67 protein-coding genes and 1 tRNA gene (1 of these 68 only partly in view) are annotated in these 53,106 nt (G+C 63.7%); 45 read left to right on the forward strand and 23 right to left on the reverse strand.

What is annotated here, in order from left to right; genetic code table 11:
- The 7 genes from rplD to rplP form a co-directional block, all read left to right on the forward strand.
- Positions 1-611: 50S ribosomal protein L4 (gene rplD / locus B2585_RS13735; RefSeq protein WP_292024068.1), on the forward strand; the 611-nt coding region annotated here is incomplete at its 5' end.
- A complete protein-coding gene (locus tag B2585_RS13740) occupies positions 608-904 on the forward strand; it encodes a 50S ribosomal protein L23 (protein ID WP_009812392.1) in 297 nt (98 codons plus the stop codon). The genes rplD and B2585_RS13740, both read left to right, overlap by 4 nt.
- A gap of 330 nt (positions 905-1,234) precedes the next feature.
- The gene (gene rplB, locus B2585_RS13745; protein WP_009812391.1) at positions 1,235-2,077 is read left to right on the forward strand and encodes a 50S ribosomal protein L2; all 843 of its coding nucleotides are present in this window, start codon (positions 1,235-1,237) and stop codon (positions 2,075-2,077) included.
- Positions 2,078-2,080: 3 nt separating this feature from the next.
- Complete coding sequence (gene rpsS, locus B2585_RS13750) at positions 2,081-2,359, forward strand: 30S ribosomal protein S19 (protein ID WP_292024077.1); 279 nt, start codon at positions 2,081-2,083, stop codon at positions 2,357-2,359.
- A 3-nt stretch (positions 2,360-2,362) separates the two neighbouring features.
- The gene (gene rplV / locus B2585_RS13755) at positions 2,363-2,743 is read left to right on the forward strand and encodes a 50S ribosomal protein L22 (protein ID WP_292024079.1); all 381 of its coding nucleotides are present in this window, start codon (positions 2,363-2,365) and stop codon (positions 2,741-2,743) included.
- Positions 2,743-3,453 (forward strand): 30S ribosomal protein S3, encoded by a 711-nt coding sequence (rpsC, locus tag B2585_RS13760; RefSeq protein ID WP_292024080.1) that lies wholly within the window; start codon positions 2,743-2,745, stop codon positions 3,451-3,453. The genes rplV and rpsC overlap by 1 nt, the downstream gene beginning before the upstream one ends.
- Positions 3,454-3,465: 12 nt before the next feature.
- Complete coding sequence (gene rplP / locus B2585_RS13765; protein WP_292024083.1) at positions 3,466-3,879, forward strand: 50S ribosomal protein L16; 414 nt, start codon at positions 3,466-3,468, stop codon at positions 3,877-3,879.
- Positions 3,880-4,141: 262 nt separating this feature from the next.
- On the opposite strand, the gene B2585_RS13770 is transcribed toward rplP, so the two are convergent.
- Positions 4,142-4,765: a TIGR02466 family protein gene (locus tag B2585_RS13770; RefSeq protein ID WP_292024086.1), complete on the reverse strand. Its 624-nt coding sequence runs from the start codon at positions 4,763-4,765 to the stop codon at positions 4,142-4,144.
- Positions 4,766-4,869: 104 nt separating this feature from the next.
- On the opposite strand from B2585_RS13770, the gene B2585_RS13775 reads away from it, so the two are divergent.
- Entirely contained in the window at positions 4,870-5,556 is a 687-nt protein-coding gene (locus tag B2585_RS13775; RefSeq protein WP_292024089.1) for a cyclic nucleotide-binding domain-containing protein, read from the forward strand.
- A 37-nt stretch (positions 5,557-5,593) separates the two neighbouring features.
- On the opposite strand, the gene B2585_RS13780 is transcribed toward B2585_RS13775, so the two are convergent.
- Positions 5,594-6,556, reverse strand: coding sequence for a hypothetical protein (locus B2585_RS13780; protein WP_292024092.1), 963 nt, complete (start codon positions 6,554-6,556; stop codon positions 5,594-5,596).
- A 280-nt stretch (positions 6,557-6,836) separates the two neighbouring features.
- On the opposite strand from B2585_RS13780, the gene rpmC reads away from it, so the two are divergent.
- The 11 genes from rpmC to rpmD all read left to right on the forward strand — a co-directional run bounded on the left by rpmC (position 6,837) and on the right by rpmD (position 11,178).
- Positions 6,837-7,043: a 50S ribosomal protein L29 gene (rpmC, locus tag B2585_RS13785; protein ID WP_292024093.1), complete on the forward strand. Its 207-nt coding sequence runs from the start codon at positions 6,837-6,839 to the stop codon at positions 7,041-7,043.
- Between the two features lie 15 nt (positions 7,044-7,058).
- Positions 7,059-7,289 (forward strand): 30S ribosomal protein S17, encoded by a 231-nt coding sequence (gene rpsQ, locus B2585_RS13790; RefSeq protein ID WP_292024095.1) that lies wholly within the window; start codon positions 7,059-7,061, stop codon positions 7,287-7,289.
- A gap of 79 nt (positions 7,290-7,368) precedes the next feature.
- Positions 7,369-7,737: a 50S ribosomal protein L14 gene (gene rplN / locus B2585_RS13795; protein WP_005621870.1), complete on the forward strand. Its 369-nt coding sequence runs from the start codon at positions 7,369-7,371 to the stop codon at positions 7,735-7,737.
- Complete coding sequence (rplX, locus tag B2585_RS13800; protein WP_292024255.1) at positions 7,737-8,042, forward strand: 50S ribosomal protein L24; 306 nt, start codon at positions 7,737-7,739, stop codon at positions 8,040-8,042. The genes rplN and rplX overlap by 1 nt, the downstream gene beginning before the upstream one ends.
- Complete coding sequence (gene rplE, locus B2585_RS13805) at positions 8,042-8,605, forward strand: 50S ribosomal protein L5 (protein ID WP_292024257.1); 564 nt, start codon at positions 8,042-8,044, stop codon at positions 8,603-8,605. The genes rplX and rplE overlap by 1 nt, the downstream gene beginning before the upstream one ends.
- Before the next feature lie 17 nt (positions 8,606-8,622).
- Entirely contained in the window at positions 8,623-8,928 is a 306-nt protein-coding gene (rpsN, locus tag B2585_RS13810) for a 30S ribosomal protein S14 (RefSeq protein WP_292024259.1), read from the forward strand.
- 12 nt (positions 8,929-8,940) lie between these two features.
- Positions 8,941-9,333: a 30S ribosomal protein S8 gene (rpsH, locus tag B2585_RS13815; RefSeq protein WP_292024263.1), complete on the forward strand. Its 393-nt coding sequence runs from the start codon at positions 8,941-8,943 to the stop codon at positions 9,331-9,333.
- Between the two features lie 11 nt (positions 9,334-9,344).
- Entirely contained in the window at positions 9,345-9,878 is a 534-nt protein-coding gene (gene rplF / locus B2585_RS13820) for a 50S ribosomal protein L6 (protein WP_292024265.1), read from the forward strand.
- Positions 9,879-9,889: 11 nt separating this feature from the next.
- On the forward strand, positions 9,890-10,249 hold the full coding sequence (gene rplR, locus B2585_RS13825; protein ID WP_292024267.1) for a 50S ribosomal protein L18: 360 nt from the start codon (positions 9,890-9,892) through the stop codon (positions 10,247-10,249).
- Between the two features lie 156 nt (positions 10,250-10,405).
- Positions 10,406-10,984: a 30S ribosomal protein S5 gene (gene rpsE, locus B2585_RS13830; protein WP_292024269.1), complete on the forward strand. Its 579-nt coding sequence runs from the start codon at positions 10,406-10,408 to the stop codon at positions 10,982-10,984.
- 5 nt (positions 10,985-10,989) lie between these two features.
- On the forward strand, positions 10,990-11,178 hold the full coding sequence (gene rpmD / locus B2585_RS13835) for a 50S ribosomal protein L30 (protein ID WP_292024271.1): 189 nt from the start codon (positions 10,990-10,992) through the stop codon (positions 11,176-11,178).
- Positions 11,179-11,288: 110 nt separating this feature from the next.
- Here the strand turns inward: rpmD and B2585_RS13840 are convergent, their stop codons facing one another.
- A complete protein-coding gene (locus B2585_RS13840) occupies positions 11,289-11,867 on the reverse strand; it encodes a hypothetical protein (RefSeq protein ID WP_292024273.1) in 579 nt (192 codons plus the stop codon).
- Between the two features lie 345 nt (positions 11,868-12,212).
- On the opposite strand from B2585_RS13840, the gene B2585_RS13845 reads away from it, so the two are divergent.
- From B2585_RS13845 to B2585_RS13870, 6 genes are all read left to right on the forward strand, one after another.
- Positions 12,213-13,001, forward strand: coding sequence for an MBL fold metallo-hydrolase (locus tag B2585_RS13845; protein WP_292024275.1), 789 nt, complete (start codon positions 12,213-12,215; stop codon positions 12,999-13,001).
- Positions 13,002-13,437: 436 nt separating this feature from the next.
- On the forward strand, positions 13,438-14,553 hold the full coding sequence (locus B2585_RS13850) for a Hint domain-containing protein (protein WP_292024277.1): 1,116 nt from the start codon (positions 13,438-13,440) through the stop codon (positions 14,551-14,553).
- Positions 14,554-14,751: 198 nt separating this feature from the next.
- Entirely contained in the window at positions 14,752-15,213 is a 462-nt protein-coding gene (rplO, locus tag B2585_RS13855; RefSeq protein ID WP_292024279.1) for a 50S ribosomal protein L15, read from the forward strand.
- Positions 15,214-15,318: 105 nt separating this feature from the next.
- Entirely contained in the window at positions 15,319-16,695 is a 1,377-nt protein-coding gene (secY, locus tag B2585_RS13860; protein WP_292024280.1) for a preprotein translocase subunit SecY, read from the forward strand.
- Positions 16,692-17,267, forward strand: coding sequence for an adenylate kinase (locus B2585_RS13865; protein WP_292024282.1), 576 nt, complete (start codon positions 16,692-16,694; stop codon positions 17,265-17,267). Before secY ends, B2585_RS13865 begins: the two co-directional genes overlap by 4 nt.
- Positions 17,268-17,426: 159 nt before the next feature.
- The gene (locus tag B2585_RS13870; protein WP_292024284.1) at positions 17,427-17,819 is read left to right on the forward strand and encodes a hypothetical protein; all 393 of its coding nucleotides are present in this window, start codon (positions 17,427-17,429) and stop codon (positions 17,817-17,819) included.
- 5 nt (positions 17,820-17,824) lie between these two features.
- Here the strand turns inward: B2585_RS13870 and B2585_RS13875 are convergent, their stop codons facing one another.
- The gene (locus B2585_RS13875) at positions 17,825-18,208 is read right to left on the reverse strand and encodes a BLUF domain-containing protein (RefSeq protein ID WP_292024286.1); all 384 of its coding nucleotides are present in this window, start codon (positions 18,206-18,208) and stop codon (positions 17,825-17,827) included.
- Positions 18,209-18,521: 313 nt separating this feature from the next.
- Here B2585_RS13875 and rpsM point away from each other — a divergent pair, with 313 nt between their 5' ends.
- From rpsM to rplQ, 4 genes are all read left to right on the forward strand, one after another.
- Positions 18,522-18,890 carry a 30S ribosomal protein S13 gene (gene rpsM, locus B2585_RS13880; RefSeq protein ID WP_292024289.1) on the forward strand — a complete coding sequence of 123 codons (369 nt, stop codon included), beginning with the start codon at positions 18,522-18,524 and terminating at the stop codon, positions 18,888-18,890.
- Between the two features lie 15 nt (positions 18,891-18,905).
- Positions 18,906-19,295 carry a 30S ribosomal protein S11 gene (gene rpsK, locus B2585_RS13885; RefSeq protein ID WP_292024291.1) on the forward strand — a complete coding sequence of 130 codons (390 nt, stop codon included), beginning with the start codon at positions 18,906-18,908 and terminating at the stop codon, positions 19,293-19,295.
- Positions 19,296-19,407: 112 nt separating this feature from the next.
- Complete coding sequence (locus tag B2585_RS13890) at positions 19,408-20,424, forward strand: DNA-directed RNA polymerase subunit alpha (protein WP_292024293.1); 1,017 nt, start codon at positions 19,408-19,410, stop codon at positions 20,422-20,424.
- 196 nt (positions 20,425-20,620) lie between these two features.
- Positions 20,621-21,049 carry a 50S ribosomal protein L17 gene (rplQ, locus tag B2585_RS13895; protein ID WP_292024296.1) on the forward strand — a complete coding sequence of 143 codons (429 nt, stop codon included), beginning with the start codon at positions 20,621-20,623 and terminating at the stop codon, positions 21,047-21,049.
- A gap of 85 nt (positions 21,050-21,134) precedes the next feature.
- On the opposite strand, the gene B2585_RS13900 is transcribed toward rplQ, so the two are convergent.
- Positions 21,135-21,320 carry a hypothetical protein gene (locus B2585_RS13900; protein ID WP_292024297.1) on the reverse strand — a complete coding sequence of 62 codons (186 nt, stop codon included), beginning with the start codon at positions 21,318-21,320 and terminating at the stop codon, positions 21,135-21,137.
- A gap of 119 nt (positions 21,321-21,439) precedes the next feature.
- Between B2585_RS13900 and B2585_RS13905 the strand changes: the two genes are divergently transcribed.
- The 10 genes from B2585_RS13905 (at position 21,440) to B2585_RS13950 (ending at position 31,112) form a co-directional block, all read left to right on the forward strand.
- Positions 21,440-22,051: an autoinducer binding domain-containing protein gene (locus B2585_RS13905; RefSeq protein ID WP_292024299.1), complete on the forward strand. Its 612-nt coding sequence runs from the start codon at positions 21,440-21,442 to the stop codon at positions 22,049-22,051.
- 162 nt (positions 22,052-22,213) lie between these two features.
- Positions 22,214-23,524: a replication-associated recombination protein A gene (locus tag B2585_RS13910; RefSeq protein WP_292024301.1), complete on the forward strand. Its 1,311-nt coding sequence runs from the start codon at positions 22,214-22,216 to the stop codon at positions 23,522-23,524.
- 31 nt (positions 23,525-23,555) lie between these two features.
- Positions 23,556-23,933 carry a fluoride efflux transporter CrcB gene (gene crcB / locus B2585_RS13915; protein WP_292024303.1) on the forward strand — a complete coding sequence of 126 codons (378 nt, stop codon included), beginning with the start codon at positions 23,556-23,558 and terminating at the stop codon, positions 23,931-23,933.
- Positions 23,930-24,982 carry an RluA family pseudouridine synthase gene (locus B2585_RS13920; RefSeq protein ID WP_292024304.1) on the forward strand — a complete coding sequence of 351 codons (1,053 nt, stop codon included), beginning with the start codon at positions 23,930-23,932 and terminating at the stop codon, positions 24,980-24,982. Before crcB ends, B2585_RS13920 begins: the two co-directional genes overlap by 4 nt.
- Positions 24,970-25,644 (forward strand): HAD-IA family hydrolase, encoded by a 675-nt coding sequence (locus B2585_RS13925; RefSeq protein ID WP_292024306.1) that lies wholly within the window; start codon positions 24,970-24,972, stop codon positions 25,642-25,644. The genes B2585_RS13920 and B2585_RS13925 overlap by 13 nt, the downstream gene beginning before the upstream one ends.
- Positions 25,641-26,357 (forward strand): ATP12 family chaperone protein, encoded by a 717-nt coding sequence (locus B2585_RS13930; RefSeq protein WP_292024308.1) that lies wholly within the window; start codon positions 25,641-25,643, stop codon positions 26,355-26,357. Before B2585_RS13925 ends, B2585_RS13930 begins: the two co-directional genes overlap by 4 nt.
- A gap of 202 nt (positions 26,358-26,559) precedes the next feature.
- Positions 26,560-27,576, forward strand: a complete 1,017-nt coding sequence (locus B2585_RS13935) for an amino acid ABC transporter substrate-binding protein (RefSeq protein ID WP_292024310.1) — start codon at positions 26,560-26,562, stop codon at positions 27,574-27,576.
- Between the two features lie 124 nt (positions 27,577-27,700).
- Positions 27,701-29,005, forward strand: a complete 1,305-nt coding sequence (locus B2585_RS13940; protein ID WP_292024312.1) for an amino acid ABC transporter permease — start codon at positions 27,701-27,703, stop codon at positions 29,003-29,005.
- A gap of 1 nt (position 29,006) precedes the next feature.
- Positions 29,007-30,308: an amino acid ABC transporter permease gene (locus B2585_RS13945; RefSeq protein ID WP_292024314.1), complete on the forward strand. Its 1,302-nt coding sequence runs from the start codon at positions 29,007-29,009 to the stop codon at positions 30,306-30,308.
- A gap of 12 nt (positions 30,309-30,320) precedes the next feature.
- A complete protein-coding gene (locus B2585_RS13950) occupies positions 30,321-31,112 on the forward strand; it encodes an amino acid ABC transporter ATP-binding protein (RefSeq protein ID WP_292024316.1) in 792 nt (263 codons plus the stop codon).
- Positions 31,113-31,178: 66 nt separating this feature from the next.
- Here the strand turns inward: B2585_RS13950 and B2585_RS13955 are convergent, their stop codons facing one another.
- From B2585_RS13955 to yidD, 9 genes are all read right to left on the reverse strand, one after another.
- Entirely contained in the window at positions 31,179-31,727 is a 549-nt protein-coding gene (locus tag B2585_RS13955) for a SixA phosphatase family protein (protein ID WP_292024318.1), read from the reverse strand.
- A gap of 91 nt (positions 31,728-31,818) precedes the next feature.
- Positions 31,819-32,682, reverse strand: a complete 864-nt coding sequence (gene argB / locus B2585_RS13960) for an acetylglutamate kinase (RefSeq protein WP_292024319.1) — start codon at positions 32,680-32,682, stop codon at positions 31,819-31,821.
- A 74-nt stretch (positions 32,683-32,756) separates the two neighbouring features.
- A complete protein-coding gene (gene yihA / locus B2585_RS13965) occupies positions 32,757-33,413 on the reverse strand; it encodes a ribosome biogenesis GTP-binding protein YihA/YsxC (RefSeq protein WP_292024321.1) in 657 nt (218 codons plus the stop codon).
- 4 nt (positions 33,414-33,417) lie between these two features.
- Positions 33,418-35,259, reverse strand: coding sequence for a membrane protein insertase YidC (gene yidC, locus B2585_RS13970; protein ID WP_292024323.1), 1,842 nt, complete (start codon positions 35,257-35,259; stop codon positions 33,418-33,420).
- A gap of 152 nt (positions 35,260-35,411) precedes the next feature.
- Positions 35,412-36,980 (reverse strand): putative bifunctional diguanylate cyclase/phosphodiesterase, encoded by a 1,569-nt coding sequence (locus tag B2585_RS13975; protein WP_292024325.1) that lies wholly within the window; start codon positions 36,978-36,980, stop codon positions 35,412-35,414.
- An 88-nt stretch (positions 36,981-37,068) separates the two neighbouring features.
- On the reverse strand, positions 37,069-37,932 hold the full coding sequence (gene ttcA, locus B2585_RS13980; protein ID WP_292024326.1) for a tRNA 2-thiocytidine(32) synthetase TtcA: 864 nt from the start codon (positions 37,930-37,932) through the stop codon (positions 37,069-37,071).
- Positions 37,933-38,270: 338 nt separating this feature from the next.
- Positions 38,271-39,089 carry a LytTR family DNA-binding domain-containing protein gene (locus B2585_RS13985; protein WP_292024328.1) on the reverse strand — a complete coding sequence of 273 codons (819 nt, stop codon included), beginning with the start codon at positions 39,087-39,089 and terminating at the stop codon, positions 38,271-38,273.
- Positions 39,090-39,203: 114 nt separating this feature from the next.
- Complete coding sequence (locus B2585_RS13990; RefSeq protein ID WP_292024330.1) at positions 39,204-40,028, reverse strand: hypothetical protein; 825 nt, start codon at positions 40,026-40,028, stop codon at positions 39,204-39,206.
- A 12-nt stretch (positions 40,029-40,040) separates the two neighbouring features.
- On the reverse strand, positions 40,041-40,286 hold the full coding sequence (gene yidD / locus B2585_RS13995) for a membrane protein insertion efficiency factor YidD (protein ID WP_292024332.1): 246 nt from the start codon (positions 40,284-40,286) through the stop codon (positions 40,041-40,043).
- A gap of 112 nt (positions 40,287-40,398) precedes the next feature.
- Between yidD and B2585_RS14000 the strand changes: the two genes are divergently transcribed.
- The gene (locus tag B2585_RS14000) at positions 40,399-41,412 is read left to right on the forward strand and encodes an NAD-dependent epimerase/dehydratase family protein (protein WP_292024334.1); all 1,014 of its coding nucleotides are present in this window, start codon (positions 40,399-40,401) and stop codon (positions 41,410-41,412) included.
- Positions 41,413-41,415: 3 nt separating this feature from the next.
- On the opposite strand, the gene B2585_RS14005 is transcribed toward B2585_RS14000, so the two are convergent.
- The 3 genes from B2585_RS14005 to rpmH form a co-directional block, all read right to left on the reverse strand.
- Positions 41,416-42,738 (reverse strand): UDP-glucose dehydrogenase family protein, encoded by a 1,323-nt coding sequence (locus tag B2585_RS14005; RefSeq protein ID WP_292024335.1) that lies wholly within the window; start codon positions 42,736-42,738, stop codon positions 41,416-41,418.
- Between the two features lie 154 nt (positions 42,739-42,892).
- Positions 42,893-43,297 carry a ribonuclease P protein component gene (gene rnpA / locus B2585_RS14010; protein ID WP_292024337.1) on the reverse strand — a complete coding sequence of 135 codons (405 nt, stop codon included), beginning with the start codon at positions 43,295-43,297 and terminating at the stop codon, positions 42,893-42,895.
- Between the two features lie 26 nt (positions 43,298-43,323).
- Positions 43,324-43,458, reverse strand: a complete 135-nt coding sequence (gene rpmH, locus B2585_RS14015) for a 50S ribosomal protein L34 (RefSeq protein WP_292024339.1) — start codon at positions 43,456-43,458, stop codon at positions 43,324-43,326.
- A 241-nt stretch (positions 43,459-43,699) separates the two neighbouring features.
- Between rpmH and B2585_RS14020 the strand changes: the two genes are divergently transcribed.
- The 4 genes from B2585_RS14020 (at position 43,700) to B2585_RS14035 (ending at position 47,349) form a co-directional block, all read left to right on the forward strand.
- Positions 43,700-44,413 carry a TVP38/TMEM64 family protein gene (locus B2585_RS14020; protein ID WP_292024341.1) on the forward strand — a complete coding sequence of 238 codons (714 nt, stop codon included), beginning with the start codon at positions 43,700-43,702 and terminating at the stop codon, positions 44,411-44,413.
- On the forward strand, positions 44,410-45,777 hold the full coding sequence (locus B2585_RS14025; RefSeq protein WP_292024344.1) for a dihydrolipoyl dehydrogenase family protein: 1,368 nt from the start codon (positions 44,410-44,412) through the stop codon (positions 45,775-45,777). Before B2585_RS14020 ends, B2585_RS14025 begins: the two co-directional genes overlap by 4 nt.
- 16 nt (positions 45,778-45,793) lie before the next feature.
- The gene (locus B2585_RS14030; protein WP_292024346.1) at positions 45,794-47,215 is read left to right on the forward strand and encodes a sensor histidine kinase; all 1,422 of its coding nucleotides are present in this window, start codon (positions 45,794-45,796) and stop codon (positions 47,213-47,215) included.
- 57 nt (positions 47,216-47,272) lie between these two features.
- A tRNA-Arg gene (locus B2585_RS14035) sits at positions 47,273-47,349 on the forward strand.
- A gap of 283 nt (positions 47,350-47,632) precedes the next feature.
- On the opposite strand, the gene B2585_RS14040 is transcribed toward B2585_RS14035, so the two are convergent.
- The 6 genes from B2585_RS14040 to B2585_RS14065 all read right to left on the reverse strand — a co-directional run bounded on the left by B2585_RS14040 (position 47,633) and on the right by B2585_RS14065 (position 52,917).
- Complete coding sequence (locus B2585_RS14040; protein WP_292024351.1) at positions 47,633-48,592, reverse strand: FAD:protein FMN transferase; 960 nt, start codon at positions 48,590-48,592, stop codon at positions 47,633-47,635.
- The gene (locus B2585_RS14045) at positions 48,573-50,780 is read right to left on the reverse strand and encodes a PepSY domain-containing protein (RefSeq protein ID WP_292024353.1); all 2,208 of its coding nucleotides are present in this window, start codon (positions 50,778-50,780) and stop codon (positions 48,573-48,575) included. The genes B2585_RS14040 and B2585_RS14045 overlap by 20 nt, the downstream gene beginning before the upstream one ends.
- A 12-nt stretch (positions 50,781-50,792) precedes the next feature.
- On the reverse strand, positions 50,793-51,263 hold the full coding sequence (locus B2585_RS14050) for a DUF2271 domain-containing protein (RefSeq protein WP_292024355.1): 471 nt from the start codon (positions 51,261-51,263) through the stop codon (positions 50,793-50,795).
- A 77-nt stretch (positions 51,264-51,340) separates the two neighbouring features.
- Entirely contained in the window at positions 51,341-51,736 is a 396-nt protein-coding gene (locus B2585_RS14055) for a PepSY domain-containing protein (protein ID WP_292024357.1), read from the reverse strand.
- Positions 51,737-51,917: 181 nt separating this feature from the next.
- A complete protein-coding gene (locus B2585_RS14060) occupies positions 51,918-52,562 on the reverse strand; it encodes a cytochrome b/b6 domain-containing protein (RefSeq protein ID WP_292024359.1) in 645 nt (214 codons plus the stop codon).
- A complete protein-coding gene (locus tag B2585_RS14065; RefSeq protein ID WP_292024361.1) occupies positions 52,555-52,917 on the reverse strand; it encodes a PepSY domain-containing protein in 363 nt (120 codons plus the stop codon). Before B2585_RS14065 ends, B2585_RS14060 begins: the two co-directional genes overlap by 8 nt.
- A gap of 141 nt (positions 52,918-53,058) precedes the next feature.
- On the opposite strand from B2585_RS14065, the gene B2585_RS14070 reads away from it, so the two are divergent.
- Positions 53,059-53,106, forward strand: partial view of a response regulator transcription factor gene (locus B2585_RS14070; RefSeq protein ID WP_292024992.1) — the 5' end (the start) only. 612 nt of this gene lie beyond the right edge of the window; the window shows 48 of its 660 coding nt (coding positions 1-48); its start codon is at positions 53,059-53,061; its stop codon lies beyond the right edge, outside the window.

A 53,106-nucleotide genomic window follows, 5' to 3' on the forward strand; every position in this document is an offset into this window, starting at 1 on the left:
TCGACGTGATCAAACTGGACGGCGGCAAAGCCGGCTCGGTCGATCTGGGCGAAGACATCTTCGGCCTGGAACCGCGTGCCGACATCCTGCACCGTGTGGTCCGCTGGCAGCGTAACAAAGCGCAGCAAGGCACCCACAAGGTCAAGACGCGGTCGGAAACCAGCTACTCGACCAAGAAGATCTACCGCCAGAAGGGCACCGGTGGCGCACGCCATGGTGACCGGAACGCGCCGATCTTCCGCAAAGGTGGTATCTACAAGGGCCCGACGCCGCGCAGCCATGCGCATGATCTGCCCAAGAAGGTCCGCATGCTGGGTCTCAAGCACGCGCTGAGCGCCAAGGTCAAAGCTGGCGAGCTGGTCATCATCGAGGCAGCGGATTCCGCTGGCAAAACCTCGGCTCTGGCCAAGCAAGTCAAGGATCTGGGTTGGAAACGCGCCCTGATCATCGACGGTGCCGAAGTGAACGCAGAGTTCGCCAAGGCCGCGCGCAACATCGAAGGTCTCGATGTGCTGCCGTCGATGGGCGCAAATGTCTATGACATCCTCAAGCGTGACACGCTCGTGCTCACCAAAGCGGGTGTCGAAGCACTGGAGGCTCGTCTGAAATGAGCGCGAAAGCAGAACATTACGACGTGATCCGCAAGCCGATCATCACCGAGAAGGCCACCATGGCCTCGGAAAACGGTGCGGTTGTGTTTGAAGTGGACATCGACAGCTCGAAGCCGCAGATCAAAGAGGCCGTTGAGGCGCTCTTTGGTGTCAAGGTCAAGGCCGTCAACACCACGATCGCAAAAGGCAAGACCAAGCGTTTCAAGGGGCAACCCGGCAAGCGCAAGGACATCAAGAAAGCCTATGTGACGCTCGAAGAGGGCAACACGATCGACGTCTCCACCGGCCTCTGATCGGCCCGGAGTGACATCTTAGGCCCCGGCTGTGCAAACGGCCGGGGCCTTTCTGTTTCGCCCTTCGCGTGTCCGGATCTGACGGCGCGGGGCCTTGGGTGGGGCAGGGGCTGAGGCAGGGGGCCGATTTATTGGGCAAGTCCCTTGACCTTGGGGGCGGTGTCGCCTAAACGAGCCCATCGGCAAAGCCCCGGATTCGTCCGGGGCTGTGCGTTTGTTCGCAAGAGCATCTAACCGGGCACCTACGGGGGCCTATAGACCAGGCCACCTTCGGGGGGCTGTAAACATAGGCAGGCAAGACCTGCCGTTAGCTAACGGAAGACAGAAAGCATGGCACTCAAGTCGTATAAGCCAACGACGCCGGGCCAGCGCGGGCTGGTGCTGATCGACCGTTCGGAGCTGTGGAAAGGACGCCCCGTCAAAGCCCTCACCGAGGGTCTGACGAAATCGGGTGGCCGGAACAACACCGGACGTATCACATCGCGTCGTCGCGGTGGTGGGGCGAAACGCCTCTACCGGATCGTAGACTTCAAACGGAATAAATTCGACGTGGCGGCAACCGTCGAGCGGATCGAATATGACCCGAACCGGACCGCCTTTATCGCGCTGGTGAAATATGAGGACGGCGAACAAGCCTATATCCTCGCACCTCAGCGTCTGGCCGTGGGCGACAAAGTGTACGCCGGCGCCAAGGTCGACATCAAGCCGGGCAACGCAATGCCGTTCTCGGGCATGCCGATCGGTACCATCGTTCACAACATCGAACTGAAACCCGGCAAGGGCGGCCAGATCGCACGCGCCGCGGGCACCTATGCCCAGTTCGTTGGTCGTGATGGTGGCTACGCTCAGATCCGTCTGAGCTCGGGCGAGCTTCGCATGGTGCGTCAGGAATGCATGGCCACCGTCGGTGCCGTGTCGAACCCCGACAACTCGAACCAGAACTACGGTAAAGCCGGTCGTATGCGCCACAAGGGCATCCGTCCGAGCGTCCGTGGTGTCGTCATGAACCCGATCGACCACCCCCATGGTGGTGGTGAGGGCCGTACCTCGGGTGGTCGTCACCCGGTGACGCCCTGGGGTAAGCCGACCAAGGGTGCCCGCACCCGCAACAAGAACAAGGCGTCGCAGAAGCTGATCATCCGCTCGCGTCACGCCAAGAAGAAGGGCCGGTAAGTTATGGCACGTGCTGTATGGAAAGGGCCTTTTGTCGACTCTTACGTCCTCAAGAAGGCTGAGAAGGCGCGCGAAAGCGGCCGCAATGAAGTCATCAAGATCTGGTCGCGCCGTTCGACGATCCTGCCCCAGTTCGTGGGCCTGACGTTTGGCGTTTACAACGGGCAGAAGCATATCCCCGTGAACGTGACCGAAGACATGATCGGCCAGAAGTTCGGTGAGTATTCGCCGACGCGGACCTACTACGGTCACGCAGCCGACAAAAAAGCGAAGCGGAAATAAGTCATGGGCAAGGAAAAGAACCCCCGCCGCGTGGCCGAGAACGAAGCAATGGCGAAAACCCGCATGCTTCGCACCAGCCCGCAGAAACTGAACCTCGTGGCCGCCATGATCCGCGGCAAGAAGGTGGACAAGGCTCTGTCCGATCTCACCTTCTCGAAAAAGCGGATCGCGATGGATGTGAAGAAATGCCTTCAGTCCGCGATCGCGAATGCCGAGAACAACCACAACCTCGACGTCGACGAACTCGTCGTTGCGGAAGCGTTCGTCGGCAAGAACCTTGTCATGAAGCGCGGTCGTCCGCGTGCCCGTGGCCGGTTCGGCGCGATCAAGAAGCCGTTTTCGGAACTCACCATCAAGGTGCGTCAAGTTGAGGAGCAAGCCTAATGGGTCAGAAAGTCAATCCGATCGGCATGCGCCTCCAGGTCAACCGCACCTGGGACAGCCGCTGGTACGCCGATACCGCGGAATACGGTGATCTTCTTCTCGAAGACATCCGCATCCGCGAATTCATCAAGGAAGAATGCAAGCAGGCCGGCGTCAGCCGTGTGATCATCGAGCGTCCGCACAAGAAGTGCCGCGTCACGATCCACACCGCCCGTCCGGGTGTCATCATCGGCAAGAAAGGCGCGGACATCGAAGTGCTCCGCAAGAAGATCGCCAAGATGACCGACAGCGAGCTTCACCTGAACATCGTCGAAGTCCGCAAGCCCGAGCTGGACGCGCAACTGGTGGCCGAGTCCATCGCGCAGCAGCTCGAGCGTCGTGTGTCGTTCCGCCGTGCCATGAAGCGCGCGGCCCAGAACTCCATGCGTATGGGCGCCCTCGGTATCCGTGTGAACTGTGCCGGCCGTCTCGGCGGCGCGGAAATCGCCCGGACCGAATGGCTTCGCGAAGGTCGTGTGCCCCTGCACACCCTGCGCGCCGACATCGACTACGCCCTGGCCGAAGCCAAGACGCCTTACGGCATCATCGGCATCAAGGTGTGGATCTTCAAAGGTGAGATCCTGGAGCACGATCCGGCAGCGCGTGATCGGAAGCAACAGGAACTCCAGGACGGCCCGGCCCCTCGTGGTGCCATGGGCGGTCGTCGCTAAGGAGGATTAGACATGCTGCAACCGAAGCGCACGAAGTTCCGCAAGATGCACAAGGGCCGGATCAAGGGCGAGGCCAAAGGTGGCTCCGACCTCAACTTCGGCACCTACGGCCTCAAGGCACTTGAACCGGAGCGCATCACTGCGCGCCAGATCGAAGCCGCCCGTCGGGCCATGACGCGTCACATGAAGCGTCAGGGCCGTGTCTGGATCCGTATCTTCCCGGACGTCCCCGTGTCGGCCAAGCCGATCGAGGTCCGGATGGGTAAAGGTAAGGGGTCCGTCGACCGCTGGGCCGCCAAGGTCAAGCCGGGCCGCGTGATGTTCGAGATCGACGGCGTCAACGACGACATCGCCCGCGAAGCCCTGCGCCTCGCCGCGATGAAGCTGCCGATCAAGACCCGCACCGTGGTCCGCGAGGACTGGTAAGGGCGGTGGGTTAATACCCACCCTACTACGAAATCGAGAAGCCCCCGGCGTGAGAGCGTCGGGGGTTTTTCGTTCTGGACACCTTGTGGACGAAGCGCCTTCGCCCGAACAGCACCGCAGGTGCCGGGCGAGCGCCTGCCCGTCCGGCGGGCTGGCGCTTTTGTCACCCTCGCACGACGGGTCGAACTCTTCCGGGAGTGTCAAAGATCAAGTGGCGACCACGCAGGTCAGAAGCGCCACCCCACGGGCAGGCGCGCGCCCGTCACCCCTCCCACTTGTAATTGAAGCTCACTGAAATCCGCTCTTCCTCGGCCATGTTCATCGGCACCTCGTGGCGCAGCCATGACTCCCACAGCAGCACGTCGCCAACCGCCGGCGCGACGTAGACGAAGGTTCGCAGGTCCTCCCGCGCCGACTTGCGGCGGGGCGGGGCGGCCATCATGCGGGCCGAGCGGGGGTCTTCCAGCTTGAGCGCGGATGTCCCCTCGGGCATCGCCACATAGGTCGTCCCCGAGATCACCGAGTGGGGGTGCAGGTGGGAGCTGTGCGTGCCGCCCTCGGGCAGGATGTTGATCCACAGATCCTCCAGCACCAGCTTGCCCTCGCCCAGATCGAACTCCAGGTCTTCGGCAAAGGCCGCCACATGCTTGTCCAGCGCCTTCTCCACCGCCGCGAAGGTGGGCGAGCGCCATGGCAGGTCGGTGAGCGACGCGTAGGAGGTGTAGCCCGGATATCCCTCGGCCTCGCACCAGTCCTGCCCGGCCTGGTCGTCCTCATAGATGGCCCAGCAGGCCGCCTCCAACTCCTCGGGCGACACCTCGGCACCCGATTCGGCGAGGCGGGCGCGGTAGAGGCGGGTGACGAAGAGGGAGGTGATGTCGGCCATGTCGGGCTCCGGTCAGATGCGTTTTCCTTTGAATACGCCCTGTGGCTTGGGTAGCAATAGCGCGTGTTTCCATTCTGCATTGCAGCGACGACTGACCGCATCCCATGGACCTGACATTTCTGACCGACGGCTTCTTCGGCCATCTCTCCTATATCCTGCTGATCGTGTCCTCGCTCATGCGGCGGATGTTCTGGCTTCGGCTGTTCGTCATGGGCTCGGCCATCGCCGGGATCGTGTTCGACTGGTTCATGATCGGCAACGTGGTCGGCGCGTTCTGGCAGGCGCTCCTTGTGATCGTGAACGTGGTGCAGATCGTGCTCCTGTGGTCGCGCGACCGCCGCGCGAAATTCACCGAGGAGGAACGGATGATGATCGCCGACTGGCTCACCGCCGGTACGCCGGGCGCGCGGCGTCTGCTCCTCGACATGGGGCGGCAGGAGACGCTGGAACCGGGCGAGGTTTTGACGGAGGAGGGGGTGCGTCCCCGGTTTCTCACCTACCTCATCAGCGGTGCCGCGACGGTGACGGCGGCCGGGGCTGACGTGGCCCGCATCGCGCCGGGGCATTTCGTGGGGGAGATGTCGCTTATGGGTGACGGGCTCGCCAGCGCCACGGTGCAGGTGTCCGACACCGCCCGCGTCTGGCAGATCGAGCGCAACAAGCTCGACCGGATGAAGGTAAACCAGCCGGAGCTTTACGGGCTGATCGAGGCGGGCACGGCGCTCAACCTGCGCGCCAAGGTGCTGCACGGAAACCGCGACGCGGCCTCCCGCAGCGCGCCCGCCGCCTGACACCTTGCCGTTGTGCTTCCGCGCGGGAATGGCGGGGTTACGCCACCACCAGCGTCACGTCGTCCAGTTCGATCCCCGAACTGCCAAGCCGGATGGAGGTCGTGAACTCGGGATGCTCGCTTCCGGCATTGAACGTGATCTGGAGCGTGCTTCCATCGACGATCTGCGCCGATTTCAGGTCAAGACTGTCGTCCGTTTCGTTGACGATCGTGATCGAAAGCGTGTCCTCGCCCGGCGTGAAGTCCTTTACGCCAAGGTGCGTCGCGGCTTCCGCGTCAGGCTCGTCGATGAACTCGGGATCGGCGAACCCTGAATAGTGATAGCTCAGGTCGAAGGTGTCCTTGCCTTCGCCCCCCTCGACGTTGACGCCGCCGTAGAAATAGCGGGACTCGATGAAACCGGACTGTGCGACAATGGTGTCGTCGCCCGCGCCGCCGTCCGCTGCGCCGCCGTAATCCGGGGTGCCGTCGCGCACATCGAGGTTGATGACGTCGTTGCCTTCCCCGCCATAGCCGAAATTCCCGGCGGCGAGGTTGATGGTGTCGTCCCCGTCCTCGCCATGCGCCGAGCTGAAGCTGCTGTGCTTGTCGAGCGAGATCGTGTCGTCGCCCTCGCCGCCGAAAACGTCGACAGAGCGCATGGAATCGACCGTGGCGACGTCGTCGCCTTCTTCGAGGAAAACCTCCTCTGTCGCCGACTCCGGATCGGTTTCCGCGTCGGGCACCAGCATGTCCTCACCAGCCGACCCGTAGAGGACTTCCTCCTCGTTCAGGGTGAGCATTACACCGGCCGTGTCGGTCGCGTCCGGCGTGTCGTCAGGATCAGGCGCGTCGACATCGCCCGTCTCGTCCTGCTCCTCGTCCGGGGGCGACCCGGAGGAGGCATCGGTCTGCCCGCCATCCTCGGTCTGCTCCTCCTCGGGGTCGCTGGCGAAGTCCAGCCCGACGATCGCGGCCAGCATGCCGAACCCGATCAGCAACATCATCAGTCCTGCAAGCATCACTCTACCCCGGCGTTATTGAACCCATTGATACAATCGTTTCAGGCTAGTCGCCGGGGCTGACCCGGGCAACCCGGCAATAAGGCGGTGGGATCACGCGTATTCCCCGGGAAAACCCGTGAAAAAGCTGACAGAAACCCTTGCTGCACCGGCAGCGTGCGTCTATAGAGCCCCATCACACGAGTCCCGTGCGCGGGATTCGTGCGTTTTGCATGAACCACCGGGTTGCGAGTTACCCCACAAGCGGGCGCTCACCGGTGTTGTTGGAAAGGAAGAGGCGATGAACGCCAGCGAACTGAGAGACAAGAGCGCCGATCAGCTGAAAGATCAGCTGGGCGACCTCAAGAAAGAGGCCTTCAACCTGCGCTTTCAGCAGGCCACCGGGCAGCTCGAGAACACTTCCCGTATGCGTCAGGTCCGCCGCGATGCCGCACGGGTCAAAACCATTCTGAATGAAAAGGCTGCCGCCGCAGCCGCCGAAGCGTAAGGGAGGCCAGAACAGATGCCCAAACGTATCCTGCAAGGCACCGTTACCTCGGACCAGAACGCCCAGACCGTGACCGTGCTCGTCGAGCGCCGTTTCACGCACCCCGTTCTGAAAAAGACAATTCGTAAGTCCAAGAAGTACCGGGCTCACGACGAGAACAACCAGTACAAGGTTGGTGACGCGGTCCGCATTCAGGAATGCGCGCCGAAGTCCAAAACGAAACGCTGGGAAGTCATCACCGCTTAACGGCGGCTGGCATTCCAGTTCGATCGAAACCATGGGGCTTTGACGCCAGAGGCCAGCCCCACAGGTCAGGAGAAACCCTATGATCCAGATGCAGACCAATCTGGATGTCGCTGACAACTCCGGCGCTCGCCGGGTGCAGTGCATCAAGGTCCTGGGTGGTTCCAAGCGTAAGTACGCTTCGGTGGGCGACATCATCGTCGTCTCCGTCAAGGAAGCCATCCCGCGCGGCCGCGTAAAGAAAGGTGACGTCCGCAAGGCCGTCGTCGTGCGCACCGCCAAAGAAGTCCGTCGCGAAGACGGCACCGCGATCCGCTTTGATCGCAACGCGGCCGTCATCCTCAACAACAACAACGAGCCGGTCGGCACCCGTATCTTCGGGCCGGTGGTTCGTGAGCTTCGCGCGAAGAACTTCATGAAGATCATCTCGCTCGCTCCGGAGGTGCTGTGATGGCTGCGAAACTGAAAAAAGGCGACAAGGTCGTCGTGCTTGCCGGCAAGGACAAGGGCCAGACGGGGGAAATCTCCTCGGTTTCTCCGAAAACCGGCAAGGCTGTCGTTGATGGCGTGAACATGTCCATCCGTCACACCCGCCAGAGCCAGGAAAATCAGGGCGGCCGCCTTCCAAAGGCGATGCCGATCGACCTGTCGAACCTGGCGCTTCTCGATGCAAACGGCAAAGCGACCCGCGTCGGCTTCCGCGAGGAAGACGGCAAGAAGGTCCGTTTCGCCAAAACCACTGGGGACGTGATCTGATGCTTGACGCTGAAAACTACACCCCGCGCCTGCGCACGGTCTTCCGCGAAACGATCAAGCCCGCTCTGAAAGAAGAGTTCGGCTACAAGAACGACATGCAGATCCCGCGTCTGGACAAGATCGTTCTGAACATCGGCTGCGGTGCCGAGGCCGTTCGCGACTCCAAGAAAGCCAAGTCGGCGCAGGAAGATCTCACCAAGATCTCCGGCCAGAAGGCGCTCATCACCAAGGCGAAGAAATCCATCGCCGGTTTCCGTGTCCGTGAGGACATGCCGCTCGGTGCGAAAGTCACCCTGCGCGGCGACCGGATGTATGAATTCCTCGACCGCCTGATCACGATCGCTATGCCCCGCATCCGCGACTTCCGCGGCGTGCCCGGCACGTCGTTCGACGGTCGCGGCAACTACGCGATGGGCATGAAAGAGCACATCGTGTTCCCCGAGATCGAGTTCGACAAGGTCGACGAAGTCTGGGGCCTCGACATCGTGATCACCACCACCGCGAAGACTGACGCGGAAGCAAAGAGCCTGTTGAAGCACTTCAACATGCCCTTCAACAGCTGATCCTTGGAGATCGAGTAATGGCTAAGAAATCCATGATCGCGCGTGAAGCCAAGCGTCAGAAGCTGGTGGAAAAGTACGCTGACAAGCGTGCCGCGCTGAAAGAAATCATCAACGACGAGTCCAAGCCGATGGAGGATCGCTTCCGCGCTTCCCTGAAGCTGGCGAAGTTGCCCCGCAACTCATCGCCGACCCGTCTTCACAATCGTTGCCAGCTGACTGGCCGTCCGCATGCGTATTACCGCAAGCTGAAGGTCAGCCGGATCGCGCTGCGGGATCTCGGGTCGAATGGCCAGATCCCCGGCCTGGTTAAATCGAGCTGGTAAGGAGAGACGACGATGAACGATCCTATCGGCGATATGCTCACCCGTATCCGCAACGCGCAGATGCGCGGCAAATCCACCGTCTCGACGCCGGCTTCCAAGCTGCGCGCCTGGGTGCTGGACGTGCTGGCGGACGAAGGCTACATCCGCGGCTACGAAGGCGGGACTGACGCGAACGGTCACCCCACCCTTGAAATCAGCCTCAAATACTTCGATGGCACCCCCGTCATTCGTGAGCTGCAGCGGGTCTCGACCCCCGGCCGCCGCGTCTACATGGGCGCCAAGGAGATCCCGCAGGTCCGTCAGGGCCTCGGTGTCTCGATTGTCTCCACGCCCAAGGGCGTCATGTCCGATGCAGCAGCACGCAGCCAGAATGTTGGCGGCGAAGTGCTCTGCACGGTATTCTAAGGAGGTCTGGAATGTCTCGTATTGGTAAACGGCCGGTCGAGCTCCCCTCGGGCGTTTCGGCGTCCCTGTCGGGCCAGACCGTGGAAGTGAAGGGCCCCAAGGGCACCCGCAGCTTCACCGCCACCGACGATGTCACGATTTCGATCGATGACAACGTCCTGTCGGTTGAGCCGCGCGGCAAGTCCAAGCGCGCCCGTCAGCAGTGGGGCATGTCCCGCACGATGGTGGCCAACATGGTCCAGGGCGTGTCGGAAGGCTTCAAGAAAGAGCTGGAAATCTCGGGCGTCGGCTACCGGGCTCAGATGCAGGGCAACACCCTGAAGCTGAACCTGGGCTACAGCCACGAAGTCGATTTCGAAGTGCCGGAAGGGGTGACCATCACCTCGCCCAAGCAGACCGAGATCGTCGTCGAAGGCTCCGATCAGCAGCTCGTCGGCCAGGTCGCGGCAAACATCCGCGAATGGCGTGCTCCCGAGCCCTACAAGGGCAAGGGGATCAAGTACAAGGACGAGTATATCTTCCGCAAGGAAGGCAAGAAGAAGTAAGGAACGCGAAAATGGCAAACAGCAAACGAGACCTGTTCTTGAAGCGCCGCCTGCGCGTTCGGAACAAGCAGCGGAAAGTCAACGCCGGCAAGATGCGTCTGTCGGTGCACCGCTCGAACAAGAACATCAGCGTCCAGCTGATCGACGACATTCAGGGCGTGACCCTGGCCTCGGCCTCCTCGCTCGAGAAGGACCTGGGCCTCGTCGGCAAGAACAACGTGGAGGCCGCCTCCAAGGTGGGCGCCGCGATTGCGGAACGCGCTAAGAAAGCCGGTGTGGAAGAGTGCTACTTCGACCGTGGCGGCTTCCTCTTTCATGGCAAGGTGAAGGCTCTGGCCGACGCCGCGCGTGAAGGCGGTCTGAAGTTCTGATCGGACACGGCGGGGTGCGCCCCGCCGACCAAGACTTTGCGAGGGGCGGCGCGCTCGCCCCTCCGATGATCCGGGAGCGACCCGCTCACCAAGGATCGAGCCAAACCGGCGCCTGTCTCGCAACACGGGGCGCGCCACCTGAAAAAGGAATGCCTTATGGCAGAACGTGACAATCGCCGGAACAATCGTCGCGACCGCGACGAAACGCCGGAATTCGCCGATCGCCTCGTCGCGATCAACCGTGTGTCCAAGACCGTGAAGGGTGGTAAGCGCTTTGGCTTCGCAGCCCTCGTCGTCGTGGGCGACCAGAAAGGCCGCGTCGGCTTCGGCAAGGGCAAGGCCAAAGAGGTGCCCGAGGCGATCCGCAAGGCCACCGAAAGCGCCAAGCGCAACATGCTCCGCGTGCCGCTGCGTGAGGGCCGGACCCTGCACCACGACATCGACGGGCGCCACGGCGCCGGCCGCGTCGTCATGCGCACCGCCCCGCAAGGTACCGGGATCATCGCTGGTGGTCCGATGCGTGCCGTGTTCGAAATGCTGGGTGTTCAGGACGTCGTCGCCAAGTCGATCGGCTCCCAGAATCCCTACAACATGATCCGCGCCACGCTGAACGGCCTGACCAAGCAGCAGAGCCCGCGCTCTGTCGCCCAGCGTCGTGGCAAGAAAGTCGCCGACATCCTGCCGGGCCGCGACGAGGCCCCGGCCGAGTCGAGCCAGGTTGCTGAGGAGGCCTGAGACACATGGCAAAAACCATCGTCGTAAAGCAGATCGGCTCCCCGATCCGCCGCCCGGAAAAACAGCGCAAGACGCTGATCGGCCTGGGCCTGAACAAGATGCACAAAACCCGCGAACTGGAGGACACCCCCTCCGTGCGTGGCATGGTCAACTCCATCCCGCACCTCGTGGAAATCGTGGAAGAGCGCGGCTAAGCCCGCGTCGCCGGGCTGAAGCCCGGCCTACAACGCCCAAGTAGGGCGGGCTTCAGCCCGCCACGCTTGACAGAAAGAGCACCCCGGTCAGAAATGGCCGGGGTGTTTTTTTATGGAAATAGAAACTGCCTGAGCTTCGCATCAAGCGCTTCGGAAGCCCATTGTATCGACCGCATCGGAACGTTTTCGTTCAGCCCAAATGCAGAAATTACCAGATGTTGGTCGAAACCGGTCTTGAGGTAACGAAACTTGCTTCCATCGTGGGCGTGACGCTCGCTAAGCCATTGAATTTGAGAATTTAGCTCTGGAAGTGACGACCCAATAGTATGGTTGTCAAAACATCCGAACTCAGTCAGGACGGCAGGATCTGATGTGCCCAAACGAGTACTCAATCGCAATCGGTATTCATCACGAGCAGTTCTCAGGAAACCATTCCACCTATTGCGTACAATCCCTTGTAGGTCGTCGATAGTGAAGTCCTGCCCTGAAAGTTTCCTACCATCCGCGTAGAGCCTAGAAATATCATGTTCGTACGCTTCTACTTCCTCCGGCGTCTTTCCCTGAACGATGAGCGCCGCTTTTAGTTGGAGTTCGAAGGCATGCGCCAAAAGTGCGAAGGCCGGGGCGTCGTAGGTCAGTTTCAGTTCATTTGAACGAATTCCGGATATGACGTGCTGCGCCGTATCCAAGTAGCTTCTCCCGAAATTCATAAGGCCAGTGGCAGCAGTTCGGTACAATTTCATTTTGGAGATATCGTTTCCACGATAGACTCTTTCAACGCTTCACTGCCGCAAATAGCAACTTGCTTGCGGTCTTTTTTGGGCCCGACCAATCTTGGCGGTACGCTTAAACGGGGCCGTGCCTCTCGGAACGATCCTGACGACCGGCCCGGATGTTGCCAGTCTCCTCCCTCCCTCGGGACGGACACGACCCCCGCCCTCACCCCATCGTGATCCCCCACCTCTCCCACAAGTGAACCCTACGTCACCTCGCGCGTAGTACCCTCAGAACCACGCGAAACAGGGAGAGACACAATGAAAACGACACGCCGCACGTTCCTCGTCACCGCCGCTGCTGGCGCCGGGGCCGCGACGATCCTGCCCTATGCGGGCCTCGCCGCCGCGCATAGCTCCAACATGTTCGAAACCGACGCGGGCGAGATCACGGTCCACCCCGTCTCCCACGCCTCCTTCGTGATGGAGACGCCCAAGGGTGTGATCTATGTCGATCCGGTCGGCGCGGCGGACGACTACGCCGATTTCCCGGCCCCCGACCTGATCCTCGTCACCCATGAGCACGGCGACCACTACAACGCCGAGGTTCTGACGGCGCTCGTCGGCCCCGAGACGGCCCTGGTCACCAACCCGGCCGTGAACGGCATGCTGCCCACCGAAATCTCGGACGGCGCCGTGTCGATGGCCAACGGTGACAGCATGGACTGGGATGGGCTCACCATCGACGCGATCCCGGCTTACAACACGACCGAAGAGCGCAAGAACTTCCACCCTGAGGGCCGCGATAACGGCTATGTCCTCAGCTTCGACGGCTTCCGGGTCTATGTCTCCGGCGACACCGAGGACATCCCCGAGATGCGGGCGCTCGAAAACATCGACCTCGCCTTCATCTGCATGAACCTGCCCTTCACGATGGACGCCGAAGCCGCTGCGAGCGCGGTGCAGGAGTTCGGGCCGACCTACGTCTATCCCTATCACTACAGGGGTCGCGATGGTGGCACGCAGGACCCGGCTGAATTTGCCGAGATGGCCGGCGACGCCACCGAGGTCAAGATGGGCGACTGGTACGCCGAGGGCGAGCTGGGCTGAGCCTTCGCGACCAACGACACGACAGAAAGCGGGGCCAGTCAGCGGCCCCGCTTTTCTGTAAGCCGCCCGATTCGCGAATGTACCGCTCCGGACACGGTTGTTACCCCGACCGTCAGGTTTTCCTGACCTGACATGCCCCAGTCCTGCCACATGTCCCCGGCAATTGGACAAACCTGGGAAACGATCACCACAGCCGCACCGCAATTGGCGCATATCCTTCACCGATGCCCCGATCGCGCCATGTTCTCCGGCCTTGTTAACCCTCTGACTCAACACGGTTAACGCGCGCCACGCGCCAGAGCCGCCCCCGAATCCGGGCGATCCGGCCACAAACGGCGCCAAGCAGCGCCACCGGCGCGGCCTTACCCTCAATTCTGGTGCGAAACCTCCCCGATCCCATCTCAATTCCGGGCGAAAATCGGAGCAGGAGGTCAGGATGCCGTTTCTCGCGATCTACAGCATTAGCGATACGACCCATTCGGGGCCGAACCCTTGGCCGCCGGGCGCGAACTCGAATCCGTCGTCTGCCGGGAACACCATCATCACGCTCAACCCCGGTGCCGGGTTTCAGGTCGTCGAAGTCACCGACCTCGACACGACACTGGACGACGATCCGACCTTCGACGACAGCTCGTCCGAGCAGTACCTGACCAATCCGACGACCATAAACGGCACGAATTACCCGGCCGGTCAGACGATCGAGAACGAATACGCCTATGTCATCCGGCCCGTCGGGTCTTCAGACCCGGCCGACAACATCACGATCTATGTGCTTGACGAAGGCGGCGCGACGCCCAGCATCGGGTTCGTGTCCTCGCAGGAACTGGTCGCGGGACAGAACTACCAGGTCGTCGGCACCTCGACCGACGAACCATCCACGCCTTACACCGAGATTTTCGCCTGTTTCGGCCCGGGCACGCTGATCGAGACCCCCGAAGGCCCGCGCCGGGTGGATGACCTACGCCCCGGCGACAAGGTCGTCACGCTCGACGATGGCGCCCAGCCGATCCTCTGGATCGGGTCGCGGGAGGTTCAGCTCGAAGGGGTTCTGAATGCGCAGACCCCGCTCAATTTCCCCAAGGACAGCCTCGCGCCCGGATACCCGACGACGGATCTGGTCCTGTCCCCTCTGCACCGGGTCCTGGTTTCGTCGCACAAGAACGATCATGTGACCGGCGGTGAGGAAGTCTTCGCCCCGGCGCGTGCGCTCGCGAAGCGCCCCGGCGTGCGCTACATGCGCGGGCGCAGCTCGATCACCTATTTCTCGATCCTGCTGCCGCGCCACGCGGTCCTCTTCGCCAATGGCGTGCCGAGCGAGAGCTTCTATCCCTCGCCCTACAGCCTCTCCATCCTCAAACCGTCCGAACGGCTCGCGATTCTGGCGCATGTGCCACACTTGTCTGCCGATGTGGCACACAGCTATGGCCCGCTCGCGCGTCCCGACCTGACCGCGCCTCAGGGCCGGCGGCTCAAGCGCAAGCGCCCGATCTACGAAGGACCGCTGTTCGGGGCCTGGGCGGCGCAGCAGGCAGGGTTGTCGGTTACGAGCTAGCCGGCGAACAAGGCGTCATCCGACATTCGGCCCCAACGCACGCGTCATCGCGCCCAAACGCCGTGTCACAAGGCTTGTGTCGCGGCCCGCACAACGCTATACGCGCCCGGTGTTCCCGCTGGGAGCACGACTCACACATCGATAACGCCGCGTTTGCCCAGATCGCTTCGGGGGCAATTCCGGCTAAGGAGAAGCGACATGAAACTCAATGAACTCCGGGACAATCCCGGCGCCACCAAGAAACGTATGCGCGTTGGCCGCGGCCCCGGTTCGGGCAAAGGCAAGACCGCAGGCCGTGGTATCAAGGGTCAGAAATCCCGTTCGGGTGTGGCCATCAACGGCTACGAAGGCGGCCAGATGCCCCTCTACCAGCGTCTTCCCAAGCGCGGCTTCAACAAGCCGAACCGCAAGAAGTTCGCTGTTGTGAACCTCGGCATCATCCAGAAATTCATCGACGCCAAGAAGCTCTCGGGCGACATCACCGAGGATGCACTGGTCGAGGCCGGCGTCGTGCGCCGCAAGCTCGACGGTGTTCGTGTGCTCGCGAAGGGTGACTTTTCGGCCAAGGCCAACATCACCGTGACCGGCGCCTCCAAGTCGGCTGTCGAAGCGGTCGAAAAGGCCGGCGGCAAGCTCACGACGGCGGCTGCGGTAGAGTAACGCTTGTTCATCGCCCGCGGGCGACTTAGATAAGCGCAGGGATTTCCAAGAGCGCCGCCGGAGCCGGGAAACGGTCCGGCGGCGTTTCCACGAACAGGGGGCCTTATGGCATCTGCAGCGGAACAAATGGCGTCGAACCTCTCGTGGGGCGCGCTGGGCAAGGCGACAGACCTTCGCAATCGTATCTTCTACACCCTCGGGCTTCTGATCATCTATCGGATCGGGACGTATATTCCGGTTCCGGGGATCGACGCAGGCGCGCTGCGTGATTTCATGGAGCAGGCGGCCTCCGGCATCGGCGGCATCCTGTCGATGTTCACCGGCGGGGCGCTGGGGCGCATGGGCGTCTTCGCCCTTGGCATCATGCCCTACATCTCGGCCTCGATCATCGTGCAGCTTCTGGCCTCCATGTGGGAGCCTCTGAAGCAGCTCAAGAAAGAGGGCGAGGCGGGCCGCAAGAAGATCAACCAGTACACGCGCTACGGCACCGTGGCGCTGGCCACCGGGCAGGCCTTCGCGCTCGCCAACAGCCTTCAGGCGGGCGACCTCGTGTCCACGCCGGGGCCGTTCTTCGTGGCCTCTGCGGTCGTGACGCTGGTGGGCGGCACGATGTTCCTGATGTGGCTCGGTGAACAGATCACCGCGCGCGGCATCGGCAACGGCATCTCGCTCATCATCTTCGTGGGCATCGTGGCCGAGCTTCCGGCCGCCTTCGCGCAGTTCTTCAGCCAGGGCCGCTCGGGCGCCGTGAGCCCGGCCGTCATCATCGGCGTGATCATCATGGTCATGGCCGTGATCGCCTTCGTCGTGTTCATGGAACGCGCGCTGCGCAAGATCCACATCCAGTATCCGCGCCGTCAGGTCGGGATGAAGATGTATGACGGCGGCTCGTCGCACCTGCCGATCAAGGTGAACCCGGCGGGCGTCATCCCGGCGATCTTCGCCTCGGCGTTGCTGCTGCTGCCCACGACGCTCCAGACGTTCAGCACGAACGGCTCGACCGGGCCGGTCATGTCGACGATCCTTGCCTACTTCGGTCCGGGTCAGCCGCTCTACCTGCTGTTCTTCGCGGTCATGATCATCTTCTTCACCTTCTTCTACACCAAGGAAGTGGCGTTCAAGACGGACGACGTGGCCGACAACCTGAAGAACCAGAACGGCTTCGTGCCGGGCATCCGCCCGGGCAAGCGGACCGCCGAATACCTCGACTACGTGGTGACGCGCATCCTGGTGCTCGGCTCGCTCTACCTTGCGGCCGTCGCGCTCCTGCCCGAGATCCTGCGCGCCCAGCTGTCGGTGCCGTTCTACTTCGGCGGGACGTCGATCCTCATCATCGTGTCCGTCACAATGGACACCATCCAGCAGGTCCAGAGCCACCTGCTCGCACATCAGTACGAAGGGCTCATCGAGAAATCGCAGCTTCGCGGGAAACGTGGAGGCGGAGCAGCGAAAAAGGGACGGAAGGGACCAGCCAGACGATGAATATCATTCTTCTTGGACCGCCTGGTGCAGGGAAGGGCACTCAGGCGAAAAAGCTCGTGGACGAACGCAACATGATCCAGCTCTCGACGGGCGACATGCTGCGCGAAGCGCGCTCCTCGGGCACCGAGATGGGCAACAAGGTCGCTGCGATCATGGACGCGGGCGAGCTGGTCACGGACGAGATCGTGATTGGCCTGATCGCGGAGAAGCTCGAAGGCGACCACGCCGGCGGCTTCATCTTCGACGGGTTCCCGCGCACGCTGGGTCAGGCCGATGCGCTTGGCAAACTGCTGGCGGACAAGGGCGCGACGCTCGACGCCGTGATCGAGATGCAGGTTGACGACGACACGCTGGTCGAGCGGGTCGTGAACCGGGCGAAAGAAGCGGAAGCCGCCGGACAGCCGGTGCGCGCCGACGACAACGCCGAAAGCATGCGCACGCGACTCATGGAGTACTACAAGAAGACTTCGCCGCTGATCGGCTACTACTACGCCAAGGGCGACCTGAAGTCCGTCGACGGCCTCGCCTCGATCGACGAGGTGGGCGCCGCGATCAAGGCCATCCTCGGCTGACCGCACCCGGACCGGCGCGCCGGTCCCGCAAGCTCAAGACGAATAACGGCGGTCCAGACGGGCCGTCGTTTTCTTTTCGGCCCCTCCGGCCTGCGCGGCCCGGATTGACCGAAGCGCGGTTTGCAACGATCCTTCGGCCATTGATCGGAGGACTTTCGTTTGAACCATGCCATTTCCCTTGCCGCACTCATCAGCGCGTCGCTCTTTCTTCCCGTCGCCGCCACGGCCAACGCCTTCGTCAACGGCCCGCGCGGCTGTGACTTCCTCGACGGCTTCGACGACTACGGCCCGCTCTACACGGTGGACGAGGACCACCTCGTGCTGAGCCAATTGGGCCTTGAAGGGATCGAGTGGAATTGCACCTTCAACGAACCCTTCGAACCCTACCTCGAAGACGGCGAGATCGAGATTCGCACGGGCTACTGCATGGAGCCGGGGCCGTTCATCACACCCGCCGTCTTCACGCTCCTCGAACGCGGGGACGGGACGGTGCAGCTGGACGCTTCGGACTGGAGCGATCCCCTGATCCTCGACATCTGCCCGGCACCATAGCGCGGTCAGTTCTGGCTGGCGGAAATCCGCAAAAGCTGATCGACGAGCGCGTCGCGCGGCGTGTCGAACGGGCAGTTCTTGCTCAACATGAACAGCACGCCGTCCCGGTCGAGCGGCCCGTAACCCATCGACCAGCCGTCAAAGGTCCGCTGCGGCGCGAGCACGGGGGGCCATTCGCGCAGGATGTCGTGGCGCGGGTCACGGCGGATCGCGGTCATCACGGTCCAGACATCGCGCGCCGTTCCCTCAAGCACCTGAACGAAATAGCGCCCGGTCCGAAACAGGAACCCCGTCATGCCAAGGGCGCGGCACCGCGCGTCGGATTGCTGGAGTATTTCCTGATCGCTCGGATGCCCCATCGGGTGCAGCGCGAGGCTGATATAAACCACTTGTATGTCCAAAACGATTCCATTCGCGCTGATGTGTCGCGGACAGATGGCCCGTATCCCCGGGCCCGGCTTTAACATAGGTCAAACCTTCGCGGGAACGTGAGTGCGTGGCACAAGAGCCGCAGCCCTTGACGCGCCTGTGATTCCCTCGTAAAGCACCGCATCCCGATAGGGGAATCGGTGTCAACGGGGTCGCGCCCCGATCACACCAGACCAGAGTTTCAGCTGCGGCCCGCAGGGATCACACCCCGCGGGCTTACGTTGTGAAAAAAGGACCTGGTGCTACGGGTCCGCAACGAAAAGGAAGACCGACTTGGCACGTATTGCCGGCGTGAATATCCCGACGCACAAGCGCGTCCCGATCGCCCTCACCTACATCACCGGAATTGGCCACACCTCGGCCAAGAACATCTGCGAAGCGACGAACATCGACGTATCCCGTCGTGTGAACGAGCTGTCGGACGCCGAAGTCCTCGCTATCCGCGAGCACATCGACGCCAACTTCACTGTCGAAGGCGACCTGCGCCGCGACATGCAGATGAACGTCAAGCGCCTGATGGACCTCGGCTGCTACCGCGGCCTGCGTCATCGCCGCAACCTCCCCGTGCGCGGTCAGCGTACGCACACCAATGCGCGCACGCGCAAAGGCCCGGCGAAAGCTATCGCCGGCAAGAAGAAGTAAGGGAGGCACTGAGCAATGGCACGCGACAAGACACGCGCAAAGCGCAAAGAGCGCAAGAATATCGCCGCCGGTGTGGCGCATGTGAACTCCTCGTTCAACAACACCAAGATCCTGATCTCCGACGTGCAGGGCAATGCGATTGCCTGGTCGTCGGCTGGCACGATGGGCTTCAAGGGGTCGCGCAAGTCGACTCCCTTCGCCGCCCAGATGGCCGCCGAAGACGCCGGCAAGAAGGCTCAGGAACATGGTGTGAAAACGCTGGAAGTCGAAGTGCAGGGCCCCGGTTCGGGCCGTGAGTCCGCGCTGCGTGCGCTGGCTGCTGTCGGCTTCAACATCACGTCCATCCGTGACGTGACGCCGATCGCCCACAACGGTTGCCGTCCGCCGAAGCGCCGCCGCGTCTGAGGCACGACTTATTACGCTCGGGCCGGGGGTTTCCCCGGCCCGAGCACGTCATTTTTGAACCTCGGGCGTTCTGCCTTTTGGACATGGAGGCAGGACAGGAATGGAGGGACGCATGATCCACAAAAACTGGGCTGAATTGATCAAACCGACACAGCTGGACGTCAAGCCGGGCAATGACCCGTCGCGTCAGGCGACCGTCGTCGCCGAACCGCTGGAGCGTGGCTTCGGCCTCACCCTCGGCAACGCGCTGCGCCGCGTGCTGATGTCGTCGCTTCAGGGCGCAGCCATCACCAGTGTGCAGATCGACAACGTGCTGCACGAGTTCTCGTCGGTCGCCGGCGTGCGGGAAGATGTCACCGACATCGTCCTGAACCTCAAGGGCGTCGCGATCCGCATGGAAGTCGAAGGGCCCAAGCGCCTGTCGATCTCCGCCAAGGGGCCGATGGTCGTCACCGCCGGTGACATCTCGGAATCCGCAGGGATCGAGATCCTCAACAAGGATCACGTCATCTGTCACCTCGACGATGGCGCCGACCTGTTCATGGAACTCACCGTGAACACGGGCAAGGGCTATGTCTCGGCCGACAAGAACAAGCCGGAAGATGCGCCCATCGGCCTGATCCCGGTCGACGCGATCTACTCGCCGGTCAAGAAGGTGTCCTATGACGTGCAGCCTACCCGTGAGGGTCAGGTGCTCGACTACGACAAGCTGACGCTCAAGATCGAAACCGACGGCTCCATCACCCCGGACGATGCCGTGGCCTTCGCCGCGCGGATCATTCAGGACCAGCTGTCGATCTTCGTGAACTTCGAAGAGCCGGAAAGCGCCTCGCGTCAGGACGACGACGACGGGCTCGAGTTCAACCCGCTTCTGCTCAAGAAGGTGGATGAACTGGAGCTTTCGGTCCGCTCGGCAAACTGCCTGAAGAACGACAACATCGTCTACATCGGCGACCTGATCCAGAAGACCGAAGCCGAGATGCTCCGCACCCCGAACTTCGGCCGCAAGTCGCTCAACGAGATCAAGGAAGTGCTCTCGGGCATGGGTCTGCACCTCGGCATGGACGTCGAGGAATGGCCGCCGGAGAACATCGAAGACCTGGCCAAGAAGTTCGAGGACCAGTTCTGAGGTCATACAATCGTATGTACACTGTGTGCACATGATGTGTACGCGATGTGCATCGGTAAAAAGACAGGCGGGACGGGCGATGTTCGTCCCGCGAAATGCCCGGAAGACCGGGGAACACATGGGCGATGATGCCCCAAGGAGAGCGGCCGAAACGCATGGTCGCCAGACAAAGCAAAACCTGAGATAGGAGACCAAAATGCGTCACGCACGGGGCTATCGCCGCCTGAACCGAACCCACGAACACCGCAAGGCGATGTTCGCCAACATGGCCGGATCGCTGATCGAGCACGAGCAGATCAAGACGACCCTGCCGAAAGCCAAGGAACTGCGCCGGATCGTCGAGAAGCTCGTCACGCTCGGCAAGCGCGGTGACCTGCACGCCCGCCGTCAGGCGTCGAGCCAGCTCAAGCTGGAGGCCCAGGTCGCCAAGCTGTTCGACGTACTCGGCCCGCGCTACAAGGACCGCCAGGGCGGGTATATCCGCGTCCTGAAAGCCGGCTTCCGCACCGGTGACATGGCGCCGATGGCGATCATCGAATTCGTCGATCGCGACGTCGACGCCAAGGGCGCCGCCGACAAGGCCCGCGTCGCTGCCGAAGAAGAGGCCGCCTTCGCAGAAGAATGATCCGATACCCGGCCCGTCCGGAGATCGAAAACCCCCGCACGGCGTGACCGAGCGGGGGTTTTTCTTTGAATAACAAGTATTTGGATCAGTTCAGTCGGCCGGAGCTTCCCGGCTGGTTCACCTTGAGCAAATGAAGCGCGGCTTCGATCATGTCCGTCCGTTCGGTCCCGTCGATCGGGTCGTCAGGCATCATATCGAGGTGGCGCGCCAGCATCTCGCGCTGTTCGTCGTCCAGTGCGTTGAGCCACGCCACGAGGTCGTCATCGTCCATATGTTCCTGCCTTCATGGTGAATTCCCTTGCGCAATTCTGGCTGCACAATTTATGGTTGTCAAAGCCGGTTGTAATCGCGTTTGTCGCATGATGCGAAATTGGGACATAAGAGGTGCAGATGTCTGATATGTTGGGGCTGGATCACGGTCTGGCGCAGCTCAATGACATGGCGCCGCGTGGCTTCGCGCTCGGCCTCCATATCCGCTTTGCAGCCGCCCACCTGATGATCCAGACCTACGATCCGCGCTGGTCCGAGACCTATACCGAAAAGGGCTACATGCTGGCCGACCCGATGGTGTTCTGGGGCTTCGGCAACGACGGCGCGATCCGCTGGAGCGACATCGACCTGCCCGACCCTCTGGGCATCCTCGGTCAGGCGCGGGCCTACGGCCTCGTCTACGGGATCGCGGTGTCCGCCGGCCCCACATCGTCGCGCACCATCGGCGGCTTCGCCCGCGATGACCGGGAGTTCACGGACGTCGAAATTGCGCAGATCCAGGAGATTGTCGAGGAACTGCACGAGCGCGCGACGCCGCCGGAACGGCTCACCCCGGCGCAACGAATGGCGCTCCGGCTGGTTGCGAAGGGGAACCGGCACGCGGAAGCATCGGCCTCGCTGGGGATTTCGGAAAGTGCGTTCAAGGCGCGGCTGCGCGCGGCGCGCGAGGCGCTGTTCGTGCGAACGACCGCCGAGGCGGTGCAGCGCGCGCAGGAATACAACCTGTTGTGAGGGTTTGCGCCCCGGGCAAGGCCCGGGTCGCCGCGCCGGGGGCCAGCCCCCGGACCCCCGCCGGAGGGGGCTGTCTGCCCCCTCCCGGCCTCCCCCGAAGGTTTTTCAAAACAGAGAAGAGGGGCGCTGGTAGCCGGGGGCGCCGGGGCTTAGATTGGGCGCATGGCGGATTTGTTCGACAGCGTTGCGGAAGGGGCGAAAGGGGGCGGGCCGCGCCCGTTGGCCGACCGGCTGCGCCCTTCCGCGCTGGACGAGGTGATTGGGCAGGAGGCTGTGCTGGGACCGGACGGCCCGCTGGGCGTCATGCTGTCGTCCGGTTCGCTTGGCTCGCTCATCCTTTGGGGGCCGCCGGGGGTTGGCAAGACCACCATTGCGCGGCTGCTGGCGGATGAAACCGACCTCGCCTTCATCCAGATCTCGGCGATCTTCACGGGTGTTCAGGACCTGCGCAAGGTTTTCGAATCCGCCAAGATCCGGCGCCAGAACGGGCAGGGGACCCTCCTGTTCGTCGACGAGATCCACCGCTTCAACAAGGCGCAGCAGGACGGGTTTCTACCGCATATGGAGGACGGGACGATCCTGCTCGTGGGGGCAACGACCGAGAACCCGTCCTTCGAACTGAACGCCGCTGTCATGAGCCGTGCACAGGTCATCACGCTGAAGCGGCTGGAGCCCGCCGACCTCGAGCGGATGGCGCAGCGGGCCGAACGGGAACTGGAGCGGGCGCTGCCGCTGACCGGCGAGGGCCGCGAGGCGCTGATCGACATGGCCGACGGGGACGGGCGCGCGCTGCTCAACCTCATCGAACAGGTGATGGCGTGGCAGGTCGACGGCAAGCTTGACCGCGAGGCGCTCGCCACCCGGCTGATGCGGCGCGCGGCGCAATACGACAAGTCCGGGGACGGGCATTACAATCTGATCTCGGCGCTGCACAAATCCGTGCGTGGGAGTGACCCGGATGCGGCGCTTTACTGGTTTTCGCGGATGCTTGAGGGCGGTGAAGACCCCCGGTTCCTTGCCCGCCGCCTGACCCGGATGGCGGTGGAGGACATCGGGCTTGCCGATCCGCAGGCCAACGGGATTTGTATCGATGCTTGGGAGACCTATGAGCGTCTCGGGTCGCCCGAGGGTGAACTGGCGCTGGCGCAGGCGGTCACCTACCTCGCCCTCGCGCCGAAATCCAATGCGGGCTACGTCGCCTACAAAGCCGCGCGGGCGCAGGCGAAGCAGACCGGATCGGCGCCACCGCCCAAGCACATCCTGAACGCACCCACGCGGCTGATGAAGGACGAGGGCTACGGCGCCGGGTATCAGTACGACCACGATGCCGAGGACGGGTTCTCGGGACAGGATTATTTCCCTGACGACCTCAAGCGCCCGGTCTACTACCAGCCCGTCGAGCGCGGGTTCGAGCGGGAACTCAAGAAGCGCGTGGACTTCTTCGCCGGGCTGAGGGCCAAGCGGCGTGGTTGACTCCGCCGCCCCTACGCGGGAGAGGAAGGCCATGTTCGGCACAGTTCTCTCAGTCGCCCTGGGTGGCGCTCTTGGCGCCTCGGGGCGCTATCTCGTCAACGTGGGCGCCACGCGGGCTTTCGGTCACGGCTACCCCGCCGGAACGCTGATCGTGAACGTCGTGGGGTCTTTCCTGATGGGCGTTCTGTTCGTCGTGCTGGCGAAGAAGGGCGGCAACGCCTACGCCCCGTTTCTGATGACCGGCGTGCTTGGCGGGTTCACGACCTTTTCGGCATTCTCGCTCGACACGCTGACGCTGTTCGAACGCGGGCAGGTGGCGAGTGCGGCGGGCTATGTCGCGCTTTCGGTCGCGCTGTCCCTTGGTGCGCTCGTGGTCGGGGCCTATGCGGCCCGGGCGGTGTTCGCATGAGCCGGGTTCAGACCGTCGAGGTCGCCGCGGGTGAAGGCGACCAAAGGCTCGACCGCTGGTTCAAGCGGCTGTTTCCGCATGTGCCGCAGGGCCGGATCGAGAAGATGTGCCGCAAGGGCGAAATCCGGGTGGACGGCGGGCGGGTCAAGGCCTCCACCCGCGTCGAAGTTGGGCAGGAGGTGCGCATCCCGCCGCTGCCCGATGCGAATGCACCCCAGCCTGCGCCGCGTTCGTCGGTCACCGACAAGGATGCGCAGTTGATCCGCGACTGCGTGATTTATCAGGACGACCACATCATCGCGTTGAACAAGCCGCCGGGCCTGCCGACGCAAGGCGGGTCGAAACAGACCCGACATATCGACGGCATGGCCGAGGCGCTGACCTCCGGCTACGACGACAAGCCGCGGCTCGTTCACCGGCTGGACAAGGATACGTCGGGCGTCCTGCTTCTTGCCCGCACGCGGCAGGTGGCCAAGGATCTGACCGCTGCCTTCCGGCACCGCGACACGCGCAAGATCTACTGGGCCATCGTTGCTGGCGTGCCGACGCCGCGCAAAGGGACGCTCAAATGGGGGCTCGTGAAGGCGCCGGGGCATGGCGGCCAAGGCGAGGGCGAGAAGATGCTCTGCCTTCATCCGGCCGAGGTCGCCAAGGTCGAGGGCGCCAAGCGGGCTGAGACGGATTACGTCGTGATCGAGCCGCTGGCGCAGCGCGCCGCCTGGGTCGGGCTCGTGCCGGTCACGGGGCGCACCCACCAGCTGCGCGCGCATATGGCCGAGCTGGGCCATCCGATCATCGGCGACGGCAAGTACGGCGGGTCAGGGCAGGAGAACCTTGGCGACGGCTGGGGCGCGATGCTGGGCGGCGAGGTGTCGAAGAAGCTGCATCTTCATGCGCGGTCCATCGAGATCGAGCACCCGGTCACGAAGCGGCAGATATTTATCGAGGCGGAGCTACCAGAACACATGGCGCGGACCTGGGAACAGCTCGGGCTGCACGCCAACGAAGCCCCGGACGACCCGTTCGAGGAGGATGAATGGGCCCCCTGAAGCTCGTCCTGTTCGACGTCGACGGGACGCTGATCGACAGCCAGCATGCCATCGTCGCGGCGATGGAGGCGGCGGCGAACGAGGCGGACCTGCCTATGCCGACCCGGGCGGACACCCTCAGCGTCGTGGGCCTGTCGCTGGTCGAGGCGATTGCGCGGCTGTTCGGCGCATTCACGCAGGACGACCAGGCGCGGATGGTGGAGGCCTACCGCAATGCCTATATGACCGCGCGCCAGCACGACGGGGCGCCGCCGTTCTTTGACGGGGTACTCGAAGCGATGAAGAGCCTCGCCGCGCGTGACGAGGTGTTTCTCGGCACTGCAACGGGCATGTCGCGCCGGGGGATGCAACGCATTGTCGAGACCTACGGGATCGCGGGTCTGTTCGCGACCACCCAGACGGCGGACGACCATCCGTCCAAGCCGCATCCGGCGATGGTGAACGCGGCGCTGGCGGCCACGGGTGTCGCGCCGGAGGATGCGGTGTTCGTGGGCGACACGACCTATGACATCGAGGCGGGGCGGGCCGCCGGGGTCTCGACCATCGGGGTGACATGGGGCTATCACGCGGCGCGAGACCTTGAACAGGCGGGTGCGGATGCGGTGATCGACCGGGTCGCCGACCTCGTCCCCACCATCGAAAGACTTTGGAGCGGATCATGAGCGATTGGGCCCCGAAACGGTTCTGGAAAGAGACCCGCGCGGACCGCTGCGACGGGGGATTCACGGTCTATCTCGACCACAGGACGGTGCGCACACCGGCCAAGGCTCCTTTCACGCTGCCCACGCTGGCCCTGGCCGAGGCCTGTGCGGCGGAGTGGGAGGCGCAGGGTGAGCATATCGACCCCTCCGTCATGCCCATGACCCGCACCGCCAATTCGGCGCTCGACAAGGTGGCCGTGCAGCATGCCGAGGTCGCCGACCTGATCGCGGCCTATGGTGATAGCGACCTGACCTGCTACCGCGCCGATACGCCCGTGGAACTCGTCGCGCGGCAGGCCGAGGGATGGGACCCGCTGCTCGACTGGGCGCATGCGCGGTTCGACGCGCGGCTCGAGCCCCGTATCGGCATCATGCACGCGCCGCAGGATCAGGCCGCGCTCGAGCGGCTTCGCGCGCAGGTCTTCGCCCTCGACGCGTTCCGATTGGCTGCATTCCATGACCTCGTCGCGATCTCCGGCTCGCTCATCATCGGGCTTGCCGTGGCCCACGATGAACTCGACCCCGAACAGGCGTTCAATGTGTCGCGGATCGACGAGGACTGGCAGGCCGAACTGTGGGGCGCGGACGAGGAGGCGACCGAACATGCGGCGCTGAAACGACAGGCATTTCTGGACTCGGCGCTCTTTTTTCGTCTCGCCGATCAAAAAACCTGAACCGGAAATTTCTGCCGAGAACGAAAATCCAAGGATTACCTTGGGTTAGTCTCCCGTAACGAATCCCTCGGCCCTTGACGCACAGACGAATAATTGCCCAAACTCTTGGCATGGAGGGGGTCTGCCCCATTCCTCGTATCGCCACCGGCCGTAAGACCGGATCATAACGCCCGAAACGGGCGAACATCAGGAAGAGGTAAACATGAAAACATCCGTATTTCTCGGCGCGCTGACAGCGGCCGGCATGATGGCCGGCGCCGCATCCGCCGCGACGCTGGACGATGTCCAGGCGCGCGGCTCGCTCAAGTGCGGCGCGAACTCCGGCCTGACCGGCTTTGCAGCGCCCGACGCCAATGGCCGATGGGAAGGCTTCGACGTCGCCGTCTGCCGTGCCGTCGCCGCCGCCGTTCTGGGTGACCCGGAGGCCGTCGAATTCGTGCCCACCACGCCGAAGACCCGCTTCACCGCGCTGGCTTCGGGTGAAGTCGACATCCTGTCGCGCAACACCACCTGGACGCTGACCCGTGACGTGGACCTCAAGTTCACCTTCGCCGGCGTCAACTACTACGATGGTCAGGGCTTCATCGTGCCCAAGGCGCTGGGCGTGTCCTCGGCCAAGGAACTCGACGGCGCGACTGTCTGCATCCAGACCGGCACCACGACCGAGCTGAACCTCGCGGATTTCTTCCGCACCAACAACATCAGCTATGAGCCGGTTCCGATCGAAACCAACGCCGAGGCGCAGCAGCAGTACCTTGCCGGTGCCTGCGACACCTACACGACCGACGCTTCCGGCCTCGCCGCCACTCGTGCCTCGTTCGAGACTCCGACGGATCACGCGATCCTTCCGGAAATCATCTCGAAAGAGCCGCTCGGGCCGCTCGTACGCCACGGCGATGACGAATGGGCCGACATCGTGCGCTGGACGCTCAACGCGCTGATCGCCGCCGAAGAATTCGGCATCACCTCGACCAATATCGAGGAACTGTCCAACGGCACCGACAACCCGGAAATCAACCGGATCCTCGGCACCGAAGGCACGATGGGCGAGATGCTCGGCCTCGAAGCCGACTGGGCGATGAAAGCGATCATGGCCAACGGCAACTACGGCGAGATCTTCGAGAAGAACATCGGTGAGTCGACGCCGATCGGGCTGGCCCGCGGGCTGAACGCCCAGTGGAAAGACGGCGGCCTGCTCTACGCACCGCCCTTCCGCTAAGGCATGAGAACGGGCGCGGGGGAAACCTCGCGCCCGACTTCTTTCAGGGGCTGAACACGCTCGACCGGATGCAGGAAGCGGGACAACCCGCTCGGAGACAGACCGGCGGCAACGGGGAAAATCCATGACAACAGCGACCGAACCGGAGGGCGGCTCTTTCCGTCCATCCATGCTCATCTATGACAGCCGGTACCGCTCGGCCACGATCCAGATCGTCGCCCTGATCGGGTTCCTGCTGTTGATCGGCTGGCTTGTGTCCAACACCGTCCAGAACCTTGCGGATCTTGGGAAATCGGTGGGCTTCGGGTTCCTCGGCGAACCTGCCGGGTATGATATCAACCAGCGTCTGCTGGACTACGACTCCCGCGACAGCCATGCGCGCGCGGGTCTCATGGGTCTTCTCAACACGCTGCTGGTCGCGGTCATGGGTTGCATCATGGCGACCATAGTCGGCGTCATCGTGGGCGTTCTGCGCCTGTCGAACAACTGGCTCATCGCGCGGATAATGACGGTCTATGTCGAGATGTTCCGCAACGTGCCGGTGCTGCTCTGGATCGTCTTCTCGATGGCCATCCTGATCGAGACGCTGCCCGCGCCCTCGGCCTACCGGGGCGAAGACCCGGCGGCCAGTATGCTGCTGGGTGGAAACGTGGCGCTCACCAACCGCGGCTTTTACGTTCCCGAGCCGCTGTTCGGGCGCATGGATGAAGAGGGCAACCCCCTGTCCTGGCGTCAGGGGCTTGGCGACGTTCACCTGTTCGGGGATGCGTGGCTGCGCTTCGACGTGAGCCTCGAACTGATCGTGGTCTTGTCGACGCTGATCGCGGGGATACTCGTCTCTGGCCTGATCCGAAAACGGGCGGACCGAATACAGAACCGAACCGGGCTCAGGCCGCGAACGTGGTACTGGCGCGCGGCGGTCATACTGCTGCCGACGATCATCGCGCTCTGGCTCATGGGCTTCTACCTTGGCAAGCCAGAACTGCGCGGCTTCAACTTTGCCGGTGGCACCCACATGCGAAACTCCTTCATCGCGCTGTGGCTGGCCTTGTCGCTCTATACGGCGGCCTTCGTGGCCGAGATCGTGCGCGGCGGCATCCTCGCCATTTCCGGCGGTCAGACCGAGGCGGCGGCGGCGCTGGGCATCCGGCCACGGCGGATCATGTCGCTCGTCATCCTGCCGCAGGCGCTTCGGGTCATCATCCCGCCGCTCATCTCGCAATACCTGAACCTGACCAAGAACTCCTCGCTCGCCATCGCCGTGGGCTACATGGACCTCACCGGCACGCTGATGGGGATCACGCTCAACCAGACCGGGCGCGAGCTTGAAGCGGTGATGATGACGATGCTCATCTACCTGCTGATCTCGCTCGCCATTTCCGGGGCGATGAACATCTACAACAACTCCGTCAAGTTGAAGGAGCGCTGAGATGGCCGACTATTCCTACGTTCGCGAAGACATGCTGCCCGAGCGTGAGCCGCCGGTCTCCGAGGTCGGCATCATCGGCTGGCTGCGCGAGAACCTGTTTTCCGGCTGGTTCAACTCGATCCTGACCATCCTGTCGCTCATGTTCATCTACATGATCCTCGCCGCGATCGTGCCGTGGCTCTGGACGCCCACATGGGGCGCCGGGTCGCTGTCGGAGTGTCGCGAGATCATCGCGGACCTTGGCAAGCAACACGGCGGGGCCTGCTACGGGGTCATCACCGAGCGCTGGCAGCAGCTGTTGTTCGGGTTCTACCCGGACGAGCTGCGCTGGCGGCCGATCCTGACCTTCCTGGGCCTCTTCGTGGCGCTGGGGCCGGTGCTGTTTTCCGACGTCTTCCCGCGCAAGGTCCTGTGGTTCACGGGCGCCTACCTCTTCCTCGCGCCGTGGCTGATGTGGGGCGGGGCGATCTGGACCCCTCTGCTTGTCGCGGCAGGCCCGGCGCTCGGCTATCTAGCCTACCGTTTTCTCTACGGCGTGATCGGCAACCTCGGCGCGGTGATCGTGGCGGTGCTCGTCCCGATCCTGTTCTGGCTGTTCCTCGTCGGGCCAATCTCGTCCGGCCTGTTCTCGGTCATCCCTTTGGGGCTCGAGGTTGTGGAGAGCCGGTTGTTCGGTGGCTTCATGCTCTCGGTCTGGATCGGGGTGGTCGCCATCGCCATCTCGCTCGTGTTGGGCGTCGTGCTGGCATTGGGGCGGCAGTCGGACCTCTTGATCGTGAAGTACCTGTCGGTGGGCTTCATCGAGTTCATACGGGGCGTGCCGCTTATCACGCTGCTGTTCGTAGCTTCGACGCTTCTCAACATCTTCATGCCGCCGGGCACGAATTTCGACATCATCTTGCGGGTCATGATCATGGCGACGCTTTTCGCCTCGGCCTATATCGCCGAGGTCGTCCGTGGCGGCCTCGCCGCCCTGCCACGAGGACAGTACGAGGCCGCGGATGCGCTGGGGCTGGATTACTGGAAGGCGCAGCGGCTCATCATCCTGCCGCAGGCGCTCAAGATCTCGATCCCCGGTATCGTGTCCACCTTCATCGGCCTGTTCAAGGATACGACGCTGGTGTCCATCATCGGTCTGCTCGACCCCATCGGCCTCACCGGGTCGATCCGCGCCGACGCCAATTGGAACGGTATCGTATGGGAGCTCTACGGCTTCATCGCGCTCCTGTTCTTCCTCTCGTGTTTCGCCATGTCCCGCTACTCGATGTGGTTGGAAAAGAAACTCCGCAAAGACCACCACTAAGGGATCCGCATCATGTCAACGCTCGAACTCGAACCTTCCGTCGATACGTCGAAAATGCAGATCTCGGACGAGGTCGCGATCCAGATTGCCGACATGAACAAATGGTTCGGCACCTTTCACGTCCTGCGCGACATCGACCTCACCGTCTATCGCGGCGAGCGGATCGTCATCTGCGGCCCGTCCGGGTCCGGCAAGTCGACACTCATCCGCTGCATCAACCGTCTGGAGGAGCATCAGGCGGGCAAGATCGTCGTGGACGGGACCGAGCTGAACTCGGACCTCAAGAACGTCGACAAGGTGCGCTCGGAAGTCGGGATGGTGTTCCAGCACTTCAACCTCTTCCCGCATCTCACGGTGCTCGAGAACTGCACGCTCGCCCCGATCTGGGTGCGCAAGGTGCCGCGCAAGGAAGCAGTCGAACGCGCCATGCATTTCCTCGAAAAGGTCAAGATTCCGGAACAGGCCAACAAGTATCCCGGCCAGCTTTCGGGCGGCCAGCAGCAGCGTGTGGCCATTGCCCGGTCGCTGTGCATGATGCCGCGGATCATGCTGTTCGACGAGCCGACCTCGGCGCTCGACCCCGAGATGATCAAGGAGGTGCTCGATACCATGATCGAGCTCGCGGAGGAGGGGATGACCATGCTCTGCGTGACGCACGAGATGGGCTTCGCGCAGGCTGTCGCGAACCGCGTGATTTTCATGGCGGACGGTCAGATCGTCGAGCAGAACGAGCCCAAAGAGTTCTTCAACAATCCAAAGTCGGAGCGCACCCAGCAGTTCCTGAGCCAGATCATCGGGCACTGAAGGCGACCCCGGAAAAGACAAGGGCCCCCGCAAAGCGAGGGCCCGTTGCCTGCCGTCACGACGTCGTCAGGCCGAAAGCGCTGGCGGTTCGTTTGCCAGGGCCTCTTCCGCAGCGACAAGATCGCGCGGAACGACGAAATCGACCAGCTCGCCCATCCGCCAGATGAGGTCCTCCCAGCGGTCGATCTCAAAGTCCATGACGGCAGTTGCTCCGGTTGGATACCGGTCGAAAAGGTGGGTCGCGGGCGGTGTGTCGAGAAGCCCGCGCGCGGCGAAAGTGGTGCCGGGATTATGGCCGATCATCATGACGGTCTTCCCGGTCGCGCCTTTCAGAACATTCAGCATCGTATCGGGCTCGGCGAGGTAGAGCGACGGGGCGATTTCCGGCGCGACACTCGGGCAGCCGGCGCGGGAGATCAGGTTCCATGTCTCGCGCGTCCGCTCCGCCGACGAGACGAACACCTCATCCGGGCAAAGCCCTTTCACCGACAGCCACCGACCGATGGCCAACGCCGACTCGCGACCCCGCTTGTTCAGGGGGCGGTCGTGATCGCTCATGTGCGGATCGTCCCAGCTGGACTTGGCGTGACGGGTCAGAATGAGGCGCAGAGTCATACGTCGGGGTGTCTCACTTTTCAGGGGTGCCTGAACGTTCTACCCGAAGTGCTGCCATACGGGCAAGCCGCGCCGCAGCATACGCTGCCGTCTAGCCTTGGCGGATGATCGAGCCGGGGCCCTGCTCGGTATAAAGCTCAAGCAAACAGGCGTTTTCGACCCGCCCGTCGAGGATCACCACCGCGCGCACGCCGCCCTCGATCGCCGCAAGCGCCGTCTCGGTCTTGGGAATCATGCCGCCGGAAATGACGCCCTCGCGGGTCATGTCGCGAATCTGCATGGCGGTCAGTTCGGTGACGAACTGCCCTTCGGCATTCTTGACCCCGGCGACATCTGTCAGCAGGAGCAGGCGGTCGGCTTTCAGTGCCGCCGCGATTGCACCCGCGGCGGTGTCGCCGTTCACATTGAACGTCTCGCCGTCACGGCCCACGCCGATGGGGGCGATGACCGGGATCGTCTCGGAATCGGCCAGTCGTTTGAGCACGAAGGGATCGACCTCGACCGGCGTGCCGACGAAGCCCAGCCTGGGATCGGTCGGTTCGCAGACCATGAGGTTCGCATCCTTCCCCGACAGGCCCACTGCGCGGCCGCCCTCGGCATTGATCGCCTGAACGATCCGCTTGTTCACCCGGCCTGCAAGAACCATCTCGACGACCTCGACCGTGGCCGCATCTGTCACACGTTTGCCGCCGACCCATTCGCTCTCCACGCCGAGTTTGGCGAGCATCTCGTTGATCATCGGGCCGCCGCCGTGAACCACGACCGGGTTCACGCCGACATGGCGCATCAGGACGATGTCGCGGGCGAAGCTTTCCATCGCTGCGTCGTCGCCCATGGCGTTGCCGCCGAACTTGATGACGACCGTCGCCCCCTCGTAACGCTGGAGATAGGGCAGGGCTTCGTTCAGGGTCCGGGCGGTGGCGATCCAGTCGCGGTTCATCGTCTGCTTTCTCATGGTCGTGTCCTTGGGCGTTCGCCCTTGGTGTTACGCGGATGCGAAACAGGCGGCAAGGCTGGCGCGGGCGTCGCTCAATCCAGCCCGGCGATGATGGCGCGCAGCGTGGCGATCCCGTCGCCCTTTTCCGAGGAGGTGAGGACCAGTTCGGGATAGGCGGCCGGGTGCTTGGACAGACGCTCGCGCACCTGCTTGAGGATCTTCTCGCGATCCGTCGCTTTCACCTTGTCGGCCTTCGTGAGAACAGCCTGAAAGGTCACGGCGGAGCGGTCGAGGAGCGACATGATCTCGTCATCCACGTCCTTCACCCCGTGGCGCGCGTCGATCAGGACAAAGGCCCGGCGCAGCGTGGCGCGGCCCGAGAGATACGACTTCAGCAGCCGCTGCCATTTCTCGACGATGGGCAGAGGCGCGTTGGCATAGCCATATCCGGGCAGATCGACGAGGTAGGGTCCGTCTGTCGTCGTGAAGAAATTGATTTCTTGCGTCCGCCCCGGCGTGTTGGACGCGCGGGCAAGGCCCTTGCGGCCCGTGAGCGCGTTGATCAGGCTCGACTTGCCCACGTTGGAACGGCCCGCGAAGCAGACCTCGAGCCGGTCATCGGGCGGCAGGCCCGACATGGCGACGACGCCCTTGAGGAACTCGGTCGGCGCCGCGAAAAGCAGGCGCCCTGCCTCGCGCGCGGCATCGTCCGGTGCCTCGGCGAGGGGGAAGGGCAGGGGCGCGCTCACGCCCCTACTTCTTGTCGGTCGCCGGCTTCTTTTTGAAGCTCGACCTGATGTTGCCGAAGATGTCCGGCTTGGCGCCGTGACTGCGCATGATCGTGTACTGCTGGATAAAGGTCAGCGTGTTGTTCGCGATCCAGTAGATGACGAGGCCCGAAGCGAAGCGGCCCAGCATGAACATGAAGACCCAGGGCATCCAGTTCATGATCGTCGCCTGCGTGGCGTCCGTGGGGGCCGGGTTCAGCTTCTGCTGGAGCCACATCGAGATACCGAGCAGGATCGGCAGGATGCCGAGCGAGAAGAAGTAGAACCAGCTCGTCGGGTCCGGCGTGGCGTTGGGCAGGAGGCCGAAGAGGTTCAGGATTGAGGACGGGTCCGGTGCCGAGAGGTCGCGGATCCAGCCGAACCACGGTTCGTGACGCAGTTCGAGCGTGACGAAGATCACCTTGTAGAGCGAGAACCAGATCGGGATCTGCAGCAGGATAGGGAGACAGCCCGAGGCGGGGTTCACCTTGTTCTTCTTGTAAAGCTCCATCATGCCCTGTTGCATCTTCATGCGGTCGTCGCCCGCTTGCTCGCGCAGCTTCTCCATCTCCGGCTGAAGCTCTTTCATCTTCGCCATCGAGACATAGGACCGGTAGGCGAGCGGGAAGAGCACCATCTTGATGACGAATGTCAGCGCGATGATCGACCAGCCCATGTTGCCGATGAATGAATGCAACCAGTGCAGCACCGCGAAAATCGGCTTCGTGAGGAAGAAGAACATCCCCCAGTCGATCGAGTCGAGGAAACGGAAGATGCCCTCGTCGTTCTGGTAGTCGCGGATCGTGTCCCATTCCTTCGCGCCGGCGAAAAGGCGGGTGGAGATTTCGGCGCGGTCGCCCGGGGCGACCTCCATCGTCGGCATGCGCACTTCGGTCTGGTAGATGTCCGCCGAGGGGACGTATTTGACGACCGATGTATAGGACTGGCCGGACTGGGGTACGAGGATGGTTTCCCAATAGTGGTCGGTGAAGCCGATCCAGCCGTTTTCGGTGATCGAGGTCGCTTCGGCCGGCGTACGTTCGCGCGGATCGACGTCGAGGTCCGTGACGTCGTCGTAGTCGATCTCGGACAGTTCCTCGTCCGTCTGCCGGATGACGCCCTCGTGCAGGATGAAGAAACCCTTGAGGTCGGTGGGCTCGCCATGGCGGGCCACGAGGCCGTAGGGGGCGAGGCGCTGCGAAACGTCGGAGCCGTTCTCGACCGACTGGGTCACGGTGAAGAGGTAATCCTCATCCACCGAAATCGTGCGGCGGAAGGTCATGCCCGCGTCATTCGTCCAGGCCAGCGTGATTGGGCTGTCGGGGGTAAGCGTCTCGCCCTCTTCCAGCGTCCAGTTGGTCATCGCGCCGGGCACGTCGCTGTTGCCAAGGTCGCCGCCCGGCGCCCAGCCGTAAAGCGTGTAATACGCCGCGTCCTGCCCGGAGGGGCGGAGCAGCGTGACGGTGTCGGCGCCTTCCGCGATGGACACGCGGTAGTCGGTCAGGTGCAGATCGTCGATCCGCCCGCCGATGAGCGAGATCGAGCCGGAGAGTTTCGGCGTCTCGATCGGGATGCGCGGGCTGTCTTCGAGGGTGGCGGCGGTGGTGTCGGCGCCAGTTGCGGGCGTGCCGGAGTCGCCGGTGGCCTCCGCGGCGTTCGGCGGCGTGGCCGTGCCGGTCTCGTCCGTCACACCGGGGGCGAGCGTTTCTGCGACTTCCTCGGGCTGGACGGCTTCCGGTTCCGCTGGGGGGAAGAGGAGCATCCACGCGGTGATGACGAGAAAACTCAGCACCGTCGCGATGAGGAGGTTGCGATTCTGGTTATCCATGAAGGCCCACCACCTGTCTTTTCGGGTCAGGTGGGTTCAAACGCCCGCGGGGGCAAAGGTCAAGCAGTTTTCCCGGTTTCGCCCTGTCTGAGCGGAGCCTGCCGGGCCCGTGTCAGGCGGTTGCGCTGCGCCTGAAGGCGACGGACCGCCCGTCACGACGCGGCGCTGCCTTGGCCGCCGGCACGGGGCGCGATCACGGGAACGACGGGCCGGTTGGCGAGATGGGCTTCGATCCATGCCGAAGTCTCCTCGAACGGCATGGGGCGTGCGATGGAATATCCCTGAACATGGCCACAGCCCAGTTGTGACAGCATTGCATGTTCTCCGTGTGTCTCCACGCCTTCGCCGAGCGTCGCGAGGCCAAGCCGGTCGGCCATCGTCAGGATCGCGGACACCATGTTTTGCTGGTCGCGGTCCGTGTCCACCTGGCTGATGAAGCTGCGGTCGATCTTGATCCGGCTCACATCGAAACGCCGGATGTTGGCGATGGAGGCGTGGCCGGTGCCGAAGTCGTCAAGGTCGATGCCACAGCCCAGCCGCGACAGGGCCGCGATGTTGCGCGTCGTCGTGTCGTCATCCGATTGCGCGACCACGTTTTCAAGCACTTCGATCACCAGACGCTCGGGGGCGAGGCCAAAGCGGTCGAGCTCCCATCGGACCTTGTCATAAAGACGCGGGTTGCGCAGTTCGTCGGGCGAAAAATTGACGGCGACATTCGGCACGGTCAGCCCGGCCTTGTCCCACGCCTTGAGGGCGGTCAGCGCGTGGTAGAGGATGACCTCACCGAGCCGGTCGAACAGGCCCCCGGCAGCGATTGCGGGCATGAAGGCGGCCGGAGCGATCTGACCCTTTTCGGGGTGTTCCCAGCGGGCCAGCGCTTCGAATCCGGTGAGTGCGCCCGTATCGGTCGACACCTGCGGCTGAAACCACGGGCGGATTTCGCCATCCTCCAGCGCGCGGACGAGGTCGCGGGTCATATTGTCGGGCACCGCGATGCGAGGCCTCATCCCGCGAGAGAACGCGCGGATCGACCCCGGCCCGGCTTTCTGCGCCTCTTCAAGCGCGCTTTCGGCAGCATCCAGAAGGCTTTCGCCAACCTGATCTGCCACCCGTGAGGGCATCGCGAAGCCGAGACAGGAGGACAGGAGCACCCGCGTTCCGTCGAGTGAGATCGGCTGGCTCACGGCGTCCTGCAATCGGCCGGACAGTTGGATGACGGTTTCAAGGTCCGTGCGCGGCGTGCGTGCGATGGCGACGCCGAACCGACCGGGGGCCAGCGCGACGAGCGGGTCGCCTTCGCGCAAGGTTGCCCTGATCCGCTCTACACAAGAACGCAGGATCGTGGCCGAGCCGGTTTCCCCGAACTGCGCTGCGAGATCGCCCGCACTGTCGATTTCGAGAACGAGGCACACCGGCGGATCGCCAGACTCGTTCATGCCCTCGGTCAGCCCCGAGGCGAGACGCGAGATGAGCGCGTTGCGCCCGGGGAGGCCGGTCAGCATGTCGCGGTGCGGCCGCGCGTGCCAGGGCATCGGGACGGAGCCGGTCAGCACGAGGATGCCGGGCATCAGCACCGCCAGAACGACGAGAAGACCCTCGCCGCCGAACCAGAAGGCGCAGAGCATGATCGCCGGGAGGAAGGCGAGCATCTGCGGCCCGAGCAGGATCAGGCGGAGCTTGGCGCGAAGTGCGTTGCGGTCGGCGGCCGTGGTCGTGTTCATCATTTGTCCCCTGATCACGGGCCACCGGCCCTCTGGTCGCGAGGACCATAGGGATCACGAGTCAATCAGCCGTTAATGCGCTCGGAAATCAGCTTTCTTCGCTGTCGCGCAGGGTCAGGCCCGCGAAATCGAACAGCTTGGGGTCCAGCAGATGTGAGGGTCGCGCGTTCATCAGCGACCGGAACATCACCTGGCGGCGGCCAGGGGAATTCGCTTCCCACCCGTCGAGGATCTGCTTGACCTGCTGGCGCTGCAGCCCGTCCTGCGACCCGCAGAGATCGCAGGGAATGATCGGGTAGTTCATGTCGCGGGAGAACTTCTCGCAATCCGCCTCGGCCACATGGGCGAGGGGGCGGAAAACGAACAGGTCGCCCTCTTCGTTCACGAGCTTTGGTGGCATCGTGGCCAGCCGCCCACCGTGAAAGAGGTTCATGAAGAAGGTTTCGAGGATGTCGTCGCGATGGTGGCCCAGCACGACCGCGTTGCACCCTTCTTCGCGTGCGATTCGGTAAAGGTTTCCGCGACGCAGCCGCGAGCAGAGCGCACAGTAGGTGCGCCCCGCGGGCACCTTGTCGACCACGATGGAATAGGTGTCTTCGTATTCGATCCGGTGCGGCACCTGGCGGGCTTCGAGAAATTCCGGAAGGACCGTCGCCGGGAAGCCCGGTTGCCCCTGGTCGAGGTTGCAGGCGAGGATGTCGACCGGCAGAAGCCCGCGCCACTTCATCTCGTAAAGCGCGGCGAGCATCGTATAGCTGTCCTTGCCGCCCGACAGGCAGACGAGCCACTTCTGGCCCGGTGCCGCCTGACCGGTCTCGTCGCGCTGTATCATTCCGTAGTGCTCCACCGCCTCCCGCACGTTGCGCAGGATGCGTTTACGGAGCTTCTTGAACTCCGTGGTGGAGGGCGCGCCGTCAAACAGCGGGTGGATATCGTCGGACTCGTCGAGCATGTGGGCGGTTTAGGCGTCGGGGCCCGCGCTGGCAAGAGAAGCGAGGCGCGGCAGTTGCCGGCGTGAATGCGCCTGCCTGCCGCGCCCCTTGTAATGCACCAGATCGCACGAAACGTCCTGTGCGCCCGGTTCGAAATGGCGTTGCGGTCCTGGGGAGGTCCGCGCTGCCCGTGGCTGGTTTCACTTGGTGCTGCCTGCATGAACTGCCCGCGCTGGGCGGGCCCCGTGCCACGTCGGGAAAGCTACATCGGTGTTGGGGGTTTGTGTGTGCGTTGGAGCGACTGACGCCGGATTTGGAGCGACTGACGCGCCCCGATTCGCGAAATGGCGGTTTGTCACTATTCGCGAAGTGACAGCAGCGCTCTCACATCCCCGACGCGGTTCCGGCTGACCGGAAGTTGCGCGCCGTCGGAGATTGTGAGCCTTGGATTGCCGCCCTCGAAGCGAAAGTCGGACACGAGGTCGCGTGCGACCCAATGCGACCGGTGCACACGCAATCCGGCGTCGTCGGGAACGAGGCGCTCGGCCTCGGACAGGGTGAGCCGGATCAGGTCTTCGCCGCGTTCGGTGAAAACGCGGACATACTGGTTCTCGGCCATCATGCGGAGCACCCGGCCCCGCGCGTCGTTCGACAGATGCTCCTGCAAGCCGCAGGAGGTCGGGGGATGATAGGTCCAGATCTGCTCCGGCCGCACGTCGAGCCCGGCATGGGGCAGGAAGAACACCCAGAACAGAAAGAGCCCGATCACGGCGGAGAGCACCACCCACGTCACGACAATGGCGGCATGCCAGAAAAACTCCGACGCGGTCAGAGTGCCGGCTTCGACCATTGCGAAAACAACGGCGAGGATCAGAGCGATGGGCACATAGACGGCAATATGCACCCAAAGGACTGGCCAGCCCCGGTCGAATGCCAGGCGGAACATCGGGGGCACCACGAAATAGGAATGCGCAAGGAAGGCCGCGCAGTCGAACACATGAATCAGCCCGCGTTGCCACACCGGCATCTGAGCAAACAGCCCGCCCGGAGCGAATACCGTGATGAACAGGGTCAGGCAGAGTGCCGCCCCGATGCAGACGGGCGACAGGACGAATCCCCTCAGCACGCTCTCGATGTCGCGTCCGCGAGTCGCGGATTGTCCGGCCTTGAACGCCATGTCTGTCGAATGCCCCCTTGGGTGCAGCCGCTCCCGGCAGCACCTGACGCAGAAGATACCCAAGGTCAGGTTTCGCTGTCCATGATCAATTCGAAGGGGTGCCGGAAATCCGTGTCAGCGGCGACGCACACCGGTGGCCAGACGCCGGCCGGCGTCGAAATACTTGCGCGCGACGGCCTCGGACTGAAGCGGCGTGTTGGTGGCGAGGCGCTGGCAATAGGCCTTCATCTTGTCGTCGAACATCGTCTGCTTGGTCGCGTTCTGGCGCGGCGGCATTTTCACGGCCTCGGCCTGGGTCGGCTCCCCCAAAGCGGTAAGGAGCCGAGCGGCCCCTTCCGGCCTGGTGATTTCTGACAGATCGACGCGGTGAATATGGACATTGGGCATGTCAGCGGTGAGCAGCGCGTAGTATTCCGCACGGGCAAAGACCTCATGCACATACCACAACGAGTTTCCGGCCACCCCGTGCTCCATGAAGGGCCGCGACTGAACGACGGTGTTCGGGTAGCGTGGGTCGAGGGCGAAAAGCCATGTGAAACCAAAGTTGGCGAATTCGAAGCGGTTGACGTAGCTCCACTGGATCTTGAAAGGATCGCGCGTGAGGATGACGAGGTGGACTTCGCCCGCCTCGGTGAGCGGTGCGATGTTCTCGACGAGGCCCGCCTTGAACAGGAAGTGCGATACCTCGGCATAACGCTGGGCGGGGCTGTCGATGAGACGCGCGAGTTTCTGACGCCAGAACGTCCGCACATGCGCGTCGTTCCCCACCGAGTTGAAGCGCGTGTAGTGCGAGGCATCGGGGCTTTCGACGCCCAGAAGCTCATATCCAAGCCGCTCGTGGTGGACCTCGGCCCCGCTCCAGTTCAGGCGCAGAAGTTCGGTCAGGAACACGGTGCCGGAGCGGCCCGTGGTCAGCGGGAAAAGGAACTGGCGGGGCATGTCGCCCTCCGTTTACTGCTCTTTTCCTTTTGTATCGGTCTCCGGCACCGGGTCAAACCCGGAACCGCCGAAAGGATGGCAGCGCCCGATCCGCCGGATGGTGAGCCAGCTTCCACGGATCGCCCCATGCTTTTCCAGTGCTTCCAGCGCATAGGCCGAGCAGGTCGGCTGATAGCGGCACGAATGGCCGACCCACGGCGAGAAAACCAGCCGGTAGAGGCGCACGGGCAGCGCGAAGATATGGGCGACGGGCGACATGACGCAGATATAGGGTGCCCGGCCCTCCGACGCGAGTGGCCAAAGCGCCGCGTGCCGCTTCAATCTCCCGGTGAATGGGGCTAGGACGGGCTGGTTAGCGGAAAGGCCCGGCATGGCGCGCATATTCATCACCGGCACGGCCGGCTTCATCGGATACCACCTCGCGAACCTGCTCGTCGCCGAGGGCCACCAGGTCCACGGCTATGACGGGATGACGGATTACTACGATGTCACGCTCAAGGCGCGGCGCCACGCGATGCTGCACCAGTCGCTAGGCTTCACAGCCACCGAGGCGATGCTGGAGGACGGCGCGGCGTTCGACGCCGCCATCGACGGGTTCGCGCCGGAGATCATCGTCCACCTCGCGGGGCAGGCCGGGGTGCGCTACAGCCTTGAAAACCCGCGGGCCTATGTCGATGCGAATGTCACCGGGACGTTCAACGTGATGGAGGCCGCGCGGCGCCACGGGGTCCAGCACCTGATGATGGCCTCGACATCTTCCGTCTACGGCGCGAACACCGAGATGCCGTTCAGGGAGACGGACAAGGCCGACACGCCGATGACGATCTATGCCGCGACCAAGAAGGCGACCGAGGCGATGGGGCATTCCTACGCCCATCTCTATGACCTGCCGACGACGATGTTCCGGTTCTTCACGGTCTATGGCCCGTGGGGACGCCCGGACATGGCGCTCTTCAAGTTCGTGCGCGCCACACTCGCCGGCGAGGCGATCGACGTCTACAACCACGGCGAGATGTTCCGCGACTTCACCTATGTCGACGACCTCGTGCGCGCGATCCGGCTGTTGATGTTCGACCCGGTGCCGGTGCGGCCCGAAGCGGGCGAGGTGCCGGAGGGCGACAGCCTGTCGCCGGTGGCGCCGTTCCGGATCGTGAACATCGGGAACTCCACGTCGGTCCGGCTGCTCGATTTCGTCGAAGCGATCGAGGGTGCGCTGGGCGCCGAGACACGGCGCAATTACATGGACATCCAGCCCGGCGACGTGCCTGCCACATGGGCGGATGCGAGCCTGCTTGAAACGCTCACCGGCTACCGGCCGGAAACCGATGTCCGCACCGGGGTCGAGCGGTTCGTCGAGTGGTATCGCGACTACTACCGGGACTGAGGGTCAGGCCCGCATCATTCCGATCCTCCCGATGCTCTCATAGGCGATGAAGCCGGCCTCGGCCGCGGCATCGGCGCTGTAGACGTTGCGCAAGTCGGCCATTCTGGCGGAACCCATGGCGGAGGCCAGCCGGTCGAGGTCCAGTGCCCGGAATTCGTTCCATTCCGTTAGGATCACGAGGAGGTCGGCCCCCTGTGCTGCCGCATAGGGGTCTTCTTCCCACGATACGCTGGGGAGTAGGTGTTCGCCCTCACGCCGGCCCTGCGGATCGCAGACCCGCACCTTGGCCCCACCACCGATCAGCGACGGAACGATGGTGAGCGAGGGCGCATCGCGCATGTCGTCGGTGTTGGGCTTGAACGTCACGCCCAGCACAGCGACCGTCTTGCCGTTGAACGAGCCGCCACAGAGATCGACCAGCTTGTCGATCATCCGGCGCTTCACATCCTCGTTCACCTTGATGACGGTCTCGACGATTGACACAGGGCTCGCATGTTCCTGACCAATCCGGGCGAGCGCCTTGGTGTCCTTCGGAAAGCACGACCCGCCGTAGCCGGGGCCGGCGTGCAGGAACTTGTTCCCGATGCGTCCGTCCATGCCCATGCCCTTGGAAACGGCTTTCACATCCGCGCCGACCTTTTCGCACAGCGCGGCGATCTCGTTGATGAAGGTGATCTTGGTCGCGAGAAAGGCATTGGCCGCGTATTTGATCATCTCGGCGGATTCGAGGTCCGTGGTCACGATGGGGAAATCGCGCAGGTAGAGCGGGCGGTAAACCTCTTCCATCACCTTCGCTGCGCGGTCGCTCTCGACGCCGACGACGACCCGGTCAGGTTTCATGAAGTCGTCGATGGCCGCGCCTTCGCGAAGAAACTCGGGGTTGGATGCGACGTCGAAATCGAGCGATGGATTGGCCTTCGAGACCACGTCACGCACCTGCGCGTTGGTGCCGACGGGGACGGTCGATTTGGTCACGATGACGATATAGTCGCTGGCCGCCTTCGCGATCTCTTCTGCCGCGGCCATGACATAGGTGAGGTCGGCATGACCGTCACCGCGCCGAGTGGGCGTGCCAACCGCGATGAACACGGCGTCGGCTCCGTCGATGGCGGTGGCGAGGTCGAGTGTGAAGGACAGTCGTCCGGCCTCGACGTTCTTGTGCATGAGCCTGTCGAGCCCCGGCTCGAAGATCGGCACCTCGCCGCGCTCCAGCATCTCGATCTTGCGCGGGTCCTTGTCGACGCAGACCACCTCGTGCCCGAAGTCCGAGAAGCACACGCCGGAGACGAGCCCGACATATCCGGTTCCGATCATCGCAATTTTCATGGGGCATCCCTCGTAATGAAATCAGGCACAGGCAGATCGGCGCCAATCGGTGCGCCGCAGGACGCACCATCCTGATTTCATCGGAATTCACAAGATGCCACAGGGGCGCGTGTCATGGATTGGCCGTGTTGCTGCATTGCAGCGCAAGGACCCGTCAGGCCCCGTGGACCTTGGCGAGGGCGCGGGCGAGGTCGTCGCGCATGGCCGCGAACTCCCGGCTGACTGTCGCGTCGGGCCGCGCCACGAGGACGTAATCCCATCCGGGGCGTCCCGCGTTGCCGATCACCTCCCGCGCCAGCGCGCGCAGGCGTCGTTTGGCGCGGTTGCGCATCACGGCGTTGCCGGTTTTCTTGGAGGCTGTGAACCCCACGCGCACGACCGTATCGTCGTCGCGCCGGTCACGCCCCTGCAACAGAAACCCCGGCATCGGCGCCTTGCGGGCCCGCGCGCAGGCGAGGAAATCCGGGCGGTTTCGCAGGGTCTCCAGACAAACGGAAACCGCCGGGGGCGCGTCGCGTCCGGCCTCTGGGCCGTCCACGGGTGCCTCCGGCGGTGTCATTCGATTGGCCGAAATGCCGAAACCGCTTACGCGGACAGCGACTTGCGGCCCTTGGCGCGACGCGCGTTCAGGATCTTGCGGCCGGCCTTGGTCGACATGCGCGCACGGAAGCCGTGGCGGCGCTTGCGAACCAGGTTCGAAGGTTGGAATGTGCGTTTCATCGCCCGTCTCCGTCAGGTTCTCGGCCCTAAAGGCCGAAGTCTCGTCTCATGCCCACTGATCCCGATGGATTCGGGGCGGAATTCGTTGGAGACCGGTCTATAGGGGCCCTCAGGGGTCAAGTCAAACGCCCCGTGGGCGCATTTGAAACATTTTTTGCCGCAGGATCAATGCGGCGTGAGGGGGGTGGCGGGTGTCCGGGCGAGGCGTCATGGTGCGCTCACTTGTCCGAAGGAGCCCGCCGTGACCGCCGCGCGCATCAAACGCCTGATCCCGATCACCGTCATCGCCATCGTCGCGGTCGTGGGCTTCATCGTGTTCCGCGACCGGCTGACCTTCGATGCGCTGGCCGAGAACCGGGCGGCGCTGATCGAATTCCGTGATGCCAACTACATCCTCTCGGTCCTCGTCTTCATCGCGGCCTATACCGCTATCGTGGGCTTCTCGCTGCCGGGCGCGACCATTGCCACACTGACCGGCGGTTTCCTGTTCGGTCTGTTTCCCGGCGTGCTCTACAACGTGACGGCCGCCTCGCTCGGCGCGATCATTATCTTCACTGCCGCCAAGATGGGTCTGGGCGAACGGCTCGCCGCGCGGATGGAGGCGTCGCCGGGGCGCATCGCCAGACTCAAGTCGGCCATCGACCGCAGCCAGTGGTCGGTGCTGTTTCTCATGCGCCTCGTCCCCGTGGTGCCGTTCTTCGTGGCCAATGTCCTGCCAGCGCTTGTGAACGTGCGCACCTGGGTCTTTGCCGTGACGACCGTGGTGGGGATCATACCCGGTGCGCTGATCTACACCTCCGTCGGCTCCGGGCTGGGCGAGGTGTTCGAAGCCGGCGGCACGCCCGATCTTGGGATCATCTTCAAACCCTACATCCTCGGGCCGATCATCGGGCTGTGCGCTCTGGCGCTCCTGCCCATCGCCCTGCGTGTCTTCCGCAAGGAGCCTGTCGCATGAGCCGTATCAAGACCGACATCTGCGTGATCGGGGCCGGGTCCGGGGGCCTGTCGGTCGCCTCTGGCGCCGCGCAGATGGGGGCCAAGGTCGTTCTGATCGAGAAAGGCGAGATGGGGGGTGATTGCTTGAATTATGGCTGCGTGCCCTCAAAGGCGCTGCTCGCCGCCGGGGAGCAGGGGATGGATTGGGACGCGGCCCATGCACATGTGAAATCCGCCATCGCGACCATCGCGCCCCACGACAGTCAGGAACGGTTCGAAGGTCTGGGGTGCACCGTCATCCGCGAACATGCCCGGTTCACCGGCCCGCGCGAGGTGCAGGCCGGCGATACGACCGTCAGGGCCAAACGCTTCGTCGTCGCCACCGGGTCGCGCCCTTTCGTGCCGGACGTGCCGGGGCTGGACGAGGTGCCGTATTACACCAACGAGACGATCTTCGATCTCGCCGAGAAACCCGATCACCTGCTGGTCATCGGCGGCGGACCCATCGGTCTGGAAATGGCACTCGCGCACCGGCGTCTGGGCTGTGAGGTGACCGTTCTGGAAGGCCAGAAGCCGCTCGGCAAGGACGATCCCGAGGCCGCGCAGGTCGTGCTGGACAGCCTCGCGGAGCAGGGGATCGAGGTCGTGGAGCAGGCCCAGGCGGTGCGCATTCGCAAAACCAAGGGACGGATCGAGGTCGTCACCGAGTTCGGGCGCGTCTTCACCGGTTCGCACCTGCTCGTCGCCGTCGGGCGCAAGGCGAATGTGGAGGAGCTTGGCTGCGAGGCGGCGGGAGTCGATACGACCCCCAAGGGCATCAAGGTCGATGCCCGCCTGCGCACGTCGAACCGCCGGGTCTATGGCATCGGTGACATCACCGGGGGGCTCCAGTTCACCCATGTCGCGGGCTATCATGGCGGTGTCGTGATCCGCCCCACGGTCCTGCGCCTGCCCGCCAAGGCTCGCGCCGACCACCTGCCGTGGTGCACCTACACCGATCCCGAACTGGCGCAGGTCGGGCTGACGGAAGCTGCCGCGCGGGAGGCGCATGGCGACAAGCTTACCGTCGTGCGGGCGGACTTCGCAGGCAACGACCGGGCCGTCGCGACAGGACACACCAAGGGGTTCATCAAGGTCATGGTCGTCGGCGCGCGGCCCGTCGGCGTCACGCTAGTCGGGCACAACGCAGGCGAACTGATCGCACCCTGGTCGCTCGCCGTAAGCCAGAAACTGAAGCTCTCGGCCATCTCCGGCATGGTGCTGCCGTATCCGACCCTGTCGGAGATTTCCAAACGCGCCTCTGGGAATTTCTACACGCCGAAACTATTTGAAAATGAGACGCTGAAGCGTTTGGTGCGTATATTGCAAAAGATCGTGCCATAACGCTGTTAGGGACTAGATGTATTTGAACTCGCTTTCGGGTCGGTTCCTCATCCTGACCGTCGCATTCGTCATGCTGGCGGAGGTGATGATTTTTGTCCCGTCGATCGCGCAGTTTCGTGCGGATTACCTGCAAAACAGGCTTGAACGGGCGCAGATCGCGTCTCTCGTTCTGCTTGCCGACGACATGATCGATGCGGAGCTGGAGCAAGAGCTTTTGCAGAACGCTGAGGTGTTCAACGTGGTTCTGCGCCGGGACGAAGCGCGCGAGCTCATGCTGTCTTCGCCCGTACCCGGTCCGGTCGCCGCGAGTTTCGACCTGCGCAACGAGGGCGGGTTCATGCTCATGCGCGACGCCCTCGCGCGGCTGTTCGACACGGATAACGAGGTGATCCGTGTGATCGGCGACCCGGTGCGCGAGGGCGGGCTGGTGATCGAAGTCACGATGGAGTCCCAGCCCCTGCGCACGGCCATGGTCGAGTACGGCCAACGCATTCTCGTGCTCTCCGCCGTGATCTCCATCGCGACCGCGCTCTTGCTGTTCCTCGCCGTGCGCACGCTCATGGTCCGGCCGATCAAGAAGGTCGTGACCAACATGATGGGTTTCGCCCGCGCGCCCGAGGATGCCCGCCAGATCATCGCCCCGAGTTCGCGGGTGCGGGAGCTTCGCGAGGCCGAGGAAGCGCTGCACGACTTGCAGGCGCAGCTTTCCGGCGCGCTCAAGCAAAAGGAGCGGCTCGCCCAGCTTGGCGGAGCCGTTGCGCGCATCAGCCACGACCTGCGCAATATCCTGACGACCGCGCAGCTTTTTGCGGACCGGGTGGAAATGAGCGAGGACCCCGGGGTTCAACGCTCCATCCCCAAGCTCATGGGGTCGATCAATCGCGCGGTGAACCTGTGCGAATCCACCCTGGCTTTCGGCAAGGCCGAGGAGCCCGCGCCGCGACTCACCCGCTTCAACCTCGCCGAAGTGGTGGGTGACGTGGTGGACAGCGAGCGGCTCGCCGCGGGCGAGGAGGACGTTTCCTATTCCGAGGACGTGCCGGCGGGGATCCTCGTGCGGGCCGACCCGGAACAACTCTACCGCATCCTGCGCAACCTCGTGCGCAACGCCCGTCAGGCTCTCCAGTCTTCGGGCAAGGGCGGAGAAATCATGGTTTCGGGTGAGGAAACGCCCGAGGAATGGACGATCCGGGTCGAAGATACCGGGCCGGGCCTGCCTCCCAAGGCTCAGGAGCTTCTGTTTCAACCGTTCGCTGCGGGTGGGCGCAAGGGCGGCACCGGCCTCGGCCTCGCCATCTCGGCAGAGCTTGTGCGTGGCCACGGTGGGCAGCTCTTGCTGGAGCGGACGGGACCGGACGGCACGGTGTTCGCTATCCATCTGCCGCGCGGGCTCGAAACCCTCGCCACGCCCGAGGCGCGGGCGGAAGCGGCGCAATAATTCCGGGGATTTCCCCTTGCATCGCTCCGACGCAAACGCTAAATCGCGCCCTACCGCGCTCTGGTAGCTCAGCTGGATAGAGTACCTGACTACGAATCAGGGGGTCGGGGGTTCGAATCCTCCCCAGAGCGCCATTTTATACAGATAAGCCACTATTGTTCCTCAAGTTTTTACTCCGGGGCGCAAGAGGCGTGGACCTCACGGTCGCTTCACAGCTCTTTCCAGCCATTTGACGAGCACAGAGAGTGGTTAGCCCTTACCGTAGCTGTGCCACACACCATCGGTCTGCCAACCGCCCATCTGGTCGACGATGTCGGCGGGAATACTCCGACGGCGTGAACCCTTCGGAGGCGGTTGTGAGGGTGAGCCGGTCATGGCTTCAACGCTTACCCGGGGCCAATGTAGTTCGTGCTGTTGTCAGGCTGGTTCCAAGCCGAACAAAGGCCCGATCCCGTGCGACAGGATTCCCGCCCCGTCTGCGCGCTCGAGCGCGAGAACGTCTAAGCCCTGTCCGCCGGCGAGCACCAAGCCAGCGCGGATGCCCAGCACAATGATCGCGGTGGCCCAGGCATCGGCTTCGGCACAGGTTGGAGCGACGACCGTGACCGAGGCAGGGCCGTTTGCGATGGGGGTGCGCAGTTTTGGGTGCATGGTGTGCGACAGGCGGCGGCCCTGCACTTCGACCCAGTGGCGATAGTCGCCCGATGTCGCGACGGCGCCGTCCTCCAATGCCAGCACGGAATGTGGTGCGCGGCGGTCATAGTTGGGGGCCTCGACGGCGATGGTCCAGGGCGTGCCGTCGGGGTGCGTTCCCAAGCTGCGCATTTCGCCGTCGATTCCGACCAGCGCATCGGAGATGCCCATGTCTGCCAATGTTTCGGCCAGACGGTCCACGCCGTATCCCTTCGCTATCCCGTTAAGGTCCACCGCCACATCGGCATGTTTGCGGGCGCGGCCCTGCGCAAGGTCGATCTCCAGCGCGTCCAGCGCGGGCACTTTCGTTCCCTCCATCGCCGCGCGAATCTCGGCCTCCTGCGGCGCTTCGGAGCCAAACCCCCAGGCCTTCAACGATGCCCCCATGGTAATGTCGAATGCCCCGCCCGACGCACGACCTATTCCCAGACCGAGGGTCATGACATTCAACAAATGCGCTGGAAGCGCGACCCAGGTTCCCGTGGGAGCTGCATTGAACCGCATCAGGTCGCTGTCAGGGTTCCATGTCGACATCTGGTCGTCGATCTGGTCCACGACGATCTGCAACGCGGCGGTGAAGGCGGTTTCGTCGACATCCTCGGCAAAAAACAACGCCGACCAACGGGTGCCCATCGTCGGGCCGTTCAAGGCGCGGCGGGTCGGATCAGTAGACATCTTCGACATAGCGTCCTTCCGCTTTCAGTTCGGCGGGGCTCAGGCCCGCCGGGATGAGAATATCGGCCAGCGCGTCGGTGACGCCGTGAGCCATCTCGCGCCCGCCGCAGACCATGATACGGGCACCGTTTTGCAGTGTGGCGACCAGCCACTCGGCCTCGTCGCGCAGGGCGTCCTGCACATAGCGGGGCTTTGCGCAGCGCGAGACAGCGGCGACGACGTGGTCCAGGCGGCCCTCGATCGCCCATTGTTCAAGGTCGCTTTGATAGAGAAAGTCACTCCCCGGATCGCGCATCCCGAAGACCAGCGTCACCGGGCGTTTGTGCTTGTTCGCGCGGATGAATCCGGCGAGCGGTCCGATGCCCGTGCCTGCGCCGATCAGGATCAGGGGGTTCTTTCCGCGCGCGGGGTGGAAGGCGGGGTTGCGGCGCAGGAAGCCTTCGACCAGATCGCCGGGTTCAAGCGACATCAACTGCCCCGAGGCCAGACCACCGGGCTGCTTCTTGACGACGATTTCGATGAAACCGTCCCGGGCGCCCGAGGCCAACGAGTAGTAGCGCGGCAGGTCCGATCCTTCGGGCAGGATTCCAAGCAGGTCACCCGCTTTGAAGCGCGTGAACCCGGTGCCGTTCAACCGGCCCATCAGCGTCGGGCAAGACGCCTTGAACCGCAGGATCGCGGTCGGCGCCTGCACATCGGCGCCATAGTCCCGGCGCGAAACGAGAGTGAGGGCGTGCGTCTCCGGGCGGTCCGGCACATGGACCAACGACAGCTCTTCATCCAGAGCCGTGCCAAGGGCCATACCCCAGCGGGCGAAATCCTGCGGGGATTGTCCGTCGACTGTATCCATCGGGATAAGGATCGGAACGTCTGCCTCCCTGAGCCTATTTTCGACCGTGCGCGCATAGGCGCAGAACTGCGGGAACACACGTTCGCCAAAGCCGAGGACGGCGGTGGGAAGGCGGAGCGCCTCGGTCAGCATGTCGAGCCGGTCCAGAAACCCTTTGGCCGTGGCCGGGACGTCGCCGTCGCCATAGGTCGCGGCGAGTATGAGCAGACGTTCGGCTTTGGGATACCGGCTCGGATCGAAGCTCGCCATCGGGGCCACATGGACCGAATGACCGTTGCCGTGAAGCGCCTCCATCAGGGTGCGCGCAAATCCCCATGTGCTGCCGCTTTCCGAACCGACGAGGACGATCGTATCGGCTTGCGCGGCTGGTGTGTTCCCCGGAAGTCGCGGGCGCGCGCGGCGGCGCGAGATCCAGACGACAATGCCGGTGAAGGCCAGCGCGGGGATGCCCAGTGCCATGAGTCCAAGGACCACGCCGACGACCCAGGCGCCTTGTCCCGTGTGGAGCATGTAGATGGTCTCGGACACCCGCTGCCATCCAGACTTGTCGGCCCAGGTCAGCATTTCGCCGGTGCCCTGGTCGATGGTCCCGGTGCCTGCGTCGGTGACGAGCGTATAGGTGTCCGTGGCGTCGCCCGCGTAAGGAAAGGTGAACTCGCGCAGGTCGCGTGCCGCCGTGCGCTCAAGAAGCGGCATGGTGGCGGGGTTCGCGCCCATCTCGCCGCTGACCTCGGTGGGATAGGGGGCGATGGGATCGCCGTCTGGCAACAAATCGGAGGTCGAGGCCGTCATCCACAGCGCCGTGGCCGAAGACAGCAGGAACCCTGCGACGGCGACACGCGTGATTTCTGTGTGCAGGCGTCCAGCAAGCGGACCGCGCAGCGGGCGGAACCACTGGCGCAGCCCGCCCACGCGGTTCGCGACGAGCATGATACCCGAGAGCGATAGAACCAGCATCGCGGCGGCAGCGACCGCCATTGCGATCCGGCCCGTGTCGCCAAGAAACAGCGAACGGTGCAGGTTCACGAACCAGCGCTCGACGGGTTTGGGGTCCGCAGAGGCTACCGCAGCCCCCTTTGCCGGGTCGATCACCGCCGATCCGAAGACGTTGTCCTCAAACCAGTATGCGGTGATTTTCCCGGAGGGCGCACGTTTGATCTGCTCGACGCCGGGGATCTGGCTTTGGATGCGGGCGGTCAATTCGGCCACGCTCATCCCGGCGTCGGCACGCGGGGCGGTCATTCTCTCGGCGGCCGGAAAGACCGCGAGGACCGCGCCGCTCAGGCCGAGCAGGACAAGCAGGGCCATGGCCAGAAGGCCGGGCCAGCGGTGGATCGTTCGAAACATCGTGCCAGCCCCTTACATGTCGTAGGTCAGGCTCGACACATACATGCGGCCCGATACGGGTTGGCCGGCACCCGCGCGGGTCAGCGGCACGGTCACGTCATTGGGGCTGTCACGGAAATCCTCGACCGAGGCGTCGACGTGCAGGGTATAGCCCGCATCGAACAGGGCATCGGACAGGTCCAGCGTGATTTCCAGCGTCCTGCCGGAACCGACACTTGCGCCGGTGATGCCGTTCACTTCAGCCGTATTGACGCCGGTCACGCGATACCATTCCGACAGGTGTTTGTAATACTTCGACTTGCCCCCGGCCATCCAGAGGCTGCCCACATAAGCGCCGCTGTCGTCAGTGACATAGAGCGCGAGATAAGCACCCTGACCGCCGTAGTTGTTCAGCGTCGTGGTGAAGGTGACGGGCGCGGCCAAGGCAAGGGCGGGGGCCGTCAGAGCGGTGGTGAGGGAGAGAACGGAAAGGAGCGGTTTCATGTCATCGGGTCCAATTAATCATGGTCTGTGACCTTTGTTCATACGGTCGGCGCGGCGATTTCCGCCGCGCCGTCAGATCATTTCACCTGCACTTGCGGCGCGGCGCCCGGGGCGAACAGGCCGTTCTTCGGCGGCTCCGCGCTACCGGCCGCGGCGGGATTGTTCGCCATGCCGTAGCCGTCGTCGTCATCGTCGTCGTCTTCATATTCCTGGGCCATGATCTGAAGCGTGACCGGGTGCAGTTTCACCTCGATTTCGCGGCCTTCCTTGGTGCGGGCTTCGACTTCGTAGTAGCCATCGTCCATCTCGATCTCTTCGACGGACCAGCCGTTCGCCACGGCGAGGCTCATGACATCGGAGCGCGGAGCGACGTCCTTGAGCGAGCCGCGAAACGCGCGGTCATCATCGTCGGCGAGGGCGAGGCCCACGGGCAGGGTGGCGAGGGCAGCGATTGCAAGAATCGGTTTCAGCATTTGGGTTCTCCTTTTTCGATCTGAACCCAATCTGGGATGCCCGGCTTATGCGGTCCTGACATCTGTGACGAATTACCGTCAGGTTCTTGTCAGGTTCGAGGGCGGGGGCCTGGAACGAAAAAGCCCCGCCGAAACCGGCGGGGCAGTTGGACTGAAGGGACGTCTCAGTCAGGGGAATGCGTCAGTCGATGTCGTCATGGCCTGCTCCGCGCTTGGTGCCCGTTACCATGGCGCGAGCGAGGTTCTCGTTATGGCGGACCGAGGCGAGGATGACGCCGCCCACATGCGGTGCGATCAACACGAGGAGCAGGTTCGCGAGCACCTCATGCACCTCTTCGAGCAGCTCTTCGCCGCCCTCGCCGTATTCGCCACGCTCACCATCGTCGTCGGCGAAGGCCGGTGACACCACGGCGGGCATTTCGGGCAACATCGCGACGCGCGTGGTGTCGGCCATCAGCCAGCCGGTGAACGCCGTGCCGGACAGCGCAAGGAGCAGGGCAACGATCATCGCGGCCCCTGCCGGGTTGTGCCCGATGTAACGCCGCTCGCGTCCAGCCATCATGTCGCGCAGATAACGGACGGTGGTGCCGGGACCACGAAGGAAGCTGCCGAACCGCGCGTGCCTGGTGCCGATCAGGCCCCAGACGAGCCGCGCACCCAATAGCCCTGCGACGACATAGCCCGCGACTTCGTGGATCGTTTCGCTTTCTTCGGCCGAGAGCCAGGCGGTCGCGACGGCCGCGACCATGCCCCAGTGAAAGATGCGGACCACGGGATCCCAGACCCTCACCGTCCGTTCAGTGGTTTCGAGTGTCGCGTCAGTCATGTCCCTCGGACTCCGGGTAGGGGGTCTGATCCCTGTCCCGGTCCCGGTCCGTCTCGCGGTCGCCGTGGCGACCCCGTCCGTGGTCATCGTCTTCGTATTCGAATTCGACGACCTCGAACGTCTTGGGATGTAGCTTGACCTCGATCTCGCGCCCTTCGGCGTCGAGCCCTTCGATCTCGTAGCACCCATCGTCGATCTTGATCCGCTGCGGGGTCCAGCCTTGTTCGCGGGCGTATTCGGCCACCGCATCGCGCGGCTGCCAGTCCACCATCGGAACGAAGCAATCATCATCGGCCAGCGCAGCACCCATCGGGGCGGCAAACACGAAGCCAAGGGTCAGAACGGTTTTTCTCATCGGCCAATCTCCAGTTCAGGCCACGCTTTGGATCTACGCCCGAAACCTGACGAGAACCTGACGCGGCCACAATGGCTTTGTCAGCTTCTTGTCAGGGGCCTATTGAATAAGAGTGCCGACAACGACGAACCGGAGGTCCATGTGCGCATTCTTCTGATCGAAGACGACAAGGTACTCGGCATGGCCGTG

The sequence above is a fragment of the Maritimibacter sp. UBA3975 genome (assembly GCF_002384975.1).
Lineage (GTDB): Bacteria > Pseudomonadota > Alphaproteobacteria > Rhodobacterales > Rhodobacteraceae > Maritimibacter.

Excerpts from the sequence above, each read along its gene's own strand:
- B2585_RS13990 (WP_292024330.1), bottom strand. The coding sequence starts at position 40,028 with ATGCCCCGCCAGTTCCTTTTCCCGCTGACCACGGGCCGCTCCGGCACC.
- B2585_RS13920 (WP_292024304.1), top strand. The coding sequence starts at position 23,930 with ATGAGCCGGGTTCAGACCGTCGAGGTCGCCGCGGGTGAAGGCGACCAA.
- B2585_RS14005 (WP_292024335.1), bottom strand. The coding sequence starts at position 42,738 with ATGAAAATTGCGATGATCGGAACCGGATATGTCGGGCTCGTCTCCGGC.
- B2585_RS13775 (WP_292024089.1), top strand. The coding sequence starts at position 4,870 with ATGGACCTGACATTTCTGACCGACGGCTTCTTCGGCCATCTCTCCTAT.
- B2585_RS13910 (WP_292024301.1), top strand. The coding sequence starts at position 22,214 with ATGGCGGATTTGTTCGACAGCGTTGCGGAAGGGGCGAAAGGGGGCGGG.
- B2585_RS14045 (WP_292024353.1), bottom strand. The coding sequence starts at position 50,780 with ATGTTTCGAACGATCCACCGCTGGCCCGGCCTTCTGGCCATGGCCCTG.
- yidD (WP_292024332.1), bottom strand. The coding sequence starts at position 40,286 with ATGTCGCCCGTCGCCCATATCTTCGCGCTGCCCGTGCGCCTCTACCGG.
- B2585_RS13975 (WP_292024325.1), bottom strand. The coding sequence starts at position 36,980 with ATGAACACGACCACGGCCGCCGACCGCAACGCACTTCGCGCCAAGCTC.
- B2585_RS13850 (WP_292024277.1), top strand. The coding sequence starts at position 13,438 with ATGCCGTTTCTCGCGATCTACAGCATTAGCGATACGACCCATTCGGGG.
- rplE (WP_292024257.1), top strand. The coding sequence starts at position 8,042 with ATGCTTGACGCTGAAAACTACACCCCGCGCCTGCGCACGGTCTTCCGC.
- rpsN (WP_292024259.1), top strand. The coding sequence starts at position 8,623 with ATGGCTAAGAAATCCATGATCGCGCGTGAAGCCAAGCGTCAGAAGCTG.
- rpmH (WP_292024339.1), bottom strand. The coding sequence starts at position 43,458 with ATGAAACGCACATTCCAACCTTCGAACCTGGTTCGCAAGCGCCGCCAC.
- rpsE (WP_292024269.1), top strand. The coding sequence starts at position 10,406 with ATGGCAGAACGTGACAATCGCCGGAACAATCGTCGCGACCGCGACGAA.
- B2585_RS14050 (WP_292024355.1), bottom strand. The coding sequence starts at position 51,263 with ATGAAACCGCTCCTTTCCGTTCTCTCCCTCACCACCGCTCTGACGGCC.
- rplP (WP_292024083.1), top strand. The coding sequence starts at position 3,466 with ATGCTGCAACCGAAGCGCACGAAGTTCCGCAAGATGCACAAGGGCCGG.
- B2585_RS13845 (WP_292024275.1), top strand. The coding sequence starts at position 12,213 with ATGAAAACGACACGCCGCACGTTCCTCGTCACCGCCGCTGCTGGCGCC.
- B2585_RS13955 (WP_292024318.1), bottom strand. The coding sequence starts at position 31,727 with ATGACTCTGCGCCTCATTCTGACCCGTCACGCCAAGTCCAGCTGGGAC.
- rplR (WP_292024267.1), top strand. The coding sequence starts at position 9,890 with ATGGCAAACAGCAAACGAGACCTGTTCTTGAAGCGCCGCCTGCGCGTT.
- B2585_RS13935 (WP_292024310.1), top strand. The coding sequence starts at position 26,560 with ATGAAAACATCCGTATTTCTCGGCGCGCTGACAGCGGCCGGCATGATG.
- rplQ (WP_292024296.1), top strand. The coding sequence starts at position 20,621 with ATGCGTCACGCACGGGGCTATCGCCGCCTGAACCGAACCCACGAACAC.
- B2585_RS13985 (WP_292024328.1), bottom strand. The coding sequence starts at position 39,089 with ATGGCGTTCAAGGCCGGACAATCCGCGACTCGCGGACGCGACATCGAG.
- rplV (WP_292024079.1), top strand. The coding sequence starts at position 2,363 with ATGGGCAAGGAAAAGAACCCCCGCCGCGTGGCCGAGAACGAAGCAATG.
- rplO (WP_292024279.1), top strand. The coding sequence starts at position 14,752 with ATGAAACTCAATGAACTCCGGGACAATCCCGGCGCCACCAAGAAACGT.
- rplF (WP_292024265.1), top strand. The coding sequence starts at position 9,345 with ATGTCTCGTATTGGTAAACGGCCGGTCGAGCTCCCCTCGGGCGTTTCG.
- B2585_RS13890 (WP_292024293.1), top strand. The coding sequence starts at position 19,408 with ATGATCCACAAAAACTGGGCTGAATTGATCAAACCGACACAGCTGGAC.
- B2585_RS14055 (WP_292024357.1), bottom strand. The coding sequence starts at position 51,736 with ATGCTGAAACCGATTCTTGCAATCGCTGCCCTCGCCACCCTGCCCGTG.
- rpsS (WP_292024077.1), top strand. The coding sequence starts at position 2,081 with ATGGCACGTGCTGTATGGAAAGGGCCTTTTGTCGACTCTTACGTCCTC.
- rpsK (WP_292024291.1), top strand. The coding sequence starts at position 18,906 with ATGGCACGCGACAAGACACGCGCAAAGCGCAAAGAGCGCAAGAATATC.
- B2585_RS14030 (WP_292024346.1), top strand. The coding sequence starts at position 45,794 with ATGTATTTGAACTCGCTTTCGGGTCGGTTCCTCATCCTGACCGTCGCA.
- B2585_RS13780 (WP_292024092.1), bottom strand. The coding sequence starts at position 6,556 with ATGCTTGCAGGACTGATGATGTTGCTGATCGGGTTCGGCATGCTGGCC.
- rpmD (WP_292024271.1), top strand. The coding sequence starts at position 10,990 with ATGGCAAAAACCATCGTCGTAAAGCAGATCGGCTCCCCGATCCGCCGC.
- rplN (WP_005621870.1), top strand. The coding sequence starts at position 7,369 with ATGATCCAGATGCAGACCAATCTGGATGTCGCTGACAACTCCGGCGCT.
- B2585_RS14060 (WP_292024359.1), bottom strand. The coding sequence starts at position 52,562 with ATGACTGACGCGACACTCGAAACCACTGAACGGACGGTGAGGGTCTGG.
- B2585_RS13925 (WP_292024306.1), top strand. The coding sequence starts at position 24,970 with ATGGGCCCCCTGAAGCTCGTCCTGTTCGACGTCGACGGGACGCTGATC.
- B2585_RS13770 (WP_292024086.1), bottom strand. The coding sequence starts at position 4,765 with ATGGCCGACATCACCTCCCTCTTCGTCACCCGCCTCTACCGCGCCCGC.
- rpsQ (WP_292024095.1), top strand. The coding sequence starts at position 7,059 with ATGCCCAAACGTATCCTGCAAGGCACCGTTACCTCGGACCAGAACGCC.
- B2585_RS13950 (WP_292024316.1), top strand. The coding sequence starts at position 30,321 with ATGTCAACGCTCGAACTCGAACCTTCCGTCGATACGTCGAAAATGCAG.
- rplB (WP_009812391.1), top strand. The coding sequence starts at position 1,235 with ATGGCACTCAAGTCGTATAAGCCAACGACGCCGGGCCAGCGCGGGCTG.
- rplX (WP_292024255.1), top strand. The coding sequence starts at position 7,737 with ATGGCTGCGAAACTGAAAAAAGGCGACAAGGTCGTCGTGCTTGCCGGC.
- B2585_RS14040 (WP_292024351.1), bottom strand. The coding sequence starts at position 48,592 with ATGTCGAAGATGTCTACTGATCCGACCCGCCGCGCCTTGAACGGCCCG.
- argB (WP_292024319.1), bottom strand. The coding sequence starts at position 32,682 with ATGAGAAAGCAGACGATGAACCGCGACTGGATCGCCACCGCCCGGACC.
- rnpA (WP_292024337.1), bottom strand. The coding sequence starts at position 43,297 with ATGACACCGCCGGAGGCACCCGTGGACGGCCCAGAGGCCGGACGCGAC.
- B2585_RS14065 (WP_292024361.1), bottom strand. The coding sequence starts at position 52,917 with ATGAGAAAAACCGTTCTGACCCTTGGCTTCGTGTTTGCCGCCCCGATG.
- B2585_RS14000 (WP_292024334.1), top strand. The coding sequence starts at position 40,399 with ATGGCGCGCATATTCATCACCGGCACGGCCGGCTTCATCGGATACCAC.
- B2585_RS13900 (WP_292024297.1), bottom strand. The coding sequence starts at position 21,320 with ATGGACGATGACGACCTCGTGGCGTGGCTCAACGCACTGGACGACGAA.
- crcB (WP_292024303.1), top strand. The coding sequence starts at position 23,556 with ATGTTCGGCACAGTTCTCTCAGTCGCCCTGGGTGGCGCTCTTGGCGCC.
- rpsH (WP_292024263.1), top strand. The coding sequence starts at position 8,941 with ATGAACGATCCTATCGGCGATATGCTCACCCGTATCCGCAACGCGCAG.
- B2585_RS13865 (WP_292024282.1), top strand. The coding sequence starts at position 16,692 with ATGAATATCATTCTTCTTGGACCGCCTGGTGCAGGGAAGGGCACTCAG.
- secY (WP_292024280.1), top strand. The coding sequence starts at position 15,319 with ATGGCATCTGCAGCGGAACAAATGGCGTCGAACCTCTCGTGGGGCGCG.
- B2585_RS14025 (WP_292024344.1), top strand. The coding sequence starts at position 44,410 with ATGAGCCGTATCAAGACCGACATCTGCGTGATCGGGGCCGGGTCCGGG.
- B2585_RS13905 (WP_292024299.1), top strand. The coding sequence starts at position 21,440 with ATGTCTGATATGTTGGGGCTGGATCACGGTCTGGCGCAGCTCAATGAC.
- yidC (WP_292024323.1), bottom strand. The coding sequence starts at position 35,259 with ATGGATAACCAGAATCGCAACCTCCTCATCGCGACGGTGCTGAGTTTT.
- B2585_RS13740 (WP_009812392.1), top strand. The coding sequence starts at position 608 with ATGAGCGCGAAAGCAGAACATTACGACGTGATCCGCAAGCCGATCATC.
- B2585_RS13930 (WP_292024308.1), top strand. The coding sequence starts at position 25,641 with ATGAGCGATTGGGCCCCGAAACGGTTCTGGAAAGAGACCCGCGCGGAC.
- rpsC (WP_292024080.1), top strand. The coding sequence starts at position 2,743 with ATGGGTCAGAAAGTCAATCCGATCGGCATGCGCCTCCAGGTCAACCGC.
- rpmC (WP_292024093.1), top strand. The coding sequence starts at position 6,837 with ATGAACGCCAGCGAACTGAGAGACAAGAGCGCCGATCAGCTGAAAGAT.
- ttcA (WP_292024326.1), bottom strand. The coding sequence starts at position 37,932 with ATGCTCGACGAGTCCGACGATATCCACCCGCTGTTTGACGGCGCGCCC.
- B2585_RS13940 (WP_292024312.1), top strand. The coding sequence starts at position 27,701 with ATGACAACAGCGACCGAACCGGAGGGCGGCTCTTTCCGTCCATCCATG.
- B2585_RS13945 (WP_292024314.1), top strand. The coding sequence starts at position 29,007 with ATGGCCGACTATTCCTACGTTCGCGAAGACATGCTGCCCGAGCGTGAG.